Origin of the sequence: Pseudoalteromonas sp. 5Ae-yellow (genome assembly GCF_014077565.1) — a bacterium.
Classification (GTDB): domain Bacteria; phylum Pseudomonadota; class Gammaproteobacteria; order Enterobacterales; family Alteromonadaceae; genus Pseudoalteromonas.
The window spans coordinates 1-45481 of the sequence record NZ_JACGWD010000031.1 but is presented as its reverse complement, the minus strand read 5'-3'; the positions used below and the strand labels follow the sequence as shown (position 1 = coordinate 45481).

The 45481-nt window shown below is 38.6% G+C and carries 44 protein-coding genes, 2 tRNA genes, 1 pseudogene and 1 riboswitch; of the genes and pseudogenes, 24 read left to right on the top strand and 23 right to left on the bottom strand.

Going from position 1 to position 45481, the window contains the following annotated elements; all coding sequences use genetic code 11:
• Positions 1–408: 408 nt before the first annotated feature.
• The 8 genes from H4J63_RS10200 (at position 409) to H4J63_RS10165 (ending at position 6433) form a co-directional block, all read left to right on the top strand.
• Positions 409–1341, top strand: coding sequence for a CHAD domain-containing protein (locus H4J63_RS10200; RefSeq protein WP_182196346.1), 933 nt, complete (start codon positions 409–411; stop codon positions 1339–1341).
• A 26-nt stretch (positions 1342–1367) separates the two neighbouring features.
• Positions 1368–2267, top strand: a complete 900-nt coding sequence (locus H4J63_RS10195; protein ID WP_182196343.1) for a DUF350 domain-containing protein — start codon at positions 1368–1370, stop codon at positions 2265–2267.
• Between the two features lie 3 nt (positions 2268–2270).
• Positions 2271–3992, top strand: coding sequence for a polyamine aminopropyltransferase (locus H4J63_RS10190; RefSeq protein WP_182196341.1), 1722 nt, complete (start codon positions 2271–2273; stop codon positions 3990–3992).
• A gap of 79 nt (positions 3993–4071) precedes the next feature.
• Positions 4072–4485, top strand: a complete 414-nt coding sequence (locus H4J63_RS10185) for a YjfI family protein (protein ID WP_004335098.1) — start codon at positions 4072–4074, stop codon at positions 4483–4485.
• A gap of 24 nt (positions 4486–4509) precedes the next feature.
• A complete protein-coding gene (locus H4J63_RS10180; protein ID WP_004335088.1) occupies positions 4510–5202 on the top strand; it encodes a PspA/IM30 family protein in 693 nt (230 codons plus the stop codon).
• A 74-nt stretch (positions 5203–5276) separates the two neighbouring features.
• Positions 5277–5915 carry a DUF4178 domain-containing protein gene (locus H4J63_RS10175; protein WP_024597422.1) on the top strand — a complete coding sequence of 213 codons (639 nt, stop codon included), beginning with the start codon at positions 5277–5279 and terminating at the stop codon, positions 5913–5915.
• On the top strand, positions 5912–6232 hold the full coding sequence (locus tag H4J63_RS10170) for a hypothetical protein (protein ID WP_024597423.1): 321 nt from the start codon (positions 5912–5914) through the stop codon (positions 6230–6232). The genes H4J63_RS10175 and H4J63_RS10170 overlap by 4 nt, the downstream gene beginning before the upstream one ends.
• A gap of 15 nt (positions 6233–6247) precedes the next feature.
• The gene (locus H4J63_RS10165; RefSeq protein ID WP_024597424.1) at positions 6248–6433 is read left to right on the top strand and encodes a hypothetical protein; all 186 of its coding nucleotides are present in this window, start codon (positions 6248–6250) and stop codon (positions 6431–6433) included.
• Between the two features lie 29 nt (positions 6434–6462).
• Here the strand turns inward: H4J63_RS10165 and H4J63_RS10160 are convergent, their stop codons facing one another.
• The 5 genes from H4J63_RS10160 to H4J63_RS10140 form a co-directional block, all read right to left on the bottom strand.
• On the bottom strand, positions 6463–6864 hold the full coding sequence (locus H4J63_RS10160) for a hypothetical protein (RefSeq protein ID WP_182196339.1): 402 nt from the start codon (positions 6862–6864) through the stop codon (positions 6463–6465).
• A 10-nt stretch (positions 6865–6874) separates the two neighbouring features.
• Entirely contained in the window at positions 6875–7399 is a 525-nt protein-coding gene (locus H4J63_RS10155; RefSeq protein WP_182196336.1) for a hypothetical protein, read from the bottom strand.
• A 109-nt stretch (positions 7400–7508) separates the two neighbouring features.
• Positions 7509–8885: an aspartate ammonia-lyase gene (locus H4J63_RS10150; protein WP_182196333.1), complete on the bottom strand. Its 1377-nt coding sequence runs from the start codon at positions 8883–8885 to the stop codon at positions 7509–7511.
• A gap of 11 nt (positions 8886–8896) precedes the next feature.
• Positions 8897–9262, bottom strand: a complete 366-nt coding sequence (locus tag H4J63_RS10145; protein WP_259365604.1) for a hypothetical protein — start codon at positions 9260–9262, stop codon at positions 8897–8899.
• Between the two features lie 101 nt (positions 9263–9363).
• A complete protein-coding gene (locus H4J63_RS10140) occupies positions 9364–9549 on the bottom strand; it encodes a hypothetical protein (protein WP_010554833.1) in 186 nt (61 codons plus the stop codon).
• Between the two features lie 200 nt (positions 9550–9749).
• Here H4J63_RS10140 and H4J63_RS10135 point away from each other — a divergent pair, with 200 nt between their 5' ends.
• Positions 9750–10340 carry a DUF938 domain-containing protein gene (locus tag H4J63_RS10135; RefSeq protein WP_182196330.1) on the top strand — a complete coding sequence of 197 codons (591 nt, stop codon included), beginning with the start codon at positions 9750–9752 and terminating at the stop codon, positions 10338–10340.
• Here H4J63_RS10135 and H4J63_RS10130 read toward each other — a convergent pair.
• From H4J63_RS10130 to H4J63_RS10115, 4 genes are all read right to left on the bottom strand, one after another.
• Positions 10317–11456, bottom strand: coding sequence for a GNAT family N-acetyltransferase (locus H4J63_RS10130; protein WP_182196328.1), 1140 nt, complete (start codon positions 11454–11456; stop codon positions 10317–10319). The two genes, H4J63_RS10135 and H4J63_RS10130, sit on opposite strands and share 24 nt — an antisense overlap.
• A 6-nt stretch (positions 11457–11462) precedes the next feature.
• Positions 11463–12851, bottom strand: coding sequence for a carboxylesterase (locus H4J63_RS10125; protein ID WP_182196325.1), 1389 nt, complete (start codon positions 12849–12851; stop codon positions 11463–11465).
• Entirely contained in the window at positions 12844–15561 is a 2718-nt protein-coding gene (locus H4J63_RS10120; RefSeq protein WP_182196322.1) for an ATP-binding protein, read from the bottom strand. The genes H4J63_RS10125 and H4J63_RS10120 overlap by 8 nt, the downstream gene beginning before the upstream one ends.
• Before the next feature lie 72 nt (positions 15562–15633).
• Complete coding sequence (locus H4J63_RS10115; protein WP_076925888.1) at positions 15634–16089, bottom strand: Lrp/AsnC family transcriptional regulator; 456 nt, start codon at positions 16087–16089, stop codon at positions 15634–15636.
• 136 nt (positions 16090–16225) lie between these two features.
• Between H4J63_RS10115 and H4J63_RS10110 the strand changes: the two genes are divergently transcribed.
• Both H4J63_RS10110 and H4J63_RS10105 read left to right on the top strand, forming a co-directional pair.
• Positions 16226–17395, top strand: coding sequence for a monodechloroaminopyrrolnitrin synthase PrnB family protein (locus tag H4J63_RS10110; protein ID WP_182196319.1), 1170 nt, complete (start codon positions 16226–16228; stop codon positions 17393–17395).
• Between the two features lies 1 nt (position 17396).
• Positions 17397–18521, top strand: coding sequence for an aminotransferase class V-fold PLP-dependent enzyme (locus H4J63_RS10105; protein ID WP_182196317.1), 1125 nt, complete (start codon positions 17397–17399; stop codon positions 18519–18521).
• Here the strand turns inward: H4J63_RS10105 and H4J63_RS10100 are convergent.
• The 4 genes from H4J63_RS10100 to H4J63_RS10085 all read right to left on the bottom strand — a co-directional run bounded on the left by H4J63_RS10100 (position 18505) and on the right by H4J63_RS10085 (position 19895).
• Entirely contained in the window at positions 18505–18993 is a 489-nt protein-coding gene (locus H4J63_RS10100) for an RNA-binding protein (protein WP_182196314.1), read from the bottom strand. The genes H4J63_RS10105 and H4J63_RS10100 overlap by 17 nt on opposite strands.
• 307 nt (positions 18994–19300) lie before the next feature.
• Positions 19301–19393, bottom strand: a tRNA-Ser gene (locus tag H4J63_RS10095).
• Positions 19394–19444: 51 nt separating this feature from the next.
• A tRNA-Ser gene (locus H4J63_RS10090) sits at positions 19445–19535 on the bottom strand.
• Positions 19536–19754: 219 nt separating this feature from the next.
• Positions 19755–19895, bottom strand: coding sequence for a hypothetical protein (locus H4J63_RS10085; RefSeq protein WP_004335040.1), 141 nt, complete (start codon positions 19893–19895; stop codon positions 19755–19757).
• Positions 19896–20222: 327 nt separating this feature from the next.
• Here H4J63_RS10085 and H4J63_RS10080 point away from each other — a divergent pair, with 327 nt between their 5' ends.
• Complete coding sequence (locus H4J63_RS10080; protein ID WP_259365603.1) at positions 20223–20762, top strand: diacylglycerol kinase family protein; 540 nt, start codon at positions 20223–20225, stop codon at positions 20760–20762.
• Between the two features lie 197 nt (positions 20763–20959).
• The gene (locus H4J63_RS10075) at positions 20960–21358 is read left to right on the top strand and encodes a diacylglycerol kinase family protein (RefSeq protein WP_259365602.1); all 399 of its coding nucleotides are present in this window, start codon (positions 20960–20962) and stop codon (positions 21356–21358) included.
• A 37-nt stretch (positions 21359–21395) separates the two neighbouring features.
• On the opposite strand, the gene H4J63_RS10070 is transcribed toward H4J63_RS10075, so the two are convergent.
• Positions 21396–22325, bottom strand: a complete 930-nt coding sequence (locus H4J63_RS10070) for a DMT family transporter (RefSeq protein WP_039488714.1) — start codon at positions 22323–22325, stop codon at positions 21396–21398.
• 103 nt (positions 22326–22428) lie between these two features.
• Here H4J63_RS10070 and H4J63_RS10065 point away from each other — a divergent pair, with 103 nt between their 5' ends.
• Positions 22429–23871, top strand: a complete 1443-nt coding sequence (locus H4J63_RS10065; protein ID WP_182196311.1) for a PLP-dependent aminotransferase family protein — start codon at positions 22429–22431, stop codon at positions 23869–23871.
• 238 nt (positions 23872–24109) lie between these two features.
• Here H4J63_RS10065 and H4J63_RS10060 read toward each other — a convergent pair whose 3' ends face one another.
• Positions 24110–24904 (bottom strand): YggN family protein, encoded by a 795-nt coding sequence (locus tag H4J63_RS10060; RefSeq protein WP_033030970.1) that lies wholly within the window; start codon positions 24902–24904, stop codon positions 24110–24112.
• Between the two features lie 387 nt (positions 24905–25291).
• On the opposite strand from H4J63_RS10060, the gene H4J63_RS10055 reads away from it, so the two are divergent.
• On the top strand, positions 25292–25477 hold the full coding sequence (locus H4J63_RS10055; protein WP_007579801.1) for a PA3496 family putative envelope integrity protein: 186 nt from the start codon (positions 25292–25294) through the stop codon (positions 25475–25477).
• Between the two features lie 118 nt (positions 25478–25595).
• On the opposite strand, the gene H4J63_RS10050 is transcribed toward H4J63_RS10055, so the two are convergent.
• The 3 genes from H4J63_RS10050 to H4J63_RS10040 form a co-directional block, all read right to left on the bottom strand.
• Entirely contained in the window at positions 25596–26093 is a 498-nt protein-coding gene (locus H4J63_RS10050) for a glutathione peroxidase (RefSeq protein WP_182196309.1), read from the bottom strand.
• 73 nt (positions 26094–26166) lie between these two features.
• Positions 26167–26466, bottom strand: coding sequence for an AzlD domain-containing protein (locus H4J63_RS10045; RefSeq protein ID WP_004335020.1), 300 nt, complete (start codon positions 26464–26466; stop codon positions 26167–26169).
• Positions 26463–27167, bottom strand: coding sequence for an AzlC family ABC transporter permease (locus tag H4J63_RS10040; RefSeq protein ID WP_182196307.1), 705 nt, complete (start codon positions 27165–27167; stop codon positions 26463–26465). The genes H4J63_RS10045 and H4J63_RS10040 overlap by 4 nt, the downstream gene beginning before the upstream one ends.
• Positions 27168–27274: 107 nt before the next feature.
• Between H4J63_RS10040 and H4J63_RS10035 the strand changes: the two genes are divergently transcribed.
• The 4 genes from H4J63_RS10035 (at position 27275) to H4J63_RS10020 (ending at position 31439) form a co-directional block, all read left to right on the top strand.
• On the top strand, positions 27275–27931 hold the full coding sequence (locus tag H4J63_RS10035; protein WP_007377891.1) for a cytochrome b/b6 domain-containing protein: 657 nt from the start codon (positions 27275–27277) through the stop codon (positions 27929–27931).
• Between the two features lie 88 nt (positions 27932–28019).
• Positions 28020–28107, top strand: a riboswitch (cyclic di-GMP riboswitch).
• Positions 28108–28203: 96 nt separating this feature from the next.
• Positions 28204–28767 carry a hypothetical protein gene (locus tag H4J63_RS10030; protein WP_024597144.1) on the top strand — a complete coding sequence of 188 codons (564 nt, stop codon included), beginning with the start codon at positions 28204–28206 and terminating at the stop codon, positions 28765–28767.
• A gap of 137 nt (positions 28768–28904) precedes the next feature.
• Positions 28905–30980, top strand: a complete 2076-nt coding sequence (locus H4J63_RS10025; protein ID WP_182196305.1) for a S9 family peptidase — start codon at positions 28905–28907, stop codon at positions 30978–30980.
• 60 nt (positions 30981–31040) lie between these two features.
• Positions 31041–31439, top strand: coding sequence for a hypothetical protein (locus H4J63_RS10020; RefSeq protein ID WP_182196302.1), 399 nt, complete (start codon positions 31041–31043; stop codon positions 31437–31439).
• A 22-nt stretch (positions 31440–31461) separates the two neighbouring features.
• On the opposite strand, the gene H4J63_RS10015 is transcribed toward H4J63_RS10020, so the two are convergent.
• A complete protein-coding gene (locus tag H4J63_RS10015; RefSeq protein WP_024604714.1) occupies positions 31462–32214 on the bottom strand; it encodes a LytTR family DNA-binding domain-containing protein in 753 nt (250 codons plus the stop codon).
• A 238-nt stretch (positions 32215–32452) separates the two neighbouring features.
• Here H4J63_RS10015 and H4J63_RS10010 point away from each other — a divergent pair, with 238 nt between their 5' ends.
• The gene (locus tag H4J63_RS10010) at positions 32453–35395 is read left to right on the top strand and encodes a TonB-dependent receptor domain-containing protein (protein WP_182196300.1); all 2943 of its coding nucleotides are present in this window, start codon (positions 32453–32455) and stop codon (positions 35393–35395) included.
• Between the two features lie 280 nt (positions 35396–35675).
• Here the strand turns inward: H4J63_RS10010 and H4J63_RS10005 are convergent, their stop codons facing one another.
• Positions 35676–36149, bottom strand: coding sequence for a Dps family protein (locus H4J63_RS10005; RefSeq protein WP_182196297.1), 474 nt, complete (start codon positions 36147–36149; stop codon positions 35676–35678).
• Positions 36150–36483: 334 nt separating this feature from the next.
• On the opposite strand from H4J63_RS10005, the gene H4J63_RS10000 reads away from it, so the two are divergent.
• On the top strand, positions 36484–36693 hold the full coding sequence (locus H4J63_RS10000) for a hypothetical protein (protein WP_182196295.1): 210 nt from the start codon (positions 36484–36486) through the stop codon (positions 36691–36693).
• Here the strand turns inward: H4J63_RS10000 and H4J63_RS09995 are convergent.
• Positions 36690–37295 carry an alpha/beta fold hydrolase gene (locus H4J63_RS09995; RefSeq protein ID WP_004334986.1) on the bottom strand — a complete coding sequence of 202 codons (606 nt, stop codon included), beginning with the start codon at positions 37293–37295 and terminating at the stop codon, positions 36690–36692. The two genes, H4J63_RS10000 and H4J63_RS09995, sit on opposite strands and share 4 nt — an antisense overlap.
• Before the next feature lie 183 nt (positions 37296–37478).
• Positions 37479–38015 carry a YaeQ family protein gene (locus tag H4J63_RS09990; protein WP_024593828.1) on the bottom strand — a complete coding sequence of 179 codons (537 nt, stop codon included), beginning with the start codon at positions 38013–38015 and terminating at the stop codon, positions 37479–37481.
• 91 nt (positions 38016–38106) lie between these two features.
• On the opposite strand from H4J63_RS09990, the gene ylqF reads away from it, so the two are divergent.
• Positions 38107–39051: a ribosome biogenesis GTPase YlqF gene (ylqF, locus tag H4J63_RS09985; RefSeq protein WP_024599696.1), complete on the top strand. Its 945-nt coding sequence runs from the start codon at positions 38107–38109 to the stop codon at positions 39049–39051.
• Between the two features lie 547 nt (positions 39052–39598).
• Here ylqF and H4J63_RS09980 read toward each other — a convergent pair.
• On the bottom strand, positions 39599–42577 hold the full coding sequence (locus tag H4J63_RS09980; protein WP_182196292.1) for a DUF3857 domain-containing transglutaminase family protein: 2979 nt from the start codon (positions 42575–42577) through the stop codon (positions 39599–39601).
• A gap of 245 nt (positions 42578–42822) precedes the next feature.
• On the opposite strand from H4J63_RS09980, the pseudogene H4J63_RS09975 reads away from it, so the two are divergent.
• Positions 42823–43026 (top strand): annotated as a pseudogene (locus H4J63_RS09975) (HTH domain-containing protein); the annotation flags it as partial.
• 206 nt (positions 43027–43232) lie between these two features.
• Complete coding sequence (fusA, locus tag H4J63_RS09970; protein ID WP_182196287.1) at positions 43233–45317, top strand: elongation factor G; 2085 nt, start codon at positions 43233–43235, stop codon at positions 45315–45317.
• Positions 45318–45481 lie beyond the last annotated feature (164 nt).

Sequence of the window (45481 nt, the reverse complement as noted above, 5' to 3'; positions counted from 1 at the left end):
TGCCGAACTCAGTAGTGAAACGAAACAGCGCCGATGATAGTGTAGCATTTGCTATGTGAAAGTAGGACATTACCAGGCTTCAAATTGTAGAAAGCCCGGATCTAACGATTCGGGCTTTTTTACGTCTACAGAAAAGTAAAATGCGCGCAATTAATAGACACTCACATTAACACCCATCGCGTAGGTCGGGTGAGCGCAGCGACTCCCGACGCTAGAATCACCATAAGTGCGCACTTATAACACTTAAACTTCAATTCTAACCTCACGATATAGCTTCATATTTTCACTAAATTATACTCAGATCTCAGCGCTTCTCGTTTCTTCTCATTTTGTTGCAATTTCATTCTTGGTTTAATAAGTGACCTGTGTAAAACTAGCTAAGTTAATTTAGTAAATCAGGTGACATGAATGTCGAATATTAAAGCTTGGAAACTTATGAGCCTGTTTTGTTTGTTCGCAGTGCTTATAGGTTGTCAATCTAAAGAAGAGCAGCTGCAACAAACAATTCAAGAGTCTATTAAAAAGGTAGATACGGAGCTGTCTCAGCTTGGTACTGCACTCGATAATGGAAGCGTACGCAATGCTGTATTACTTAAAGAATATGGCGAGCTTCTTAAAAAACAACAACCAGAACTTACAAAGGTTGTTGATGTAATTACCCTTGATGCAACGCGCCAAGGCGCACTTTATAGTGGTTTAACACAGCGACTTAAAGATGTGAAAGGTACTTATTTAATTCCCCCTTATGAAGATACGCTACATAGTATTGATTTGTTGCGTGAAGCAGCCAAACCAACGCTATTCTCTGATGCGTTAACCGATCCTATCAATATGCTAGCTGATATGTCTAAAGGTGCTTTAGCACGTGTAGGTGCAATTAGTAAGCAAGCTGAAGGTGAGGGTGTTGGTAACCAAATGGTTGGTAATCCTAACTATGGTAATTGGCAATCAAATAGTAATGGTATTAGCTTTTGGCAATGGTACGGAATGTACCGTATTTTAGGCGATGTATTTGATCGTGTTGAATACGGAAGCTGGAGCAAACGCCGAAAGTATAGTTATTACAATGACTATGGCCGTTCACGTTATTCAAGCCCTAAACAAATTAAAACCCAAAGCGCTTTAGAAACACGTACGCGTCAAACATACCAACGCCAAGGTAAACAGTTTACAAGCCCTTATGCGAGTAAGAAAACAGGTGCATCAGGTTTAAGCCGCAGCAGTTATACGCCACCAAAAAGCCGCAGTAGTTATTCTCGTTCGAGCAGTTATAGCAATAGCTCTGGATCGGTGCGTGATAGTGGTAGCAGAACCTCTCGTGGCGTGAGCCGTGGTAAGTAAAAGAATAAAGTTGGAGTTAGAATAATATGTATGAATTTAATGGAATAACTATGTGGTCGCTGCAAGCGCTGGCGATTGATTTTGCAATTATTGTTTTATTATTTGTAAGCCTTAAATATATAAAAGGCTGGGTTTCAAACTTACATGCAAATGATGAAATAACAGAGCGTGATAACTTTGCCTTTGGTATTAGCTTTGCCGCTGGTTTAGTGGCACTGGCGATTGTATTAACAGGTGTAAGTAGTGGTGCTTTTGCTGCAACATTGCAACAAGAAGCACTGCAAATGTTAGCTTACGGCGCATTAGCAATTGTACTTATTAAGTTGGGTCACTTTTTTCAAGATAAAGTAGCGCTTCGTAAAGCAAGCCTGCACGACGAAATAGTTAAAGGTAACGTTACAGCTTCAATAATTGATTTTGGTCATGTTGTTAGCGTTGCAATAGTTATTCGCTCAGCACTTTTATGGGTGGCTACTGATGGCTGGCATGGTCTTCCAATTGTAATTGCTGCCTTTATTATAGGTAGTGTTGTATTACTACTTGTTAGCCAGTACCGAGTGCAGTTATTTAAGCGTACAAACAAAAGTGGCGACTGCCTACAACAAGCAATTGTTGATGGTAACTTAGCTGTGGGTATTCGTTACGCTGGATTTTTAATAGGTAGTGCATTAGCTATTACAGCTGCAACGGGTGTTGCGCCATACGCTGCTGATAACATTAATGCGAGTTTACTATACTGGGCTATTAGCGCTGTTGTGAGCCTTGTCGCATTTATTATTTTGCACTTAGTGACAATTAAAATAATTTTATCTGGTTGCGATATTTCCGATGAAGTTAATCGTCAAAAAAATGTAGGTGTAGCAGCTATTTCTGCAGCAGTATCATTTGCTGTAGGTATCACTATGGCAACCTTACTAGGCGCATAATCAGTGTCATCAACCAACACTCCCCCAAGTAAGTCTCGCTTACTTGGGCACGACATATTACTAATTACTGTTATGGCCGTGCTTGCTGGGTGCGGCCTTATTTATGAATACTTACTGTCTCATTATGCGGGCCGTGTACTTGGCTCAGTAGAAAGCGCTATTTACGCCATGATCGGTACTATGATTGTAGCAATGGGCTTAGGCGCTTTTTTAGCGCGTTGGTTTAAAGATGCATTTACCGCTTTTGCTTGGCTAGAAAGCATTATTGCTTTGGTTGGCATGGGCTGCATTTTAGCGATAGCGGGTGTAATAGCTGTAAGTTATTCTCTTCCTCATTTATTTTCGAGTATTTTTAATTTACCCCCAGATGTTGTACTTAATGGTTACGTATTTCAAAAGCTACAAGAGTGGTCACGTTTTCTACCTTATGTTTTTGGTTTAATACTGGGCTTATTTATTGGTATGGAAATACCGCTTATAGCGCGCATTCGTCAGCACGTTTATGGTCGTTTTTTAGAAAACAACGCAGGGACTATTTATGGTGCCGATTATATTGGTGCTGGTATTGGTGCCGCCATTTGGGTAAGTATCATGCTCTCAATGCCTATAATGCAAGCTGCGGCGTGGACGGCGTTATTTAATATTATCGCAGGGCTCGCATTTTTATGGCGTTACCATGCCCATGTACGCTTTGCTAAGGTACTTTTAGTTTGCCATATAGTACTGCTGGCATTGTTTGGCTTTATTTTAGTATTTGGCAGTAGCTGGATGAACAATCTAAGTAATGTTTTATACAAAGATAAAGTAATTTATTCGCAAGCAACCAAATACCAGCACGTAGTTTTAACCGAAAGGTTAAGCAAAAACCAACCTCAGCCAATCACCGATTTATATTTAAATGGGCGTTTGCAGTTCTCAAGTATTGATGAACAAATATATCATTCAATGCTGGTTTACCCTGCAATGCTTGCCTCTAACAGACACGACCGTGTATTAATAATTGGTGGTGGTGACGGGCTTGCACTTAGAGATGTTTTAAAATGGCCTGTGAGTGAAGTAACGTTAATAGATTTAGACGCGCAGCTTCTCAATTTATTTGGTCATAAAGACGGTGACTTTACCCCGCCAGAGCACATCAATAAGCGATTACTACAGCTAAACAATAAATCGATGCAAGACTCGCGAGCCAACATAATTGTGGGTGATGCATTTTTAGAAGTAGAAAAGCTACTTGACCAATCTAAGCAGTTCGACACTATCTTAATTGATTTACCGGACCCGAATCACCCTGATCTAAATAAAATGTACAGTGATTACTTTTATAATCATGTACGTCAGTTATTAGCACCCGATGGCGCAATGGCGGTTCAATCAACTTCACCTTACCACGCTAAAAAAGCGTTTTTAAGCATTGCTAAAACAGTTAAAGCCGCAGGGTTTGAGTATGTTGAGCAATATCAGCAAAACATACCTTCGTTTGGGCAGTGGGGCTGGACTATAGCCACTAAAATGGGGCAGTCGGCTAGTGGCCGTATTAATGATGCGACGGCTATGCCTGTGCCATCAAGATGGATTAGTAAAGAATATTTATTGGCAAGTTTTGTATTTCCTAACCACTACTTTGAACAAGTTAAAAGTATTGAGGTCAATAGGTTAGGATCTGGTCAGCTTTATGATTACTACCGAACTGCATGGCAAATAGAAAGCGAATTGTATAAAAACTAACAAAACATGGTTGACATAATATGTCGACCATGAGAATCTTAACTCAGACATAATATGTCAAACGACAAAAGGCAGAGACATGGAATTAAATGAACTTTCAATAAAATTAGCTTCTTTTGAAACTGAAGGCGCTAACTTTGAGTCTTTCTTGATTGCCAACCCAGGCGAGCAAGATGTTTTACAAGTCATTGTTGATGGAAATGATGAACTTCCAATTTTTGTTACACAAACGCAAGAGCAGTTGTTATGTATTAGCTACTTGTTTGACGAAGATGAAGTTAAGAGTGAATTACGCAACGAGTTAAACGAAACATTACTACGTTTAAACGTGCCAATTCCACTGAGTGCATTTGCTAAAATCGATAACAAATACGCGATTTTTGGTGCACTGTCGGTAAATTCATCATTAGATGACGTTACCCACGAACTAGTGACTTTAGCCGATAACGCTATCGATGCACTAGAAGCCGTGACCTTGTATTTAAACGATTAATAGCCAGTTAGTGGAGTTAAGATTATGAGTATTTTAAAAAAATTATTTACAGCAGTACGTGGCGGCGCTCGTGAAGCAGGCGAAGCAATTGTAGACAAAAATGGCATCCGTATTTTTGAGCAAGAAATTGCAGACGCGCAAAATGCACTTCACCGCGCAAAAAAAAGCCTTACAGAAGTAATGGCTAAAGAAATGCAAACTAAGCGTAAAATTAGCGCTGTAGATGCATCAATCGCTGAACATGAAGCGTATGCAGGCCAAGCTCTTGAAAAGGGCAACGAAGCGTTAGCATTAGAAATTGCAGAAAAAATTGGTGACTTTGAAGCAGAAAAAGCCGAAAACGAGCAAGTATTATCTGGTTTTAGTAACCATATTGTTGCGCTTAAGCAGCAAGTTAAAGATGCTGAAAAATCAATTAAAGAGAATCAGCGCCAGCTTACAATGGTTAAAACCACTGAAAGCGTACAGCAAGCAACAATGGCTGTTAACAGCACGCTTAATACAAACAGCTCGTCTATGACATCGGCTCGTCAATCGCTTGAACGCATTAAACAGCGTCAACAAGATCGTAGCGACCAGCTAGGTGCTGCAAAGCAACTTGAGTCAGACGTAAATGGCGATGACTTAAAAGCAAAAATGGCTGAAGCAGGCATTGGCGACACAAGTCCAAAAAGTGCTGATATTTTAGCCCGCATCAAAGCGAAGCAAAATAGCTAACCATTACGTTTATACTTTAAAAAGGTAACCGAGTTTTGCTCAGTTACCTTTTTTGCTTAGAAGGCAGCCTTCCTATGTTTAATTTTTTCAAATCTAAAAAAGAGCCAGAGCGTCAGCTTAATCATCCGAGCGAGCTAAAAAAAGGCGACATGTTTAGCGTTATCGACTCATTTGCTTATCCGGCATGGTTAAAAGGTGAAACACTACGTGTTACTGATATTCAGACTTACCAATATCAGCACAGCAGCGATACTGAATTTGTACTTGAGACAAATAGCGGCCAAGTTGTATTTTTACAAATTGAGCAAGATGACGGCGAAGAGTGGGCTAACTTTTCTATTAAAATTCAGCGCAACGAAGTTGAAGAGATATTTGGCCTTGATGAGTTTGCGCGTATTTTTGATGAAGAGTCGTTAACCCACATTACAGTGCAAAATACACCAGAGCGCTTTATGCAGTTTTTAGCTAAAAGTTATCAACAAAGCGAGTCGCCTTATGTGTGTTATTTCCATAATAAAGATTACCGCAACCAAACATTGCCTCGTTATGAGCAAGAAGGTGGTGAACCATGCGAAATGATTTGTTTAGCATCAGATAATGAAGGCTTTGGTTTAAATATCGAAATTTGGGATGGCGGCGAAACCGAAGTATCGCTAACGCTCATGCGTCCAATGTCTGATATTGTAGACTTGTTTCCCGGAGATGCTAAGTGAGTGATGCTAAAGACAAGTGGTTGCGTCAGGAACAAGCTGTACGTGCCACACAAATGGCATTTGATCTAAGCAGTGAAGTTCAAAAGCTGATAAAAAAGCAAGCTATTGACCAAGAGTTAACGCCGTCAGATATGATCCGTAAAATACTTGGCTTAGATGTAAAGTCTAAAAAAACGCGTCAACGTTTATCGTTTAATTTAAATGATGATGAGATTGCGCAACTAGCCAGTCGCTTTGATGTCCCAAGTGATGATAAGCGAGCCGTAAAACAACAAGTAGCTGACTTACTAATTGCTCACACTAAAAAAACTAAGTAGTTGCACTAGATTATTATGAATATTACTCTAATTGCTTATCTACTTATTTTTGCGTTGTTTGGTACTGCGGCGAGTTATTTTGTACGCTTTATTTATGCATATTGGGTGCTTAAAACAATGCCCATGAAGTACATTATAAAAGCGGGTATTTGCGTAGTGCTGGTTGTTGTAATTTCAGCGTTAATTCCGTATTTAGGTTAACGCTGAAATTAGCTTATACGCGACCGTTTTTATTTTATATCAAACGACTGGCATTGGTGATTAATACACAGCGATTGCACTTCAAGTACTGGTGAACAATCGGTTAAGCCTTGTGCTTTATTTTGTATGCTTTCTTGTTTTGTTATTTGTTGAGCAAGCTGTTCCGCTTCTTCTTGAGAGGTGTTTAGCGTTGAATAAACAGCATATTTACTCGGTCCGCCACAAGCACGTGCACCGACTTCAAGGACTTTGCACTGAAAGCTAGCGGTGCAGCTATTATTACTCACCATGTTATTCAGATCATAGTTCAAGTCAGACAAGTTTTTACTTTGCTCATTTGACGTCACAGTACTAGCACAACCACTTAGTAATAAAATGCTGCTAGCAATGCTTATAATTGACAGTTTAACTGTTGATGGTAAACAACTCATAACGTTATCCTTAAAATGCACTTACCGCTGAGCCTTCAAGTTTAACACATTTATTTTCAACACACTGCGTGCTTGGCGTTGTTAAATGCTGACAAATGCTCATCATCCCTTTTTGTGAATTATAACTACTTTCAAGCTTAGTAATTTTGTCGCTAAGGGCTGTTACTTGATCTTCAGATGCTGCGTTTGTTGAGTACACAACAAAGCTGCTTGGCCCACCACATGCGCGACTACCTACTGCATTTACTCTACATTGAGTGCTTGTATCACACTGTTTATCTGCAATTAGTGTATCTAATTCGGTTTTAGCTGCTTTTATATCGTCTATTGAAACGTTTTTCAAATCAGCTTTTGGTATTTTTTCAGCAACTACGTTCTTTTTAGTATTTTCTTGTAATTGAGTGTTTTCTTTTAGCTCTTGCTTTGGTGCTTCAGCTTCTGAGTTGATTGTTACTTTCTGCGTTTCAGTAGGTGCTTTATCTAAGCATGCAGTTAAACAAAGTGGTAAAAGTATGGCTAACAATGGGGTACGCATAACAAACCTTGATAGTGATGAAATATTCATCACTATCATACACTGTGCATTTTTTACGGCAATAAAAACTATATTATCAAGTAATTAAAGGCACTAAAAAATTGTTCTGTTAAAGTCCGCCCTGCGTTAGTTTGGTAGGGTTGAGTAATTTTTCGAGTTCTTCGCGCGGTAGATCAGTTTCTTGTTCGGCTATATCAATAATAGGGCGGGCTTCTTTATAAGCCTGCTTCGCTATTTTTGCTGCTTTTTCATAACCGATCACCGGATTAAGCGCAGTTACCAAAATTGGATTTTTAGCGAGAGCCTTATCTATATTTGGCTGATTTACTTTAAAACTAGAAATCGCTTTATCGGCCAGTGCTTGCGCGCTATTGGCAAGTAATTCTATGCTTTGTAAAATATTATACGCAATGACTGGCAGCATCACATTCAGCTCAAAATTACCCGCCTGGCCGGCTACCGTAATAGTGGCGTCGTTACCTATTACTTGTGCACTTACCATTGCGGCTGCTTCAGGTATAACAGGATTTACTTTGCCAGGCATAATAGATGAACCTGGTTGAAGCGCTTCAAGCTCTATTTCACCTAAACCTGCAAGTGGGCCTGAGTTCATCCAGCGTAAGTCGTTCGCTATTTTCATTTGTGCGACAGCGAGTACTTTTAATTGCCCTGAAAGCGCGACGATGGCGTCTTGTGAGCCTATGTTATAAAAAAAGTTACTACTAGGCGTAAATCTAATGCCTACATTGGCACTCAGGTTTTCTGTAAATTTTGCTGCAAATTTAGGGTCTGCATTTATTCCTGTTCCAACGGCTGTACCGCCTTGTGCAAGCTCGCATACACGCTCTAAGCTATGTCTAATTCCTGCAGCGGCATGGTTAACTTGTGACTGCCATGCACTTAGAGTTTGATCAAACGTTACAGGCATTGCATCCATTAAATGCGTACGGCCCGTTTTAACTATATGGCCTACTTCAGCTTTTTTCTTTTCCAGGCTTTGCGATAAGTTTTCAAGCGAAGGAAGTAATTCATACACTACGTTTATTGCACTACTGAGTGCGATAGCAGTAGGAACTACATCGTTAGAACTTTGCCCCATGTTTACATCATCATTAGGGTGAATGCTTTCACTGCCTATCCGGCTAGCAAGCGTTGCAATAACTTCATTGGCATTCATATTTGAGCTTGTGCCCGAACCGGTTTGAAAAATATCAACGGGGAAATGCTCAATGTGCTCGCCATCAATAATACTTTGGCAAGCTTGCTCAATAGCATTGGCTTTAGCTTTGCTTAAATGCCCAAGCTCATAGTTACTTTGTGCTGCGGCTTGTTTTATATAAGCCAGTGCAGTTATAAATTGCTTCGGCATAGGTAAGCCACTAATGGCAAAATTATTAACCGCTCGCTGTGTTTGCGCTTGATAGAGTGCATCAGTAGGTACTTTTAGCTCGCCCATGCTGTCTGATTCTGTTCTAAAGTTGCTCATAAGTGTGCTCCTTAAAAAGGGTTGAATTCGTGACTAAGAATACGAGCTTCACGCTCAAGTATTAAAAATTGTGCAGTATTGTTATGCACTTTATAAAACCGTTTTAGTGCTAATAAAGGTTTGTATAACTGCTCTAGACATTGTTTACGAATAGCATTATGTATAAGAGGGTCGCACATTTTGTTTATAATTTCATGGTGTGTGCGTCTAAGGTAAAACTCTTGAAGCAAGGGGTTACGTTGTTGCTCAAATTTTTTGGCGACGTTAAGGGCGGTTTCTATGTAATCGGCAACGAGCATGGGTGCATGTAGGCCAGGTCTTAAGCAATGGCAAGAGAGTTCTTGATGGTAACGATGCTGGGCATAATTTGAATACATAAAAAAACCGACTCAAGTTAACGATAATAGTTATCATTACATTTAATCGGTTTCAGTGTAAACAGTTATTATAAAAATTATTTGCGATACTAATTTGAGTTTTAATTGTAGCCAAGAATAAATATCTGATCTGTTTCATGTTTGGTCATCGCCTGTTGATTGTGTTTAGGGTGCGAAAGTAAATCGATTACTGTAGCTCTCATATCAACGGCGTAACTATGATCGTCGGTGGTTTTTTCGGTTATAGCAATAGCTGCGTCTACAGCTGTATAAGGGGGTATATGCATAATTTTATCCTTTGAAATTTAATATAAGTTAAACCCTTTAGTGGGTTAGCTATATAAAAGCATATTACGTACCAATCATAATGAACCAGCTCAACCATATGATAGTTATGGTGTTTAAAAATTATATTTTTTTCATCACGACAAAATAAGCTAAATTTGCTTTACTGTTGTGCATTAATCTACAATTTTGGTGCACAGTAATGACAAAGCCATTTTCACAAGCCTGTGAAAACAATAAAACCCCTATTTTAGAGCAATTAAAAGTTGTATTAAAAAATACTAAAACAGTACTCGAAGTCGGTTCAGGAACCGGCCAGCATAGTGTTTTTTTTGCAGAGCAATTACCACATTTACAGTGGCATACAAGTGATCGCGCTATAAACCACGAAGGGATTAACTTATGGCACCGCGAAGCTAATTTAACTAATTTACATGCACCACTTGAGCTTGATTTAAATAATGAATGGCCAGTAGATAAGGTTGACGCTATTTATACTGCAAACACATTTCATATTGTGAGTTGGCAATTAGTTGAACGTTTTTTTGACGGTGTTAAACGTCACTTAAATAGCGACGGTATATTGTGTATTTATGGGCCATTCAAATACCAAGGTGAATTTACCAGCCCAAGTAATGATGACTTTAGTGCTTTTTTAACAGAGCGCGATCCGTCAAGTGGAATAAGAGATTTTGAAGCAGTTGAACAACTAGCTAAGCAAGTAGGGCTTACGCTTATTAGCGATACAGCCATGCCTGCAAATAATCAGTTACTCGTTTTTAAACGGCAATAATGAGCTACATTGCTCTTTATATATATCAATAAGGCCGCGTTCACGCTTTAAGTAGTCGCTTATTGCATTACTAAAGTCGCCATCAACAATATGGTGAGCAGAGTAGGTAAGTACGGGTTCAAATCCGCGTGCTATTTTGTGCTCACCTTGTGCACCCGAATGAAAACAGTTGAGTTTATGCTTTATTGCAAACTCAATACCTTGGTAATAACACAATTCAAAGTGCAGCGAATCTACTTCCTCACTTGCTCCCCAGTAGCGCCCATAAAGCGTGTTTTTACCTACTAAACTAAGTGTTGCAGCAATCACGTTATCGTCTTTTTTGGCCAGCATAATAACGAGGCTATTAGCCATTAAGGCATGTAAAAGCGTAAAAAACTCCATATTTAAATAGCCCAAATGACCAGATCGCTTTAAGTAGGTACGCTGATAAAACTCACAAAACAATTGCATTATCTCGGGCGTAATTTGCGTTCCTTGGAGCCATTCAATATCAATATTCTGTTGCGCTATTTTAGCTCGCTCTTTTTTAAGGGATTTACGTTTGCGAGAGCTAAGTATTTGCAAAAAATCGTCAAAGGTTTCAAAACCTTTATTAAACCACTGAAATTGCACGCCTACTCTTAACATGGCGTGTTGCTCAGTTAATGATGTAGCTTGGGCTTGGTCGCAAAAGTTAACATGCCATCCCGACCACCCTTGCTCAGCACTGTGTATGTTTAGTTGCTCTGTAATGTATTGGTACACAACGTTAGGGTTAGCGTGTTCAATAGCAATACGCTTGCCTTCAATGGGGCTAAAGGGAATGCCAGATAGCCATTTTGGATAATACTCTAAGCCGTGTTTTTCGTATGCCTCAGCCCAGGCCCAGTCAAATACGTACTCGCCGTATGAATGACCTTTTAAATACCCGGGTGCAAGTGCAACGAGCGTATCATTTTCAAAAATAGCGAGGTGATGGGGCTGCCAACCACTTTTTTGTGTTACGCATTGGCTTTGTTCAAGGGCATATAAAAAAGCATGTTGAGTAAATGGTTCATCACCAAATAAACGTTGCCACTGCGCCTGATCAATCTCATTAATACTGCTAAACCATTGGTGCGAAAACGTTCCCATGACTACTTACCTTGTAGTTGTTTTAAGCTGTTCTACGTTTTTAATAAACGTACTAATTTGCATTTTAAGCTCGGTAAAATGAGGATTATAAGTTAAGCGCTGTAAAGCCGGATAGTGTTTTAAGTTAGCGCTTGTACGCTCTCCTAATTGTGGGGTTTGTGTTGTTTTACATGTTTTGTACAGGGACTCGTCATTAATAAAGCTGCCACAATTACGATAGGTTGCGTTAATTCCATAATGTGGATTTTGCGGCGAGTTAACAACCGCAATATGCGATATACCATGAACCGTTTTACATTGAGGCGTTGTGCATTGCGGGTTATTTACTGTGTAGTCACTAGCAAAGTCTGGCGGTAAAATATCAGTGCTTCCATAAAGTACTAAAGTATCGAGCGGCTTATATTTTACTGAATTATCTTTGTGTAATGCACTTAATAACTTTAGAGTGGCCCGTGTATCTATTGTTGTATCAATATCGCTAAGCACACTAAAAATAGGTAATTTAAGTGGAGGGCGTTTGCTTAAACTACTTACGCTTGCAAGTGACATTGCATCGTATGATGCTGCCGCTGCATTTAAAGGAAATGATTCATACTTAGCGAAGTCTACATCGGCGTCTTTATCAATCCAATTAACAAAGGGTATGGCATCAATCCACTTTGCTATCCAGCCGTACTTATTATGTGGCTCAGAGCCGGGCGAATAAAGCATAAGCGCTTTAATTTTAGGTGAAACAGTGTGCTTAGTTGCGTAATCAATAAGTAACGCTGCACCGGTAGAGTAACCTGCGAGTATCACCTCATCAAAGTCTTGCACCGAGCGTTCAATACCGTATTTTATTGCTTGTTGCCATTGGTTAACGTCTACATTGAGTAACGCACTTGCGGCGCTACCATGTCCTGGTAATAAAATAGTACGCACAGTATAGCCTTGCTGATAATACACTTGTGCTAAATCGTGATACGTAAAGGGGGAGTCAGTTAGTCCGTGGATTAATAGCGCAACTTTATTGCTGTTTGGATGCGTAAGCTCAAAAGGGGCAATAATACCTGCAATAGTAGGGTCAGGTTTTCGCTTACCTTGTGTTACTAACTGCTGATACGTTTGTGTAATAATAGGGCATGGCATATTTGAACGTGGATTGGCTTTATTTATATGTTTATATGCAAAATCTAAGTAATCGTTAAATGGTAAAAGGGCGTGGTAATTAAAGCGCTGGTGGTTGTGCTCTTTTTCAAAGCGTAATAAGCCTTGTTGCTTACTTTTTGTTATAAATTTAAAGTCGCTTGCCTGCGATATACAGTTTTGAGCGACGGTAATATGCGAAAAAATACTTAAAACAAAACCAAAAGCTACTCTTAAAACTATTCTTAAAATTAAATCACTATTATTCATTAACTACTGCATATTGGGCAAGACACTCAGTTAGCTTAATGAGTTCAAGCGGTTTTGCAAGATGTTGGTTAAATCCAACGGCTTGTGCATGTGCTTTATCCTCTGGCATAACGTCGGCAGTTAAAGCAATAATCGGGAGTTCTTGTTCGGTTTTAAACTGGCGGATTAGGGCCGTTGCCCTATAGCCATCCATTACAGGCATTTGGCAATCCATAAGCACTAAGTCAAAATGCTGCTTTTTAACTATATCAACGGCTAGTTCGCCATTTTCTACTATATACGGCACAATCCCCAGCGAGCCAAGCATCGCTTTAATAACCATTTGATTCACTGGGTTGTCTTCTGCGACCAAAATGTCTAGCGAAGTAATATTAGTATTATCAAATGTAATAACATGTTCTTTTTTAGGCTCTGTTGTTTCTAATTGCATTGAAAATGTAAACGTAGAGCCTTTATCTATTTCACTTTCAAGTGCTATTTCTCCCCCCATTAATTGGCTTAGCTCTTTTGCTATTGTTAAGCCCAGCCCTGTACCACCAAATTGCCTAGAGGTAGAGCTATCAGCTTGGGTAAATGCATTAAATAATTTTTTATGTTGGCTTGGCTTTATACCTATTCCGGTATCCCTAATGGTTATAACAAGCTGTACTTTATTGGCGGCAGTAAACTCTGTTTCTATGTTTAAAGTAACGCTGCCTTGGCTTGTAAATTTAATCGCGTTACTACATAAATTAAGTAATACCTGCTCAATTCGCATCGGATCACCAATAAACCAGGTATCTAAAGGTAGCTTTGAGTTAACTTGCCATTTAATACCTTTGTTAACAGCGCTTTGTTCAAACATATTGTTTATGCGTGTTATTAAGGCACCTAGGTCGAATGCAATAGATTCAATAACTAACTTTTGGGATTCTATTTTTGATATATCAAGAATGTCATTAATTAAGTTTAATAAACTTTTAGATGATGAGTTTATTTTATCTAAATAGCCAATGAGTGTAGTTGCAGTGTCTGTTTCGCGAGCAAGTGAAGAAAAACCAATAACGGCATTGAGAGGTGTTCGTATTTCGTGGCTCATATTAGCTAAAAATTGGCTTTTAGCTTGATTAGCTAAATCGGACTGCTGTTTTGCTTGTGCGAGTGAGTGTGTACGCTCTGCAACTTGACGTGTAAGCGCTATTTGTTGCTGATTAAACAGTAGTAAAACCATTAAAATTAAAGAACATACGGCAACTTGAAGTATGAGTAATAATAAAGTTAGCTGACTATTATGTTGTGTTAAAAAGCTTTCTTTAAGGGAGAGTTTTACAATCCATTTTTGCCCTGCAAAGTCCACGTCAAACGACATTAAACGGCTGCCTTTGGCTTGTTGAACATCTTGAGAGTAATTACTATAAAACGGCGGTGTGTTTGTATCTTCATATATACCAATCGAAAACATATCAGACTGCTGTTTAGTAATAGCTTGTTCAATAATACTTCGTACTAAAAATACACCTGTGGCATAGCCTTTAATTGTTTCTTTATCGTTACTTTGAGAATACACAGGAGCAAATAATAAATAAGCTGGCTTAGGCTGTTTGGTCTGTACTAGTTGAATTATCTTAGTCCCTACGGGCATATATTTTATAGCAGGGTTAAGCAGGGAATTTTTTCGATCAGGGTTTGAAAATACATTAAAGCCAATAGCTTTTTGATTACCATTAAAAGGAGCTATGTATTTTACTATAACAAGGGGATCGCTAATTTCAAGAGGCTCACCTACTACATCAACATCTAAATGGTAAATGTTTGATATCTCTTGAGCAAAGACGTCTCGTTGATCTTGAGGTATTTTTGCATTCCACGATAAAGCGTGAATAAACGCATGCTGGGTTAGTAATTGGCTAGCATAAGAATAAAAATCTTGTTGGCTTAATGTTGAAGATGATTGAACCTGACTTGCTAGGCTCTGCACTGCAATAATACTGCGATTTGTATATCTATAAAGGCTATTTTCTATAACGTGTACTTCACGTTCGGCGATTTTAATTGTGCTTATACGGTTTTCTTGATCGTATAGCTGTGTTGTAACCGCAACCGACACAAATAAAATAGAACATACTGCAATTGTTGGAAACGCCGATATATTATGTTGGTTAGACTTTTGTGGTAATAAAGAAAGTAAAAACGGAGTTGCAATTATTACTCCTAATGTATCGCCAAGCCACCAGTAAATAACATTCTTCCAATGATTATCAATACTGTAAACTGAGTTAAATTGACTAAGAGCGAACACGCCAAAGTTAGCCGAAATTAAACTGACTAATATTGCTATGACGAGAATAAAGTAAATTATGTTTTTACGCTTTTTAAAGCGTAGTGGGTGGCCAAGCCAAAATTTTAGTAAAGCAGCGCCCACCATTGCATGTATAACCACACCGAAGGCGATATACATTGCCTCGTTAAATGAGTTACCGACAAGGACTAGCTCATGAGCTGAACTATCAAAAATATTTAAATTAAATGCAATTGCAGCTACAAATAAAGGCGGGATAAAGCGCCACCACCAAATATAACAACCGACCAAAGCTATACCAGCAGGTAACCAAATTGGAATTATTTGCGAATTAAAAGCAAGTTTAGTGAGTGCTATACCCACTAAAAAATATGCTAAAGCAAACATGATGTAAAAAATAAAAGAATGATTTTTAGAGTTAAAATTTTTCACATAAGGTCCAAGCAATTATTATTATCGTTTTGAAATATCAGTATAGCTAACAGTAAGTTATTTGGGTTATTTTTATAATGGTAACTGTTTTTTGCTAAATGATTGTTTAAGCACAACTGTTGATTCTATATTTGCGATACAACTTAAGCCACCTAGTTGATGTTTTACAAACGTTTCGTAGCTCTCAAGATCATGGGCAATTATTTTTAATAAATAATCATAGCTCCCTGATATTACACAACACTCTAATACATGTGGTAATTTTTCTACATGTTGCTCAAATTGCTCTGCAGCACTTACCGAGTTTTGGCTTAATCGCACAAACGCATATACCAACACATTAAGGTTAAGTGCTTTAGGGTTTATGGCGGCGTGGTAGCCGGTAATAATGTTTTCTTGCTCTAACTTTTTTATACGTCTTAGGCAAGGTGTATCCGATAGGTTAATACTACTGGCCAAGTCTGAAACCGACATACGAGCTTGGCTTTGCAGTGCAACGAGTAATTGCTGATCTTTTTTATCTAACATAGTTGTCGGCTTTTATTAATTATTTTTATATTTGTAGTGATTATTGCTAAGTATTGCAGTTTTTACTAATTTTTTTGGCGTTTTACCCTCATTGAACTCTGTTAGCATTTAACTATAAAAATAATAGAGCACAACAATGAACACACATACCGCTATTTTCGATCACTGGATACGAACAGAGTTTGTCACTTTAAATAGTGAATTAGAGCAGCTTTATTGGCAGCAAACCGATAAAGCAAATGTAGAAGGGGTAGGCGAGGCCTTAAAGCAACAATTAGAAAAAAAAGGCAACGCATTAATTAGCAATTTATTAGCCGAGGGCAACACAGATCAAGGCTTTGATAGCGCTTTTGACTTACTCGGTAACGTAGGATTGTTTATGGCAGCGTGTAGGCGCCATGAAATTACTGAGCCAAGCAGAGAAACAACCTCTCCACTAATAGAAGCCTCAGCGCTTTCTATGCATATAGGCGCATCCATTGGCGTAACCCCTCGTTTTGCTACCGCCCACTTAACTACTCATAACAAAGCACTTAACGGTATTTATAAACGATTTACTAATTTACCCGATGAAAAGCTATTTATTGATTACAACACCCAAGGTATTTTGGCCTATAAACGTGCAAGCGATGCTTTATTAAAAATATTGCCGTTAGGTATCTCACACCCCCTGTGTGGTGAGTTATTAAAAGTAGCTAAACAGGCACTTATAGATGTAATTGAGTCAAACAATGCACTTTATTCTGAGCTCGATACAGATCGATTTTTTAACTGCGTTCGCCCTTATTATAAACCGTACCGTGTAGGTAAAGAGGTTTACAGAGGTGCAAATGCTGGTGACTTTGCAGGTATTAACGTGATTGATATGCTGTTAGGGCTGTGTAGTGCAAACGAGCCTAGTTACTCGCAAATGCTGGTGGATAAGTTTTTATATATGATGCCAGAGGATCAGCAAATACTACGAGAAGCCATGCGTATGCAAAGCTTTATGGATGACTTTTTACAAGCAGAGCAATATAAAAATACAGATTGGTTTAAAAACCACGCAAAGTTATTTATCCAAGTGTGTAAATTACATGGTGACACCGCGGTCGGTCATCATAATCAACTGGTTGAAAAGTTTATTGCTCAGCCTTCAAAAAATATGCAACAGCAGTATATGAGTAAGGTAACAGCAAGTGGTCCTCCGCTTCATGTATTGCTTGATTCGCTCGAAAAATTAAGAGATAGGCGAGCCAGCGCAAAACGCGACGATATAAAAACACGTTTTGATGATCTAAATACACTTAAAAAATGGATTAAATAGCATGCTTAAAAATGATTTCTGTATGGCCGATGGCTGTTATTTATTAAACCACTCGGTAGGGCGTCCTCTTAAAAATACACAGCAATATTTAGCACAGCACTATTTTTTACCATGGGAGAGCTCAAGTAAAGAACCTTGGCAGCAATGGCTTCCCGCAGTTGAGCAATTTACTAGCGCACTTAGTAAGTTATTTAATGCGCCTAGTTCGCAGTTTTGTCCTCAAGTTAATTTATCAAGTGGCTTAACAAAGTTGCTTATGTCGCACCCTCGATTACAGCAAAAAAATTGTAAAGTGCTTATGGCGCAAAGTGATTTTCCGAGCATGGGTTTTGCAATGCAAAAAGCATTACCAGAGTGCGCACAAATTATGTTTATACCAGAGCACGAAAACCTAACTGATATTAATGTTTGGCAGCGCTATATAACTTGCGATATCGACTTGGTTTTTATAAGCCATGTGTATTCAAATACAGGAGTACAGGCGCCTGTATGCGATATTGTAGCTATAAGTAAATTAACCAATAGTTTATCAATAGTTGATGTTGCTCAGTCAGCGGGTGTTATACCGCTTGATTTAAGCGTACTTGATGCTGACTTTATGATTGGCTCGAGCGTTAAATGGTTATGTGGTGGCCCAGGTGCAGCTTATTTATGGGTTAACAAAAACCAAATAGAGTATTGTAAGCCTAAAGATGTGGGTTGGTTTTCGCATCAAAATCCATTTGAGTTCGATATTAACCACTTTGAATATAACGCTAATGCGCTCAAGTTTTGGGGTGGCACCCCTTCTGTAGCGCCTTATATTATCGCCGCAAATAGTATTGCCTACTTTGCAGAGCTAACAGCTCACAAGGTAAGAGATCATAATTTAGCTATGCTTACGCTTATTCATGAGCAACTAGGCAAATATGTTGCATCACCTATGAGTAGTGATAAATGCAGCGGGACTGTTATTTTGTTTTTTAACAAGCAGCAAGACAATGTACTTACAGCGCTTAATAAAGCGAAAGTCAGTGTAGATGCCCGTAAATTTGGGATACGAGTATCGCCACATATTTATAATACTCAAGAAGACGTTGAGCAGTTTATTTCGATAGTAAAACGAGCGCTTAAGGGTTTTGGCTAAGCTGCTGCTTTCTTTGTTTTAATGACTCTATTTTTTGCTGCGTTTGATTAATTGATGCGTCGTAAGCTTGTTTTAACGAATTTGTTTTAGTTGCGATAGCATCAGCAATAGACGAAGCGCCTAAACGATTGGCTTTATCTTGAGTCATGTAATCTATCTGCTGTTTTTTAGCTGCGTATTCTTTTTGGCTTTGTGCAATAGATAGCTCAAGGCGCTTTATTTCACGCTCTATTTGTTGAACTTCCAAGAAGTCATCCACAGAGGTGTCGGTAATACCTTTACCGGGCGTAGAGCTTTTGTATGCTTCAATTACGTTTATATCTTTAAGAGTAATAACTTGTGCATCTTTAGCGCAAGGCGTTTGGCTAAAGGTAGGAACGCCCTTAATTACACACTTATACACTGTTGTACTTTGTGCCAAGGTAAAAAATGGTGCTGCCGCGCAAAATGATAGCAATATGAACCGGATCATAGCTAAACCTAAAGTGGCTAAAGTTGTGTTAATAATGCCCTAAGTTATTACTAGGCACAATTTGTTTAGTTTTTATAATTTTTAGGTACAAAAAAACCACAACTAAGTGGTTTACATTAAGTATAGTCCAAAGGGAGGGGTAAACTTGCTTACATCCATGTAATCAATCGCTGCGCGACGCTTGCAGCAGCCCAAAATGTTCCAGACATTTTGTCGAACTCTGTCGAGGGTTCTCACCCTCCCAATTTAGTATAGGTGTTAAATTTTAGGCACAAAAAAACCACAATTAAGTGGTTTAAATTAAGTATGGTGGAGAGGGAGGGATTCGAACCCTCGATAGAGCTACAAACTCTATACTCCCTTAGCAGGGGAGCTCCTTCGGCCACTCGGACACCTCTCCAACGCATAACCGTTTGTATTGATGGAAGTAAAAAAGCCACCAATTAAAATATGGTGGAGAGATAGGGATTTGAACCCTAGATGGGCTATAAACCCATGCCGGTTTTCAAGACCGGTGCATTCGACCACTCTGCCATCTCTCCGTGACGCAGAATAATACTTAGGTGATACCGCTGTGTAAATAGCAAAATGACTGTTTGCCTAAAAAACGTACGTAAATGAGGTTTTTTTTGTAAATAAGGGGAAATTAAGGCAATTTTTAATAAAATAAATAGGTTGCAGCAAACAAGGGGGAGCTAAATAAGTGACTTCATTTAGTGGTTGAGTGTTCGCTGCACCGAAAAATAATCATGGTTGGGTGGTTATTTATATTGAGCTGCGCCGCTAAGTGCTAGTCTTTTACCAATAGTGTTAAGTTTAGCTAACATTCTTGCTTTACGGTTAGTTGGTTTAACTGCTACTTGAGCTGCTGCTGTTTGATTTAATGTGTTAATTGGTTTCATTATTTTGCTCCGGGTTGTATATGTTGAAATCGCGTGCATTTTGCACGTTGTTTGATTAAAAAGACAACGATAAAAATTGAGCCTGACGGATTAGTTAAACTAATCCTTGTTTGTTTTATTAACGTGCGGTTCAGTGTTTTTTATTATCGCTTTTGCATAAATAGTTACAATGAAATCGGCTTTGGTCGCATTAATACTGGTGCTTGTGAGTGTTTGTATTTATTTATATGCATTTTACATAACCTTTTTTGACTAGTTATTCAGATTAAAAAAATTCAATTAAAGTCTTTTTATTCGTTCTTAAATACATTGTTGGAAACAAAAAGCTTGTCGCTACTAATAATTATTAAACCAAGTACAAAAAAACAGAGTGAAAAACCACTAATGTGGCTTAAAAGCATCTGTAAAAAACGCAGTTTTTCTTATTGTATGTTTACTACAACGGGAAGCTTTAACGATGACTGCGCTCAAATAAGGTTGCTACTGAGTAAATTTCCCAAAGTAGTTGCACTAGGTGGCGATGGTACATTGAACTTGGCGGTTAATGCGCTAATAGGGAGCAGCTGTTCGTTAGCATTATTACCTTGCGGTACAGGTAACGATTTCTCCAGAGGGTTTAATTGCAAAGAAGATGATTGGCGAAAGGCATTATTTAATACACCGACAGCAATTGATATAGGAAAAATTAATAGCCGCTATTTTATTAATATTGCAGGGGTAGGATTTGATGCTCATGTGATTAAAACTATTAATGATAAAGCTAATTTTTCATCTTTTGATTACAGTTGGACGAGCATTAAAGAGCCATTTTATTATCAAGCCCAGCAGTTACAAGGTACGTTTAATAACGATGTTAGGGCGTGTTGATCTTTGTGGATTGAAATTTGTTCAATCTAGGGGCGATTAAATTGCGGCGCGATGTTTGTAACCTAGTGGGCTAAGTAAAAACCGAGCAACAAAGAGTTAATCGTCCCTAGAAAGAACCCAAAGGGCAGCACATGTTTGGCATTTATGCTGCGTTATCGCCTACTTATGGGGAATAACCACACTGCATAGGCTCTGCCTTGCCTAAAAACCAAACATACTGCTGCAAATTCAACCACCAAAGGTCAACACGCCCTAGGCAGTATCAAAATTTAATTACCGTATTTGCTAATCATAAGTACTTTGGTGGTGGTCTAGAAATAGCGCCAAAAGCGGATTTAATTGATGGCCAGCTTGAGTGTTATCAAATGCGATCGGGTGGGCTTTTTTATAATGTAATAAGCTTTATTAAGTTATTTTTTAAGCGTCATGAGTATATAAAAAACCTTACCTATAGTCGCTTAAATACAGCTTCCATAAATACTGAAGGGCTATTGATTGAAGCAGATGGTGAGCTGATAGGTAAAACTCCTGCAGTTGTTAGTGTGCATGGACAAGCCTTACTTTTTCATATGCCAATAAAAAAGCGCCTACAGTAAAGTAGGCGCTTTTGCGTTAGTTGCGTTAATAACGCGTCTAACTGGGGACGGAGCCACTTTTAGCTATTGCTCTATTAGCTAAAAAGGCGTTAATTCGTTTTGTTGGGGTAAGCACAATGGCGTTACCTAATAGCACTAAGCTAAACCCTGCAAAGGTATTTGCGTGCCATTCAAAGCCTTCAAAAAAGCTACTCAGTGTTACTGCCACTAACGGGAATAAAACAATAACGTAGCTGGCTTTTTCAGGGCCTATATTTTTTAGTAGTGCAAAGTAACAACCAAAAGCGATTACTGTGCCAAATATTGATAAATAAAGTAATGATAACCAGTAGCTAGTTGGGGCGTTTAAACTAAATTGCACATCGTTCATTAATACATATAAAGCTAAGCCTATAGCACTATATAACATGCCCCATGCATTGCCCTGCAATACGCCAATTTGCTTACGAGAATTACGAACGCTTACCATGTTGCCCAATGAAGCCACAAAGGTGCCACCAAGGGCAAGTAGTAACCCGACCAATGCACCGTTACTTAAGTCGAACTGCTGTAACTGTGGCCAAAACAGACACGTAATACCTAATACAGCGAGTGCGGCACCGGTATAAATTCGTTTTGAGATAGGCTTACCAAAAAATAGTCGAGTGTTAACTATGTTCATAACCAGCAATAGTGAAAAGGCGATAGAGGTCATAGCGGAGGTTAAGTAATTTTGTGCCCAGTAAAGCATTAAGTAATTTAAGGCAAAATTACAAATAGCCAACAAAGCAAAAAAGCCATGATCGATTAATGAAAAGCGCATATCCGGTTTTTTGTACGCTACATATAACCACATTAAAAGTGCTGCAATAGCAAAGCGATAAAATAACGATAGCTCTACCGCAATATCACCTAGCTGAAATTCGATGGCTAACCAAGTAGAACCCCAAATTAAAACGGTTGTAATGTATAGCGCTGCACTTTTCATGGTTACTCTCCAAAGCCCGATTGAATGGCTATTTTAAGACCTGTCTGTATACTTACCATATACAGAAAAGTAAAAATGTAACCTATACAGATTTGGATGCGTGATGATAAGACAAAAAAATAGCCAGGGGCATGAGTTTCTATATCAGCAAGTTATTCAGTTGATCAGAGATATGAGCGCCCAGCAGGTTTTACTCCCTGGCGAAAAACTTCCATCACTGCGTAAAATGGCAGATAACTTAAACATTAGTATTCCGACAGTGAAGCAAGCTTATCAAACACTTGAAGATCAGGGGTTAGTAGAGGCACGTGAAAAATCAGGGTATTTTTTAAAAGTCGTTAGCATGGCGCATAATTTACCTAAGCGAGTTAAATTAAGTCGCGAACCTGTTGTGGTAAATAAACAAGCCTTAATAGAGCAGGTATACAGTGCGATTCATCAAGCTAATGTAGTTCCTTTTGGTATCGCTAATCCAATTGCTGCTGCACCCACCGATAAAGCACTCGCCAGAAACATGCGCCGTGTAATGACAATTGCGGGCAGTAAAGCTATTAACTATGGACCAACAGATGGGTTTGTACCGCTGAAAAAGCAATTGGTGCATCGCTATTTAGATTTTGGTATTGGCATAAATATGGACGAGCTTGTGATCACCAATGGTGCGCAAGAAGCCATGGCTATTGCACTTAAGTGTGTGACAAAGCCAGGCGATGTAGTTGCCATTGAGACGCCTTGCTATCACGGGATTATCGAGTTAATAGAAAGCCTAGGGCTTAAAGCGCTCGAAATACCACTGTGCCCAGATAATGGTATTTGGTTAAGTGATTTGGAACGCGCTTTAAATGAGCATGATATAAAAGCGTGTTTATTCTCGACTGCAATTAGTAACCCTGTGGGCAGCTTTATGCCTGATACAAACAGACAGCAGCTGGTGGAGCTACTTGAAAGTCATGACGTAGTGCTTATTGAAGATGACGTATATGGCGATTTATATTTTACGGCAAAACGAGGCACACCTGCTTTAGCGTACTCTAAAAAAGGATTAGTGATTAGTTGCTCATCTTTTTCTAAAACGGCAGCGCCGAGCTATCGTGTAGGTTGGTTAGTTGCGGGTAAATTTGCAACGCAAGCAAGGCGATATAAAAGAGCACTAAGTTGCTCTGCTTCGTTAATAAACCAATGGACGTTATCTGAGTTTATTGCCAGTGGTGAGTACGACCGAAATTTAAAAGTACTTAGGCAACGCCTGCGCGATAACAAAGAGCGTATGCGATGGTGCTTACAACAAGCTATGCCAAAAAACACACGTATAAGCGATCCAAAAGGAGGCTGCGTTATGTGGCTAGATTTAGGAGGCGAGTACGATAGCCAAACATTGTTTTTACTTGCGCTTGAGGTTGGTATTAGTATTACCCCTGGGCTTGTTTTTTCGGCCTCTAATAAATATAAAAGCTGCGTAAGATTAAGTTATGGTGTGCAATGGAACGCGCAAATTGAGCAAGCAATAGTTACATTGGGTAAGCTTACTTTATTAGCTAAAAAGTAATACCAATCTGCTTATATATGGGGTCTATTTAACGTTAAGAAAATTACGCTAGAACTAGGCAAAAGTTTTTGTATCGAGTTGTTCTAAATAAAAAATTTTTAACGACGTTATAGTGCAATTTAATTCGTTAAATTGCTCAAAGATTTATGCAGGTTGGTATAAGTTTGCGAAACACAAAAAAGCAGCATTTAAGTAAACTTAAGTGCTGCCAAAGGGATGTTAAATAACGTTTGCTGTACTAATTTTGTTTAAAGCTAAATAACTGGTAACCTTCAAGCTCAGGCACTTGCATTACTAATTGCTCTTCTTGTTTTGCAATATCAGCAAAGTTTCCACATAAAGAGTTGGCACGTTCTTCAAGTGCGCTTGCATGTAGCTCTACTTTTTCTTCTATTTGTGCACCCATATTTTCCATACGTTGTTCAAAGGCATCCATATCACCGCCTGAACCAAGTAACTCAGAACCTAAAGCTACTAAAATACTGCCCATTGATTGCATTACTGCTGATTCAACCGCTGTTTCTATCTGCTGCTCAAATTGTTGTTCAAAGTTTTCGCCAAATTGATTAAAACTTTGTTGGCCCATCACAAATGTACCTTGCTGGTAAAATGTGTTTTCTACTTCGATTTTAATGTCATCCATAAGCTCTGACATATTATCAAGACCGTCAATATTAAATGCATTGCCTACTTCTTCTAATGCTACTCCGGCAATTTTAACACCCTCAAGCGCTATATTAGCTACTTCAGGTAATTGAGTGCGTAAGCTATCAGAGTACTTGGTTAGCGCGTCGCGCTGCGAACTATTCAGCGCTACAAGTTCGCCATTTACGGTTAAGTCACCATGGGTATTAAACTGCATGGTTTTATTGTTGGCGGTAAAAATTTCCAATTCGTTTGGCTTAATGCGCACATCATTTTTAAATTCGACGTTACATTCATCATTACTAAATGAAATTGCAGAATCGTTATCGTTATGAGCCATAGCGGCTGGTGAACAAATTAATGCGCTAACTAATAGTAATTTTTTCATGTTTGTTCTCTACTTTTTGTTGATGACGATTAATTAATAACAAGTTTGATGCCAGTTTTATTTTTTAATATAAAACATATGCTTAACTGTTTTTGTTTGTTTTTTAGTAAATGAAATTAATTAATAAATAACTATTTTTTAGTCAAATTGGCTAACTAATAAAAATTAATAAATTTTATTTATCGATACGATAAAAAACTCTCACTTTCCTCAATTCAAATTTAGCGCTATTTATTCACATTACTGACATGAAGACTATTTACAGTAGTCACGTGGCTTTATTTTGATGTTAATTTGCACAGCATTTTGACGTTAAACATTTTAATTTTACCGACTATTGCGATAATAAAATCCTTGGTTGGTCTCAAACACTTTATGGAGTGGGTTGTGGGTAAGACATTTAGTTACGATGCGCTAGATGACGATTTTGTTGAAGACGAGTACGAAATGCTCGGCCGTAATCAACACGATAAGAACAAGCAAAAGGTTAAAAAGAAGTTGGAAGACTACCTTGAGCAAAAACGCTTGCGTAAAAATCTAGGCGAAGATGATTTAAGCGATTACACCGATTAAATTTCACTAGTATAAATAAAATACCAATTAATATTGAGAGTTTAAATGTGCAGTTATGCGTATGTTTAAGTTTCAGTAGTATTGGCAATAAAGAGGCCTTGCGCCTCTTTATTACTTTTTAAAGCGCATTTTTAGTTTGTGCCAAAGCTTTTTGAATTGTAAGTTCTAGCTTTTCTGGTTTAGTAAAAGGTGCATAACGTTTAATTGGCGTGCCATCTGTAGCAATTAAAAATTTAGTAAAATTCCACTTTATTTTACGTGTTAAAAAACCAGGTAAAGCCGATTTTAAAAAACGAAAGACTGGGTGAGCATGCTTACCGTTTACATCTACTTTGGCCGCCATTAAAAAACTCACACCAAAATTAATTAAACACCCTTGCTCTATTTGTGTAGCGTCGCCGGGTTCTTGCTGACCAAATTGATTACACGGAAACCCTAAAATAACTAAACCTTGGCTAGCATATTTATTATGCAAAGCTTGAAGCGACTCGTATTGGTAGGTAAATCCACATTTACTTGCGGTATTAACAATAAGCACAACCCTACCTTCAAAATCACTAAAGTTAATAGGTTGACCCTGCAAGCTTGTTGCGCTTAATTGATGGAATTTGTGCATATTGGCGTCTTTTTTATTATTGTTATCGGTATTTTAACCTGAGTACAGTATTTCATAAAGTACAAAGAGTGCTCTAATTTAATATTAAAAATAGCCCCATACCGGCAAGTGTTGTGTAATAAATATTATGTGTTTTATAGGCAACAATGATGGCGACTATTGCTGCGCTTAAATAAGGGTTTTGCCAGTTTAAGTTAATGCCATCTTCATTCAAAAACACGATAGGCACCCAAATTGCTGTAAGCACCGCAGGTGCGCTAAAGCTTAAAAATTGCTGCATTTTAGGACCTACTTTAAACGGTAAAGCGCGGTGTAAAAATAAATAACGCGTAAAAAATGTAATGCACGCCATGAGTAAAATAGTTGTCATCATAGCGTTGCTTCCTTTTTAGCGGTTAGCCTTGCTGTGCTGTAACCTGCGGCCATTGCCAGCAGCGCTGAGCAAACAAGCCACAACTCAAATCCTGTACTTTTTAAAAGCGTTGCGCTAACACCAGCTACAATTACCGTAACGAGTGAGGCCAAATTTTTGATTCCCGGAATAACCAACGCGATAAACGTCGCGGCAATTGCAAAGTCGAGCCCTAAATTAGTTAGGTCGGGCAGCATTGTGCCCGCTACAATGCCAATTAACGTCCAAATATTCCATGCAATATAAAAGCTAAAACCAGCGCTTAATGCGTATATTAAGCGTGTTTTTGTTCTATATGCTCTTCGATGATGAGAAAACGCAAACAGCTCGTCGGTTAAAACAAAACTTACTGGTAAGCGCCAACGCATAGGTTGATCAATCACCTTATGACGCACGGCTAACCCGTATAAAAAATGCCGAGAGCTAATAATAAATGTTGTGAATAAAATTGTGAGCAATGGTGTGTTGCCCGCCATAAGTTCAATCGCAACAAGCTGTGCAGAGCCTGCAAATACTAATAACGACATTGCTTGGGTTTCAAAGGCGCTAAAACCATTTTGAATCGCTAAAGAGCCGCATAAAATACCCCAAGGAACAACGGCTAAACACAGTGGTAGCATATCTAAAAAGCCTTTTAAAATAGCTTTTTTAACTGGTTGCATGATATTTACTCTCACGGCTTGTAGAATGGCTCATAAGGATACCTTAATATTATGATGTTAAAGTAGTTAACAAATTAAATAATACTGTTTTTTTAAGGATAGGCACAATGACGACGTTAAAAGTGTGGGATGGGTTTATTAGATGCTTTCATTGGTTTTTGGTTGTAAGTATTGCAGTGCTTTATTTTAGTATTGAAGAGGGCATGATTGAGCTTCACTTTGTCGCTGGTTTTTTTACTTTAGCACTTATAGTAACACGTTTAATATGGGGTGTTATTGGTAGTAAAACCGCGAGATTAAGTGGGTTACTGCACTCTCCTCGTGCTATCTTAAAGGCGCTAAAAACACCAAGCGAATCGCTAGGCCATTCAGCACCTGGCAGTTGTATGGTAATAGTATTTTTTATATTGATCATAACGCAACTTGTAAGTGGCTTAATGAGCAGTGATGGTATTTTAACTGACGGGCCGCTTGCTCAATATGTGTCTAGCGATACGATTGATTTTGCCAATTGGCTACATGAGCTGAATTTTGACATTTTACTTTATGCTATTGGCTTGCACGTATTGGCTATTATCATTTATAGAATAAAAGGCAAACCGCTAGTTAAGGCGATGATCACAGGCTCAAAAGAGTTAAAAGCGGATGACTCTGAGGCTAAAGTAACTAAAGCGTCTTGGCCTGCGTGGTTAATATTTATATCTTTATTGGTGTTGCTGGTATTTACGTGGGCGAAAGAGCCTTTAACTTATTTGTTTAGTTAAAAACACATTAAACCAACCTTAAAGGGTTGGTTTTTGTTTTTGGTTACATTCTTTTGTTTGATTGTTATGCGGGGTCGAATTATAATCGCCGCATTGCTGGCAAACTAGCCGAAAGGTTAGGACGCAAAGTTTCCGGTCTAAGGCTTTTTAAAAGCTATGGTAGCGGGACTACTGCATAACGTGTTGTTATGTATCACTTGCCCTCAGTGTATTTTTTGTGTATCCATAGTCTATGGATAAGATTTTGTAACTCTTAAGGTGTTGCCGTGTTTATGCATACGTCGTTGGCCTGTGGAAAGTGGTCAACAATAGGTTGCTTAAATCATCATACCCAATTATTTATTGGTGATGTGGTGAGTGTAACCTTTTACGACATGCAAGGAGAGCTGGTTAGTTTATCATTTGATTACAAGATCACCTCGCTTGAGCAAGGTGAGCCTCACGCATGGCCACGTTTAGTTGCCGAGCATATTAATGTGCATGTTCCTCTGGTTAGCGCAGGTAAAATGACCGAACAGGGTTTAATTGTAGCCTATAGAAATAATGAAATTTTTGCTTTGCAAAGCAGTGGTATATGTAAAGCACACGTCGACTTTCATTGTATTGCAAAATGCGATGAGCGTGTTGTTAAGAACCTTGATACTTATGATTACGTGTACCCTGAAAATTGTGAAAACTATAATGCGGGTACAAAGGTATTGCAGCCAAAAACTGGGCATGTATATCAATGCAGGCCTTGGCCATTTAATGAGTTTTGCCGCACGAATGACGATAATAAGTCTATGTTCGAACCCGGTGTAGGGCAAAGCTGGGCTATGGCTTGGCAGCAAATATAAAGCTTAAATTATCTTCCCAAAGGTATAGCGGTTTTAGTAATGAAGCGTTTACCGTTTTAGCCCATCCAACTATTGGATGGGCTTTTTTATTTTTATGATAAACTGCAAATCACATTATTTTTTTAATTGGTTTTATTGTGTCTCGTCCTGTCTACTCTTTAAGTTTATTACCTAATTTCCCGATTGCTAAACAGCAAGCCCATACATTAAGTACTCATAATAAGATACGTACCGATAATTACTATTGGATGCGTGATGACGATCGCCAGGATGAGCAAGTACTTGCGCATTTACATGCTGAAAATGCGTACTGCGATGAGCAGTTAGCTGCTATGAAGCCACTACAAAATACACTTTTTGAAGAGTTAAAAGCACGCATTGTAAAAGATGATAATTCGGTACCCGTTAAAGACGGGAAATACTGGTATCACTCAGAAGTTCGTGGTGATGATGAATACTCGCGTCACTATAGAAGTACGAGCATAAAGGCCGATAATAAAGAGCTTTTACTCGATGTTAATGTATTAGCTGAAGGATTTGAGTTTTTTGAGCTGGGCGAAGTCGCACTAAGTCCATGCGAGCAGCTTATGGCTTACTCTGAAGATACTGAAGGTCGTCGTATTTATAATGTTCGCTTTAAAAGCTTAGCGACCGGTGAAATGCTTCCTGATGTGCTTGAAAATACAGAAGGACAAGTTGTTTGGGCTAACGACAATAAAACTGTTTTTTATGTAAAAAAAGATTTAAAAACGCTATTAGGATACCAAGTATTTAGGCATGAGCTTGGCAGCGAGCAAAGCCAAGACGTAATGGTCTACGAAGAGCAAGACAGCAGCTTTTTTATGGGACTTGGTAAAAGCCGCGATGAAAGCTTAATTATTATTGATTTAGCATCGACAGAGACCAACGATACATGGGTGCTTGATGCTAATAAGCCCACTGGCGAATTTAAAGCATTAATGCCGCGTGAAGATGGCCACGAGTTTGACGTAGATAAGCTAGGTGACACATTTTATATTGTGACTAACTGGCAAGCTAAAAACTTTAGATTAATGACGGCAACAAACGAAACAATTGCTGATAAAACACAATGGGTTGAGCATACAGCTCACAGAGAGAATGTACTGCTTGAAGGTGTAGAGTTATTTAATGACTTTTTAGTATTGAGTGAACGCGAGCAAGGGCAAGCTCGATTTGTAGCTGTTAATAGGCAAGGGGATCGTATGGCACTTGAGTTTGCCGATCCTTGTTATTATGCTGCAATAGCAATGAACCCAGAGCCAGACACACGCACTACGCGTATTTATTACTCAAGTTTAACAACACCAGGTTCTTTATATGATGTTGATTTAGCAACTGGCGAAAAAACACTACTTAAACAGCAAAAAGTACTCGGTAGTTTTAATGCCGATGACTATCAGTCTGAGCGATTAATGGTAACTGCTCGGGACGGAGTGAAAGTACCCGTATCAGTTGTTTATCGAAAAGACAGCTTTAAAAAAGATGGCACAAATCCGTTATTTCAATACGGCTATGGTGCGTATGGCTATACGATTGATCCAAGTTTTTCAAGTTCATCGCTGAGCTTGCTCGATCGTGGTTTTGTTTATGTAATAGCACATGTTCGAGGCTCTGAAATGCTAGGTCGCGAGTGGTACGAACAAGGTAAAAAAGAGCATAAAAAAAATAGCTTTAGTGACTTTATTGATGTGACAAAAGCGCTTGTTGCACAAGGCTATTGTGATAGCAGCAAGGTGTTTGCCTCAGGCGGCAGTGCAGGTGGTTTATTAATGGGGGCGGTTGTAAACCAAGCACCAGAGTTATATTGCGGTGTTGGCTGTCATGTACCATTTTTAGACGTATTAACCACGATGCTTGATGAAAGTATTCCGCTCACAACAAATGAATATGATGAATGGGGTAATCCAAATGAGCCTCAGTTTTATGATGTAATTGAAGCTTACTCGCCGTATGACAATATTCGCGCCCAAAACTATCCGAACATACTCGTTACTACCGGTCTTCATGACTCACAAGTGCAGTATTGGGAGCCTATGAAGTGGGTTGCAAAAATGCGTGAACTTAAGACTGATAGTAATATTTTAGTATTTAAAACCGATATGGATGCAGGGCACGGCGGTGCATCAGGTCGCTTTAAAAGTTTAGAGGAAAAAGCACTCGAAATGGCCTTTTTTATTGCTTTATTAAATTAACTGCAAAATCGGAAAATTGTATTATCCTATATATAGAAGTTGATATATGTAAGGCGATATATGTTTGGTGCACATGGTGAATTTCAAATTTGTTCACAGCCCCCTCAGATGTATTTAGAATTGAAAGGGAGCTTTAATAATGAAGGCATTACGCTGTTAACTAATGGAGTTGTTCAGGAGTTGAGCACTCACCCTGAAAATACGATTAAGTTTGTGGTTGTTAATTTAAAAGAGTTTGAGCTGTTAACTTTGGATGGCCTCGATTCATTAGAGGCCTATTTTGCCGGTGTAAAAGAACGAGGCTATCAACGAGTTGATTATATAAACATTAATATCATAGCTAAAAATATGTTTGAAAAAGTATGGAAAAATAGCGATGTAGAAGTTAATTTTTATAAAGATACCGACAGCTATTTATTAGTGCACCCAAATGACAGTTATATAAAACAGAACTGGTAACTAACATGAGTATTATAAACCGCTATTGAAGAGGGCTTATAATACTCTCTAAATAACCTTTATAGCGCCGTGAAAGGTTTAAACACATATCGTTTTTCAGCCTTACTCTATAATCGCCACTGTCAGTAGGCATCAGTTCGCAAATAGCTTGTCTTCTTACCAGCGTTGAGCGATGAATGCGAACAAACCCTTCTGGTTCTAGTTGTTGTTCAATATTTTTCATGGTTTCGCGATGTAGTACCGGCGTATTACCTTGGGTAAAATGCAGCTCTACATAGTTGCCCGCGCCATTTATCCAAATAATATCATTGATATCAATTAGCCTTACCTTACCGACATCTTTAACCACAATGTGTGATGATGGCTTTTCAGCTTGTGTGCTTTGCTGGTATTTGCGTTCGGCCGCACTTGCAATCGGGCAAAGGTGAATCAGCTTATCAAAGCACTTATCAATACGTGATGCAGTTGAATCTAATATTAAAAAATCAACAGCGCCAACTTCAAAGGCAAAACTCGCAAAATGTCCCGATTGGGCAATAATGACTAACTTCAGCTTTTTAGCAAGCTCTGTTAAATGCACTATTTGCATAGGGTCAGCTAGGTTGGTTAGTTCGTAAAACAGTACATTGTATTGATCAGTGTCTATTTGATCTAATCTATTTGTTTGAAGAAAAGATTGAGATTCAAAGTGCCGGTGATCTTGCACGCGCTTTGTTAAAAATGTTGCAAACTTAGTGTTACTAACAAAAGTTAATGCATGAAAAGAAGCGATCATTATTTTATATCTCTTGCTGTATATAATAATAAAGACCGTGCTTAGCGGAAAAACTGTTATGAAAAGTACAATATATTTATAAAATAATTGTGACGTACTAATTCATCCCATAAAACCAGCTATTCGTACCAAAGACTACGCCTCATAAATAATGCCCGTAGAGTGTTTAAATAAATCCCCTTACTGTAATCCGCGAAGTAACCATTTAGTTACAAAAATAACAATTCAGGGGAATTATATGACATTAACTAACAAAGGTAGCGCGCGATTATTTAAAAAATCGTCGTTAACAGTTGCGCTAAGCAGCGCGATACTTGCAAGCTTTTCATTTCAAGGTGTTGCAGCAGAAGATGACGAAATAACTAAAATAGAACGCGTACAAGTTACAGGTTCTCGAATTCGTTCAGCTGAGGCAATGTCATCTGCTCCTATTCAAGTTGTAGATAGTGCTGCTATTGATGCATCAGGGTCGTTAAATATTCAAGACTTATTATTAGAGAACCCTGCATTTGGTACACCAGCTATTAGCCGAACTAACTCAAACTTTAATACCGCAAGTGCGGGTGTTGCTACTGTTGATTTACGTAATTTAGGCTCTAACCGCACATTGGTTTTAGTGAATGGTCGTCGTTATGTATCAGGTGTACCAGGTAGCTCTGCTGTCGATTTAAATACTATTCCGAGTCAATTCATCGAACGTGTTGAAATTATGACAGGTGGTGCTTCATCTGTTTATGGTTCTGACGCTGTTGCTGGTGTAGTTAACTTTGTACTAAAAGATGATTTTGAAGGTATTGAATTCGAAGGCCAATATGGTGAATCAAGCGAAGGCGATGATGAATCACGCCAATTTAACTTTACCTCAGGCTTATCAAGCTCAGATGGGAAAGGGCACGCGATGTTCCATCTTGGGTATTCTGATCAAGGTGCTGTTTTTTCACGTGACCGTGACCGCTCGGCAGTAGACCAATTTTCAGGTATCTTCTTTGAAGATGATCCAGTAGCAAACCCAGGTTCTGTATTTGATGCTGTAAGCCCATTTTTATCTTCATTTCCGCCACAGGGTCGCTTTAGCGCTGGGGATGAAACATTTACGTTTAATGATGCAAACACCCTACAAAACTCGTTTAGTACTAACGGTGGCGATGGCGTAGCTGCAAATGGTTTTAACCGAAGTGGCGTACGTACGATAGCGATACCTACAGAACGTTACTTATTTGCCTCAAATGGTAGCTACGAGCTAAGCGACAAGCATAGCTTTTTTTATGAAGGCACTTACGCTGCAACAACAACTGTTTCTGAATTAGAGCCGTTCCCTTTTGCTTCTGATGATATTTATGCAAATGGCCAAGTACCAATTGAATTTAATGCAAACGGTGAAATATTGCGTAACGCATTTGTACCTGATGATATATATAACGCAGCAACCGACACCGATGGTGATGGTATGCGTGATATCTTTTTTGCAAAACGTTTGAGTGACATTGGTAACCGTGGAGCACGAGCAGAGCGTGATACATTCCGTTTAGCGCTTGGTTTTCAAGGTGAAATAGCAGATGGTTGGTTTTACGATACTTACTACGTATATGGTAAAACAAAAGAGCAGCAAGTTTCTGGTGGTTTAGTCAACGTGCAAAGCTTCCGTCAAGGTTTAGAAGCTGTTATTGATAGCCAAGATTTAGATGGTGATGGTATTACTGACGAGGCTATCTGTATCGATGCGACAGCTCGCGGCTTTAACTGTGCGCCTGTAGACATTTATGGTTTTAATTCGTTATCACAAGGTGCTATTGATTTTGTAAGTGCACCTAGCTCTCTTTCAACGTCAGTTGAGCAAGAAATCATTGGTGGTAATATCTCAGGTGATTTATTTGAACTACCAGCGGGTGTTGTAGGCATTGCTGCTGGTTTTGAATACCGCGAAGAATTTTCACGCAGTGAATTTGATGCACTACAGCAAGCCGGTCTTAATGCAGGTAATGCAATCCCAGCAACAGAAGGCTCGTTTGACGTAACAGAGTACTATGTAGAAGCAAACATCCCAGTACTTGATACTGTAACGATGAATGCAGCAGTTCGTTTATCTGATTATTCAACAGTAGGTAACACCGAAAGTTGGAATGTGGGTGTTGATTGGGAAGTAATGGATAGCTTACGTTTACGTGCTACTCGTGCTCGTTCAACGCGTGCTCCAAATATCGATGAACTATTTTCTCCGCCTTCACAAACGTTCCCAAGTGGTTTAAACGATCCATGTTTAGGTGTTACTAATAGTGGCGGTGGTGCTGCTGGTGATGCTTGTCGTACAGATGGTGGTGTTACAACTAATATCGCTACAAATGGTGAGTTCACGCTTAACCAGTCTGACTTACAAGGTATTAGTGGCTTTAACCGTGGCAACCAAGATTTAAAAGAAGAAGTTGGTGACTCTGTAACAGTAGGTTTAGTATTTACACCAGAAAACCTAATTTCAGGACTAGACATTACGCTTGATTACTTTGATATCGAAATTACAGATGCAATAGTATCAACACCTCGTCAGTTTATTCTTGACCAATGTTATGGCGGCGGCGATACAAGCTTTTGTGACTTTGTAACTCGTCGTAGTGCGCCATCAGGTAATAATAGTGCTGGTTCACTAGAGTTTATTGACAGTGGTGTATCTAACAGTGGTGGTTTAGGTACAGAAGGTGTTGATTTAACACTAACGTACTCTGCTGATATTGGTCCTGGTGCGTTTAGAACTCGCCTTGCTTATACTTACCTAATCGATGGTTATAGCATTCCACTTCCAGGCGCTGATAAAGATGAGTTTGCTGGAGAAATTGGTGCATCAGAGCATAAAGCTAACTGGAACTTTGGTTATAAACTTAACGACTTTGATTTTAACTGGAGCTTAACTTACATTGGCGCTGCAGACTTTGATGATCAATTCTTAAGTGGTTTTGGTATTGCTCCAGGTGGAGTAGGGATTGGTTCAGTGACATATCATGATGTTCAAGCAAGTTACCATATCAGCGATTCAACAGAGCTTTACGCTGGTGCGAGTAACTTATTTGATAAAGAGCCACCATGCATTTTATCGGGTGTGAGCGGTTCAAGTACTGGTACTGAAACAGATGCAGGTACGTATGACCCAATTGGTCAATCATTCTACATAGGTTTTAGAAGTAAATTCTAACCAACAATAACGACACTAATATAGTTACTTAATTCGTAACGTTCACAAAGCCTCAGTATTGCTGGGGCTTTTTTATTGGAAAATAATGTAGTAGTAATGCTTATACATTGTTTATCCCAATATATGAGCATTACACCCACTTAAACCCAAAACAACGCCACTGGTAACAGGGGCGTTGTTTAGTATTGGGAGGAGGCTAATATAGTAACCGAATCGCTTGATTATTTAACGATTTATCCCTATTTGTGGCCCTCTTCATTGAGGGCTTTTTTTTGCTGGTTTAGTCTAAGTAAGCCTTTAGCATCCAAACCAGTTTCTCTTGCTCTGAAATGTAATCGCTCATTAGTGAGGCTGTACCTTCATCGTTTGCATCACCAGCTTGGCTTAAAATATCACGCTGCATGTGAATTAATGTACTGTAACCAGCAAGTAGGTTTTCTACGGCTGTAACACCATCACTAATACCTTTAGCTTCTTTAATTTTACTTACTTCAAGGTAATCAGAAAATGCATGTAGTGGTGCGCCATCTAACGTTAAAATACGTTCTGCAACTTCATCTACTTTTAGAAGTAGCAAGTTATAAATTTCTTCAAACTTAACGTGTAGTTCAAAAAAGTTACGGCCTTTAATATTCCAGTGAAAACCACGCGCATTCATGTATTGAATCTGGTAGCTACTCAATAATGTATTGAGTGACTTTATGATGTCTTCGCTTTTTGCGCTGTTTAGACCAATTGCGTTTACATGTGACATAACTTGCTCCTGAATAACCGTTTGTTTGTGAACTTGTGATAAGTATTACTAATTTCGATAAATTAGTAAAATCGTTTAAATGTATCTAGTTAATAGTTTTAACCTATTAGCTGTTTTTGATACCTGTATTCACTTTAGACTATTAATAGAAATGGGACTGATTAATAAAAATACTACCCCTCAAAAATAAATAAAACCCAGAAGTATATAAATCATGATCTAAAACAAACTTTATTCAAGGTAATAACTTAGCTATTTTTTTATTGATGTAGGTCAAAAATCATCCACCCTAACGGCGCATAATAATGTTGTCGAAATAATTAGGAGAGATAACATGCATGCAAAAACAGCGAAACAAAATAAAGCAGAGTTAATCGTGGTAGGAATTGCAGTCATCGCATTTGTGCTTGGGCTAGTCGCGCACTTAGCAGGAGCAAGCTTTGCGAACTCAGATTTTTTTGGTTACATTGCGGCGCCCATTCCGCTGATACTGGCTGTGATATTTTTAATTAGTTATAAAATAGCAGCCAATGCTGAGGGTTAATCTTTCTCGTTTAAGCACTTCAAAATGTAATCGAGTACTTGGCGCGAGTAAATCATACTGGTATGGCTTAAATGAAACACTTTATGTTCGGCCATACCTTTAAGTTTGGTTTCATCTAGTAATACAGTGCCATCTGACTGGCTACCTTTGACTATTAAAGGCATAAGCCCAATAGGTAAATCCCCTGCGATACTATAAAGCTTAGCTTTAAAAGGCCAATTACCATTTTTAGTAAGCAAAAATTCAACACTATTTTTTAAAAATGATTCAAACCCTTTTTGCTTCATTTTTTGCGCTATATGGCTGCCTTTATGTGGAGTACCCAGTGTAATTACCTTCGTAATATTCTGGCTAGCAGGAGAGTTTGCCTCTAGGTAAGCACGTGCAATCAGCCCTCCCATTGAGTGGCATACAAGCGCTGCAGGTTCGTTAGAAATACACTCATCAATTTGTGCAAATATGGTATCGCGGTGAGGGTCGAGCGTATTATAGGTAATGTTTAATACCGTCATACCCGACTCTTCAAGTCGTGAACAAAGTGGGCGCATAACAAAGCCAGACATATACAAGCCATGTAAAACAATAACGTGTTTAACTTTCATATGCTCCCTAATACCAATTTTATTAAAAACATGATCATCCTAGCGTATTAAATAATCCGCTACCTGCGTTAAAAATTATTTAGATAGAACAACTATATGTCATAATTTTCGCCTTGTTATCGACTTATTTATTTGTCGCTATAATAGATAACTAATTTAATGCAATTGGTATAACTACCGTAATTACATTAACTGTAGCGGTTTTATTTCAATATTGGTTGTATCGGTATTTACCCATACTTCACCATCTTGAATGGTAATGGCGAGCTTAATTCCACGATCAACCAAAGCAGCAAGTGCTTGTGTTGCTGCGTAATCAAGGCTAAAAATACTTAGATTTTTAAATTCATACAATTTAGGTTGATGTTTTTGCCACCAAATTGCTTGATTGTTTTCACCATAAGTATATAGCACTACTTTTTTAGATTTATTACAGGCTTTTTTAAGGCGTTTTTCATCTGGTAAGCCAAGCTCAACCCAGAGCTCTATCTCTTCACTATAGCTAACATGCCAAAGTTCAGGCTCATCATCAGCGCTTAATCCTTTAGTAAATTCTAAACCATCACAGCTATTTAGAGCAAAAGCGAGTAAGCGAATCATCAACCGTTGATCGGTCTCTGATGGGTGTTGAGCCAAGGTTAAATTAAAATCTTGATAAACGTGGCGGTCCATATCGCTAAGCGATAACTGCACTTTCATAATGGTGGATTTAAGAGCCATAACAACTAATCTGAAAAAATTTGCGTCAGTATAGCGCAATTAAATGAATTGCCAGTTAAAATAGCGGTTAATTATACGTTAGGAGTTAAAAATGGCTATCCAGTGGTTCCCTGGGCATATGAATAAAGCCCGCAATGAAATTAAAGAAATAATGCCACAAATGGATGTGATCATTGAAGTGCTTGATGCGCGCATTCCCTACAGTAGTGAAAACCCGATGGTGGCAACCTTGCGTGAAGGCAAGCCAGTCATCAAAATTTTAAATAAGGCTGATTTAGCTGATCCTAAAATGACTCAAATTTGGAAAGATTATTTTGAGCAAGAAAACGGTGTTAAAGCGATTTCTTTTGGACATGATAAAGCAGCTGAAGTACACCGTATTAATGAGCTTTGTAAAAAGCTAGTGCCGCATAAAGTGGGCGCCGATAAGCAAATTAAAGCCATGATAATGGGTATTCCTAACGTGGGTAAATCTACGTTAATTAATGTATTGGCTGGACGTATAGTTGCAAAAACAGGTAATGAGCCTGCTGTTACTAAAGCGCAACAACGCATTAAGCTTGAAGACGGTATTATGCTTTACGATACGCCAGGTATGTTGTGGCCAAAAGTAGAAAACGAAAACTCAGGTTATCGCTTAGGCGCTACCGGTGCTATTCGTGATACTGCGCTTGAGTATGAAGAAGTAGCAAGTTACACCGCTGAGTACTTATTGCGTGCTTACCCTGAGCTTTTAAAAGCGCGTTATAAAATTGCCGAACTGCCTGAAAGTGATTGGGAATTTGTTGAAATGGCGGGTAAAAAACGCGGCTGTATCCGTGGTGGTAATCAAATAGACACATACAAAATGTCTGAAATACTAATCAACGAATTGCGCGATGGTATTATTGGCCGTATTACGATGGAAACTCCGCAAATGCGTGAGGAAGAAGAAGTAATGGTTGCTGGTTTACGCGCCGCTGCAGAAGCTAAAAAAGCAGCTAAAGAAGAAGAAAAGCTTCAACGCCGGGCACGAGCACGTAAAAATCGTCGTTAATTAGTTTAATTTAACCAACTAAATTACAGACATAAAAAAAGCCCGTAAGGGCTTTTTTAGTTTCATATCTACCGTCACCGATATGAGCAATGTAGCAAGTAAAATAGTAGGGCGGTTACTCATCATCAACATCAAGGGGCGTTGCGTTCATAACAAGTAACCATAGCTGTTTACGTGCGCCACACGTTGTTTCAGGGTCGAGAAACAAATCAATTCATTCCTTAACAAGTGGTATGCAATCCGTCTTGTTGATATTGATTATCAGTTAGATCTAACTATCTGTCAACATCTAAATGCAAATAATTCTTATTATTGGTGGGTTTGTTTTTTATTCATATATAAATCGGCTAGTTAGCACTGACATTTAATAAAAATACTTACTTTGGTTGAACAATTAAGAATAAAAAATAGATGCTTAATACTTATTAAATAATTTGATATGGATTTTTATTATAAAAGCATTGCTTGTAAAACCTTAGCCCCTAAAGATCAACAGCCTTTAATTTATGGCTAAAAATATTCGTACTTAACTGGATATTTTAAGCCACTAACGCACTTTATTTGCTGTTATACGTAAATTAATCTGCTCCACTAGTACTTTATCCTGCTTGTTTAGACGCCCTACAATGAGTAAGAAGTCACTACCGTCAGTTTTTATTACTTTTATACTTGTGTTATCAAGCTTGGTTTTACCGTACGAGGCTTCTATTTTTTCTATATCTTTAAAGTGACTAAGATCCGATTCAAGCTTACCGTCATCGTTTTTGTAGTAACTAAAAATATAGTTTTCGGTTATTCCGTTACCGTCTTCTCGGTAATCAAATACTGCATCGCTATAAAAATAAAGTATTTCTTCGTTTTCAGGTGTTAGGCGATTACGTTTTAAAAAGTGTACTTGGTAAGGCCATAAACTATCGCCTTTGATAATTGCGGCATTGGGTAAAATATTTACTTCTTGAAGTACGCCTAAAAATAATAGAGGTGCAAACGCAAGCGAGATTAAATACTGTCTAATTCGCCAGTACGAGTTGTAATGTAGGGCTTCTTTACTTGTATCGGTTTGTTCAATGTAACTAACTAGAGGCAACCATAAAAAAGGCATTATACAAATCACTATGGTTGCGTATTCGTCCATTCGATAAGCAAAGGCGCTGGCAAGTACCATTAGCCAGAGTGTTAAGGCAGTCCAGTTAGGCATTACTCTATTTTTGTTCAACTGTTGTTGGCTGTGCTCTGCAAGTGCGAGATACAAAGGGTAATACCATAAAAACGCAAATATACCTCGAGCAATAGGCATAATACTTGAGTTATCGCGTTCTTTAATGGCTTTAAAGTTACGATAACTCCAGTAGTTAACAAATATGCCTAAACTTAAAATACTGTAAATAATAAACTTACTTACAGATACTGCATAAAATGGACTATCTTCAAATTTAACTTTTTTTGCTGACTCTAATCGCCAATCGGCGAAAAAGAATATGAGTACTAAAATATAGCCAGCCAACACATATTTAAGCCAGTTATAACCAAAGCTATCTAGCACATCAGCTGTTGTTTGAGGCGTTTCGCTCGCCTTTGCATATTTTAGAATAGGGTAATGAGTTGCTGATATTAACTTTTTACGCTGTGCTAAATAATCATCTATTTGATCCGCTTTAATATGATCTTGTTTTGCGTAATAGTCATAACTCAGTGTTAAAACGTTATCATTAAATTCAGTAGTTGTTTTTAGATTGAAGTAGTCGTTATCAATTTCTTGTTGATCGCTATCAAATCCCCAACCTTTTTCTGCAAAATGTAGTTTTATTGTGGTGTTAATTATATTGGGGTAGTCAAAGTAAAGTGGGTCGGTGCGATTTACCTGCTTTGGTTCGTAAACGCTATTTTGTATTTCACTCGCATAAAAACTAGCTTCGTAGCCTTCGTCTGTTTTATCCCAAAATTCACTAATTAAATACGATTCTTTGGTTATTAGTTTACCCGTTTGTTCTTGTTCACTAATAGTCATTGCTTCATTGATTGATAAGCCATTTAAAAAACTTTGGTAATACTCGAAGTAAGATTTAGCAACGCTATTTAGACCACTGCTGGCTATATTACTTCTTCGGTTAATTGCTTCAAATTCAGCATAAGTGTACTGGGTTTTAAAACGTGATGGCTCAGATACTTTTTCAGCAATAAAAAAGTTATCCTCTACAGATACATTTGTATGTACAGGCTTTTGCGCCATTGAAGTTAAAGCGGTTTCACCTTTATCAATAATTAGGGCATAGCCATAATCAGGCTGTGCTAAATATTCGAGAGTACCTCGTTGGTAGCTAACCGTAGGATCGAGCCAGTAGCGTTTTCCGTTTTGTTTAAGCGTAACAATTACGTGATTAAATACACTTGCAGAAGGTGGAAGTTCTTTTAAACGTTTGGTTTCCTCTGTATCAACTAGCGCAGGGAAGGCCTCTATATCCATCGCTTTTAATAACGAAATAAGCAGTACTGTTTTATCTTTACAATCGCCGTATCGTAGCGAAAGCGTTTCTGAAGCTGACGTTGGTTGATGCGAGTTAGTGCCCATTTCAAGCCCTAAATATCTAACTTCGTCTTGGCTAAAGCGCAGTGCTGCTGCAATTTTGTCTGATGTTTTTGTGTGTTTTGCTTTTATTTCTTCAGCTACATCCAAAATGCTGTTTGGGGTTTCTATGGCTGATTGATAAAGCGGATATGCCCAATTAACTACCTGACCCCAATCGTCAAACTCAGAAAAGTAAACTTGTGTATATGGGTCGTACCACGTTGGGGTTTGAGAATTCTGCTCCAGTAAAGGTTCTTCAAAAAGAGTTATAGAATAATCTTTACCATATTTATTAAACGTTTCTTGAATATCGGCTGCGCCGTTTATTGTATTTATATGTAGAGGTGTTTGTTTACCCCAAAGTACACGCATATTTTGTTGCACTACGGGTACCGACCAGTTCAGCGTGCGTCTTGTACTAAATTTATTAGCATATATAGGATTGCTGCCTGTAACGGTGTAGCTGTAGTCAAGTATGTCGCCACTGCGAATATCATCAATAATAATATTGAGTGACAGGCTACCGTTATAAATACGATCTGCTAATTCAGATTCACCTTGTATAACCGTCATTCTCGCGCTACCAAGCTTATCAATGCGCTCGCTATTTCTAATAATTGTTAAGCTGTTTAATATTAGCGACTCGTAACTTGGATCAAAATCAAGATTAAGCTGGCTTATATAATCAACATCACTTTGATTTAAAGCCTGCATAACCAAACGCGTATAGCGTTGCTGTTTTTGTTTGCTCGGTATATAGGATTGGTTATCGAGTAACAAATAAAGTGTGCCGTCACGTACCTTGGTTATGTCGGAATGCTTGGGTTGCTCAATAATATGTGTATTAACCCAATTAGCTGGTTTATCTATTTTATATTGCTGCGCAAAAATACTATGAGATAAAAGTAATAAGGTAAGTGCAATTAGCCAAGCACTGAGTCGAAGGAAGTTCCATTTCATTGTGGGGTCTTATAGTTGTTTTTATAAATACTATTGAAGGAATAATGTACCAAATTTAGGCTTTTTTGACAATGAGATGTTAATAGAATCCATCGACATATTTATATCTATAATTATGATAATGAATAAGTTTAGCTCAATTTAGCTTATTATTTATAGGCATGGGTTATAAATACAATGAAAGCATAAAGGTATTTAATTATCTCTAAAAATGGCTTTGCTGTTTGTCTTCTTGCTCGGCACACATTTTACTTTGCAAAATACACTATGCTTATATAAAGCACGCAACCACTGTATTTACTGCTCAGCAAATGGGCGATTTGGTCGGTGTGAGTCGCTCTACAGCACGCCGTTACTTAGAGTATTTGCTTGAATCAGGTAAGTTAACAGCGGATCAAAGTTATGGCAGTATTGGCCGTCCTGAACGTTGCTATAAAATAGCGAAGTAACTTGGTGTATCTGAAACTTAAGTATTAAACGTAATTAATTTCAATGTCTTGCGTTTTTTTTGTTATGTTTGATATTTAATAGATTCTGACGATAAAAAAAATATGTTGAATTGATTGCATTTTAAGCGACTTCTATGGTGATGTTCGCTTTAAGTAATGCTATACTCCCGCCGAATAATTTATCGACTTTATTAAGAGTAAAATTAATGGCAGATTTATCGAAGTACAGAAACATTGGTATTTTCGCGCACGTTGATGCGGGTAAAACCACAACTACTGAGCGTATCCTAAAGCTTACAGGCACTATCCACAAAAGCGGTGAGACACATGATGGTGAATCGACTACCGATTTCATGGAGCAAGAAGCTGAGCGCGGTATTACTATCCAGTCTGCGGCAGTAAGCTGTTTCTGGAAAGATCACCGTTTTAACGTTATCGATACTCCTGGACACGTTGACTTCACCGTTGAAGTTTACCGTTCACTTAAAGTATTAGATGGCGGTGTGGGTGTATTCTGTGGTTCTGGTGGTGTTGAGCCACAATCAGAAACTAACTGGCGCTACGCGAATGAGTCAGGTGTTGCACGTATTATTTTCGTAAATAAATTAGACCGTATGGGTGCTGATTTTTACCGTGTAACAGCGCAAGTACAAAAAGTACTTGGTGCTACTCCACTTATCATGACTTTACCAATCGGTATCGAAGATGAGTTCTGTGGTGTTGTTGATGTTTTAAACAAAAAAGCATACATCTGGGATGAGACAGGTCTTCCAGAAAACTACACTATTGAAGACGTTCCTGCAGACATGGTAGAGAAAACTGATGAATACCATGAAATGCTTATCGAAACTGCTGTAGAGCAAGACGATGACCTAATGGAAGCGTACATGGAAGGTGAAATCCCTTCAATCGAAGACATCAAGCGTTGTATCCGTAAAGGTACTCGTGACCTTGCGTTCTTCCCTACATTCTGTGGTTCTGCATTCAAAAACAAAGGTATGCAACTTGTACTTGACGCAGTAGTAGATTACCTACCTGCCCCTACAGAAGTTGATCCTCAACCTCTTATGGATGAAGAAGGTAACGAAAACGGCGAGCATGCAATCGTATCTGCTGACGAACCTTTCAAAGCGTTAGCATTTAAGATCATGGATGACCGTTTTGGTGCATTAACATTCGTACGTATTTACTCTGGTAAGCTTAACAAGGGTGACACTATCCTTAATGCATTTACTGGTAAAACTGAGCGTGTTGGCCGTATGGTTGAGATGCAAGCAGATGAGCGTAAAGAGCTTAATTCAGCGCAAGCGGGCGATATCATCGCTATCGTTGGTATGAAGAACGTGCAAACTGGTCACACTCTTTGTGATCCTAAGCACCCAGTAACACTTGAGCCAATGGTATTCCCAACTCCAGTAATCTCGATTGCTGTACACCCTAAAGATAAAGGCGGTAATGAGAAAATGGGTGTTGCTATCGGTAAAATGGTTGCAGAAGATCCATCTTTCCAAGTTGAAACTGATGAAGATTCAGGTGAAACTATCCTTAAAGGTATGGGTGAGCTTCACTTAGATATCAAAGTAGATATCCTTAAGCGTACTTACGGTGTAGACCTTATCGTTGGTCAACCACAGGTTGCTTACCGTGAAACTATCACTCGTGAAATCGAAGATAGCTACACGCATAAGAAACAATCTGGTGGTTCTGGTCAATTCGGTAAAATCGATTACCGTATCAAGCCTGGCGAAGTTGGTTCGGGCTTCACGTTTAAATCATCAGTTGTTGGTGGTAACGTACCTAAAGAATTCTGGCCTGCAGTTGAGAAAGGCTTTAAGTCAATGATGGGCGAAGGTGTTCTAGCTGGCTTCCCAGTACTAGACGTTGAAGTAGAACTTTTTGATGGTGGCTTCCACGCAGTGGATTCATCAGCAATCGCGTTCGAAATCGCTGCTAAAGGCGCTTTCCGTCAGTCTATCCCTAAAGCGGGTGCACAACTTCTTGAGCCAATCATGAAAGTTGACGTGTTCACGCCAGAAGATCACGTAGGTGACGTAATCGGTGACCTTAACCGTCGTCGTGGTATGTTAAGCGACCAAGAAGCTGGTTTAACTGGCGTTCGCATTAAAGCAGACGTACCGTTATCAGAAATGTTTGGTTACATCGGTTCACTACGTACAATGACATCAGGTCGTGGTCAGTTCTCTATGGAGTTCTCACACTACGCACCATGTCCACAAAACGTAGCTGACACAGTAATCGCTGCAGAAAAAGAGAAAAAAGCAGCTAAGTAATTAGCACTTTAACTCTTTAAAAAAACCCGCACTTATTGCTAACACCATTCAGTTAAGCATGCTTTGACTTAATGGTGTACCGAGTTTTTGAAATTCGAACGGTCCTACTTTTGGGCCGTTTTCTTTTTTCTGGAAGAATATAACGTTTCACTCGTTCTCGCATT

Coding starts and splice junctions, on each gene's coding strand:
- H4J63_RS10200 (WP_182196346.1), top strand. CDS start 409: ATGTCGAATATTAAAGCTTGGAAACTTATGAGCCTGTTTTGTTTGTTC.
- H4J63_RS10195 (WP_182196343.1), top strand. CDS start 1,368: ATGTATGAATTTAATGGAATAACTATGTGGTCGCTGCAAGCGCTGGCG.
- H4J63_RS10185 (WP_004335098.1), top strand. CDS start 4,072: ATGGAATTAAATGAACTTTCAATAAAATTAGCTTCTTTTGAAACTGAA.
- H4J63_RS10180 (WP_004335088.1), top strand. CDS start 4,510: ATGAGTATTTTAAAAAAATTATTTACAGCAGTACGTGGCGGCGCTCGT.
- H4J63_RS10175 (WP_024597422.1), top strand. CDS start 5,277: ATGTTTAATTTTTTCAAATCTAAAAAAGAGCCAGAGCGTCAGCTTAAT.
- H4J63_RS10165 (WP_024597424.1), top strand. CDS start 6,248: ATGAATATTACTCTAATTGCTTATCTACTTATTTTTGCGTTGTTTGGT.
- H4J63_RS10160 (WP_182196339.1), bottom strand. CDS start 6,864: ATGAGTTGTTTACCATCAACAGTTAAACTGTCAATTATAAGCATTGCT.
- H4J63_RS10155 (WP_182196336.1), bottom strand. CDS start 7,399: ATGCGTACCCCATTGTTAGCCATACTTTTACCACTTTGTTTAACTGCA.
- H4J63_RS10150 (WP_182196333.1), bottom strand. CDS start 8,885: ATGAGCAACTTTAGAACAGAATCAGACAGCATGGGCGAGCTAAAAGTA.
- H4J63_RS10145 (WP_259365604.1), bottom strand. CDS start 9,262: ATGTATTCAAATTATGCCCAGCATCGTTACCATCAAGAACTCTCTTGC.
- H4J63_RS10140 (WP_010554833.1), bottom strand. CDS start 9,549: ATGCATATACCCCCTTATACAGCTGTAGACGCAGCTATTGCTATAACC.
- H4J63_RS10135 (WP_182196330.1), top strand. CDS start 9,750: ATGACAAAGCCATTTTCACAAGCCTGTGAAAACAATAAAACCCCTATT.
- H4J63_RS10130 (WP_182196328.1), bottom strand. CDS start 11,456: ATGGGAACGTTTTCGCACCAATGGTTTAGCAGTATTAATGAGATTGAT.
- H4J63_RS10125 (WP_182196325.1), bottom strand. CDS start 12,851: ATGAATAATAGTGATTTAATTTTAAGAATAGTTTTAAGAGTAGCTTTT.
- H4J63_RS10115 (WP_076925888.1), bottom strand. CDS start 16,089: ATGTTAGATAAAAAAGATCAGCAATTACTCGTTGCACTGCAAAGCCAA.
- H4J63_RS10110 (WP_182196319.1), top strand. CDS start 16,226: ATGAACACACATACCGCTATTTTCGATCACTGGATACGAACAGAGTTT.
- H4J63_RS10105 (WP_182196317.1), top strand. CDS start 17,397: ATGCTTAAAAATGATTTCTGTATGGCCGATGGCTGTTATTTATTAAAC.
- H4J63_RS10100 (WP_182196314.1), bottom strand. CDS start 18,993: ATGATCCGGTTCATATTGCTATCATTTTGCGCGGCAGCACCATTTTTT.
- H4J63_RS10085 (WP_004335040.1), bottom strand. CDS start 19,895: ATGAAACCAATTAACACATTAAATCAAACAGCAGCAGCTCAAGTAGCA.
- H4J63_RS10070 (WP_039488714.1), bottom strand. CDS start 22,325: ATGAAAAGTGCAGCGCTATACATTACAACCGTTTTAATTTGGGGTTCT.
- H4J63_RS10065 (WP_182196311.1), top strand. CDS start 22,429: ATGATAAGACAAAAAAATAGCCAGGGGCATGAGTTTCTATATCAGCAA.
- H4J63_RS10060 (WP_033030970.1), bottom strand. CDS start 24,904: ATGAAAAAATTACTATTAGTTAGCGCATTAATTTGTTCACCAGCCGCT.
- H4J63_RS10050 (WP_182196309.1), bottom strand. CDS start 26,093: ATGCACAAATTCCATCAATTAAGCGCAACAAGCTTGCAGGGTCAACCT.
- H4J63_RS10045 (WP_004335020.1), bottom strand. CDS start 26,466: ATGATGACAACTATTTTACTCATGGCGTGCATTACATTTTTTACGCGT.
- H4J63_RS10040 (WP_182196307.1), bottom strand. CDS start 27,167: ATGCAACCAGTTAAAAAAGCTATTTTAAAAGGCTTTTTAGATATGCTA.
- H4J63_RS10035 (WP_007377891.1), top strand. CDS start 27,275: ATGACGACGTTAAAAGTGTGGGATGGGTTTATTAGATGCTTTCATTGG.
- H4J63_RS10030 (WP_024597144.1), top strand. CDS start 28,204: ATGCATACGTCGTTGGCCTGTGGAAAGTGGTCAACAATAGGTTGCTTA.
- H4J63_RS10020 (WP_182196302.1), top strand. CDS start 31,041: ATGTTTGGTGCACATGGTGAATTTCAAATTTGTTCACAGCCCCCTCAG.
- H4J63_RS10015 (WP_024604714.1), bottom strand. CDS start 32,214: ATGATCGCTTCTTTTCATGCATTAACTTTTGTTAGTAACACTAAGTTT.
- H4J63_RS10010 (WP_182196300.1), top strand. CDS start 32,453: ATGACATTAACTAACAAAGGTAGCGCGCGATTATTTAAAAAATCGTCG.
- H4J63_RS10005 (WP_182196297.1), bottom strand. CDS start 36,149: ATGTCACATGTAAACGCAATTGGTCTAAACAGCGCAAAAAGCGAAGAC.
- H4J63_RS10000 (WP_182196295.1), top strand. CDS start 36,484: ATGCATGCAAAAACAGCGAAACAAAATAAAGCAGAGTTAATCGTGGTA.
- H4J63_RS09995 (WP_004334986.1), bottom strand. CDS start 37,295: ATGAAAGTTAAACACGTTATTGTTTTACATGGCTTGTATATGTCTGGC.
- H4J63_RS09990 (WP_024593828.1), bottom strand. CDS start 38,015: ATGGCTCTTAAATCCACCATTATGAAAGTGCAGTTATCGCTTAGCGAT.
- ylqF (WP_024599696.1), top strand. CDS start 38,107: ATGGCTATCCAGTGGTTCCCTGGGCATATGAATAAAGCCCGCAATGAA.
- H4J63_RS09980 (WP_182196292.1), bottom strand. CDS start 42,577: ATGAAATGGAACTTCCTTCGACTCAGTGCTTGGCTAATTGCACTTACC.
- fusA (WP_182196287.1), top strand. CDS start 43,233: ATGGCAGATTTATCGAAGTACAGAAACATTGGTATTTTCGCGCACGTT.